The sequence below is a fragment of the Mycobacterium sp. URHB0044 genome (assembly GCF_000620625.1).
Taxonomy (GTDB): Bacteria; Actinomycetota; Actinomycetes; order Mycobacteriales; family Mycobacteriaceae; genus Mycobacterium.
Window position 1 is genome coordinate 1 of sequence record NZ_JIAW01000030.1, and the last position, 56,343, is coordinate 56,343.

Annotated in this window: 55 protein-coding genes and 1 pseudogene (1 of these 56 only partly in view); 36 read left to right on the forward strand and 20 right to left on the reverse strand. The window is 66.5% G+C overall.

What is annotated here, in order from left to right; all coding sequences use genetic code 11:
• Positions 1 to 575 (reverse strand): DUF222 domain-containing protein (locus tag N536_RS0134215; protein WP_036438625.1); only part of this gene is annotated, 575 nt, incomplete at its 3' end.
• A gap of 295 nt (positions 576 to 870) precedes the next feature.
• On the opposite strand from N536_RS0134215, the gene N536_RS0134220 reads away from it, so the two are divergent.
• Complete coding sequence (locus N536_RS0134220) at positions 871 to 1,221, forward strand: DoxX family protein (RefSeq protein WP_029117734.1); 351 nt, start codon at positions 871 to 873, stop codon at positions 1,219 to 1,221.
• 4 nt (positions 1,222 to 1,225) lie between these two features.
• Here N536_RS0134220 and N536_RS0134225 read toward each other — a convergent pair whose 3' ends face one another.
• Positions 1,226 to 3,052 carry a bifunctional sugar phosphate isomerase/epimerase/4-hydroxyphenylpyruvate dioxygenase family protein gene (locus N536_RS0134225; protein WP_029117735.1) on the reverse strand — a complete coding sequence of 609 codons (1,827 nt, stop codon included), beginning with the start codon at positions 3,050 to 3,052 and terminating at the stop codon, positions 1,226 to 1,228.
• A 91-nt stretch (positions 3,053 to 3,143) separates the two neighbouring features.
• On the opposite strand from N536_RS0134225, the gene N536_RS0134230 reads away from it, so the two are divergent.
• The 3 genes from N536_RS0134230 (at position 3,144) to N536_RS40300 (ending at position 6,143) form a co-directional block, all read left to right on the forward strand.
• Positions 3,144 to 3,785, forward strand: coding sequence for a TetR/AcrR family transcriptional regulator (locus tag N536_RS0134230; protein ID WP_029117736.1), 642 nt, complete (start codon positions 3,144 to 3,146; stop codon positions 3,783 to 3,785).
• Positions 3,786 to 3,883: 98 nt separating this feature from the next.
• On the forward strand, positions 3,884 to 4,741 hold the full coding sequence (locus tag N536_RS0134235; protein WP_029117737.1) for a shikimate dehydrogenase: 858 nt from the start codon (positions 3,884 to 3,886) through the stop codon (positions 4,739 to 4,741).
• A gap of 46 nt (positions 4,742 to 4,787) precedes the next feature.
• A complete protein-coding gene (locus N536_RS40300) occupies positions 4,788 to 6,143 on the forward strand; it encodes an MFS transporter (RefSeq protein WP_051574974.1) in 1,356 nt (451 codons plus the stop codon).
• Between the two features lie 37 nt (positions 6,144 to 6,180).
• Here the strand turns inward: N536_RS40300 and N536_RS0134245 are convergent, their stop codons facing one another.
• Positions 6,181 to 6,930, reverse strand: a complete 750-nt coding sequence (locus N536_RS0134245) for an IclR family transcriptional regulator (RefSeq protein WP_029117738.1) — start codon at positions 6,928 to 6,930, stop codon at positions 6,181 to 6,183.
• 71 nt (positions 6,931 to 7,001) lie between these two features.
• On the opposite strand from N536_RS0134245, the gene pcaH reads away from it, so the two are divergent.
• From pcaH to N536_RS0134275, 6 genes are read left to right on the forward strand one after another with little or no spacing between them, the layout of a single operon-like run.
• Positions 7,002 to 7,799 carry a protocatechuate 3,4-dioxygenase subunit beta gene (gene pcaH, locus N536_RS0134250; protein ID WP_029117739.1) on the forward strand — a complete coding sequence of 266 codons (798 nt, stop codon included), beginning with the start codon at positions 7,002 to 7,004 and terminating at the stop codon, positions 7,797 to 7,799.
• Positions 7,796 to 8,365: a protocatechuate 3,4-dioxygenase subunit alpha gene (pcaG, locus tag N536_RS0134255; RefSeq protein WP_029117740.1), complete on the forward strand. Its 570-nt coding sequence runs from the start codon at positions 7,796 to 7,798 to the stop codon at positions 8,363 to 8,365. The genes pcaH and pcaG overlap by 4 nt, the downstream gene beginning before the upstream one ends.
• The gene (locus N536_RS0134260; RefSeq protein ID WP_029117741.1) at positions 8,362 to 9,567 is read left to right on the forward strand and encodes a lyase family protein; all 1,206 of its coding nucleotides are present in this window, start codon (positions 8,362 to 8,364) and stop codon (positions 9,565 to 9,567) included. The genes pcaG and N536_RS0134260 overlap by 4 nt, the downstream gene beginning before the upstream one ends.
• Positions 9,564 to 10,724, forward strand: a complete 1,161-nt coding sequence (gene pcaC, locus N536_RS0134265) for a 4-carboxymuconolactone decarboxylase (RefSeq protein ID WP_029117742.1) — start codon at positions 9,564 to 9,566, stop codon at positions 10,722 to 10,724. The genes N536_RS0134260 and pcaC overlap by 4 nt, the downstream gene beginning before the upstream one ends.
• A 2-nt stretch (positions 10,725 to 10,726) precedes the next feature.
• On the forward strand, positions 10,727 to 11,425 hold the full coding sequence (locus N536_RS0134270; protein WP_029117743.1) for a 3-oxoacid CoA-transferase subunit A: 699 nt from the start codon (positions 10,727 to 10,729) through the stop codon (positions 11,423 to 11,425).
• The gene (locus N536_RS0134275; protein ID WP_029117744.1) at positions 11,422 to 12,108 is read left to right on the forward strand and encodes a 3-oxoacid CoA-transferase subunit B; all 687 of its coding nucleotides are present in this window, start codon (positions 11,422 to 11,424) and stop codon (positions 12,106 to 12,108) included. The genes N536_RS0134270 and N536_RS0134275 overlap by 4 nt, the downstream gene beginning before the upstream one ends.
• 14 nt (positions 12,109 to 12,122) lie before the next feature.
• Here the strand turns inward: N536_RS0134275 and N536_RS0134280 are convergent, their stop codons facing one another.
• The 4 genes from N536_RS0134280 to N536_RS0134295 all read right to left on the reverse strand — a co-directional run bounded on the left by N536_RS0134280 (position 12,123) and on the right by N536_RS0134295 (position 13,983).
• Entirely contained in the window at positions 12,123 to 12,470 is a 348-nt protein-coding gene (locus tag N536_RS0134280; RefSeq protein WP_029117745.1) for a type II toxin-antitoxin system PemK/MazF family toxin, read from the reverse strand.
• Positions 12,457 to 12,687, reverse strand: a complete 231-nt coding sequence (locus tag N536_RS0134285; protein ID WP_029117746.1) for a ribbon-helix-helix domain-containing protein — start codon at positions 12,685 to 12,687, stop codon at positions 12,457 to 12,459. The genes N536_RS0134280 and N536_RS0134285 overlap by 14 nt, the downstream gene beginning before the upstream one ends.
• A gap of 85 nt (positions 12,688 to 12,772) precedes the next feature.
• Entirely contained in the window at positions 12,773 to 13,531 is a 759-nt protein-coding gene (locus N536_RS0134290; RefSeq protein ID WP_029117747.1) for a 2,3-diphosphoglycerate-dependent phosphoglycerate mutase, read from the reverse strand.
• Entirely contained in the window at positions 13,528 to 13,983 is a 456-nt protein-coding gene (locus N536_RS0134295) for an RpiB/LacA/LacB family sugar-phosphate isomerase (RefSeq protein WP_029117748.1), read from the reverse strand. The genes N536_RS0134290 and N536_RS0134295 overlap by 4 nt, the downstream gene beginning before the upstream one ends.
• 182 nt (positions 13,984 to 14,165) lie before the next feature.
• Here N536_RS0134295 and N536_RS0134300 point away from each other — a divergent pair, with 182 nt between their 5' ends.
• Together N536_RS0134300 and N536_RS0134305 are read left to right on the forward strand one after the other, a co-directional pair.
• Positions 14,166 to 14,486: a 2Fe-2S iron-sulfur cluster-binding protein gene (locus N536_RS0134300; RefSeq protein WP_029117749.1), complete on the forward strand. Its 321-nt coding sequence runs from the start codon at positions 14,166 to 14,168 to the stop codon at positions 14,484 to 14,486.
• On the forward strand, positions 14,483 to 15,742 hold the full coding sequence (locus tag N536_RS0134305; RefSeq protein WP_036438628.1) for an NAD(P)/FAD-dependent oxidoreductase: 1,260 nt from the start codon (positions 14,483 to 14,485) through the stop codon (positions 15,740 to 15,742). The genes N536_RS0134300 and N536_RS0134305 overlap by 4 nt, the downstream gene beginning before the upstream one ends.
• On the opposite strand, the gene N536_RS0134310 is transcribed toward N536_RS0134305, so the two are convergent.
• Positions 15,739 to 16,686, reverse strand: coding sequence for an ABC transporter substrate-binding protein (locus N536_RS0134310; protein WP_029117751.1), 948 nt, complete (start codon positions 16,684 to 16,686; stop codon positions 15,739 to 15,741). The genes N536_RS0134305 and N536_RS0134310 overlap by 4 nt on opposite strands.
• Positions 16,687 to 16,801: 115 nt before the next feature.
• On the opposite strand from N536_RS0134310, the gene N536_RS0134315 reads away from it, so the two are divergent.
• From N536_RS0134315 to N536_RS0134390, 16 genes are all read left to right on the forward strand, one after another.
• Positions 16,802 to 17,926, forward strand: a complete 1,125-nt coding sequence (locus N536_RS0134315) for a zinc-binding dehydrogenase (RefSeq protein WP_029117752.1) — start codon at positions 16,802 to 16,804, stop codon at positions 17,924 to 17,926.
• Positions 17,927 to 17,928: 2 nt separating this feature from the next.
• Positions 17,929 to 18,621, forward strand: a complete 693-nt coding sequence (locus N536_RS0134320) for a 4-carboxy-4-hydroxy-2-oxoadipate aldolase/oxaloacetate decarboxylase (RefSeq protein WP_029117753.1) — start codon at positions 17,929 to 17,931, stop codon at positions 18,619 to 18,621.
• Positions 18,618 to 19,676 (forward strand): amidohydrolase family protein, encoded by a 1,059-nt coding sequence (locus tag N536_RS0134325; protein WP_029117796.1) that lies wholly within the window; start codon positions 18,618 to 18,620, stop codon positions 19,674 to 19,676. Before N536_RS0134320 ends, N536_RS0134325 begins: the two co-directional genes overlap by 4 nt.
• The gene (locus N536_RS0134330) at positions 19,651 to 20,628 is read left to right on the forward strand and encodes an ABC transporter substrate-binding protein (RefSeq protein WP_231514725.1); all 978 of its coding nucleotides are present in this window, start codon (positions 19,651 to 19,653) and stop codon (positions 20,626 to 20,628) included. Before N536_RS0134325 ends, N536_RS0134330 begins: the two co-directional genes overlap by 26 nt.
• A 104-nt stretch (positions 20,629 to 20,732) precedes the next feature.
• The gene (locus N536_RS0134335) at positions 20,733 to 21,833 is read left to right on the forward strand and encodes an ABC transporter substrate-binding protein (protein WP_029117755.1); all 1,101 of its coding nucleotides are present in this window, start codon (positions 20,733 to 20,735) and stop codon (positions 21,831 to 21,833) included.
• 66 nt (positions 21,834 to 21,899) lie between these two features.
• Positions 21,900 to 22,967 (forward strand): cupin domain-containing protein, encoded by a 1,068-nt coding sequence (locus N536_RS0134340; RefSeq protein WP_029117756.1) that lies wholly within the window; start codon positions 21,900 to 21,902, stop codon positions 22,965 to 22,967.
• Entirely contained in the window at positions 22,958 to 23,866 is a 909-nt protein-coding gene (locus N536_RS40305; RefSeq protein WP_231514726.1) for an ATP-binding protein, read from the forward strand. Before N536_RS0134340 ends, N536_RS40305 begins: the two co-directional genes overlap by 10 nt.
• Positions 23,863 to 24,558: an isochorismatase family cysteine hydrolase gene (locus N536_RS41030; RefSeq protein WP_051574975.1), complete on the forward strand. Its 696-nt coding sequence runs from the start codon at positions 23,863 to 23,865 to the stop codon at positions 24,556 to 24,558. Before N536_RS40305 ends, N536_RS41030 begins: the two co-directional genes overlap by 4 nt.
• A gap of 65 nt (positions 24,559 to 24,623) precedes the next feature.
• Positions 24,624 to 25,652: a cupin domain-containing protein gene (locus tag N536_RS40315; RefSeq protein ID WP_036438631.1), complete on the forward strand. Its 1,029-nt coding sequence runs from the start codon at positions 24,624 to 24,626 to the stop codon at positions 25,650 to 25,652.
• Positions 25,653 to 26,002: 350 nt separating this feature from the next.
• Entirely contained in the window at positions 26,003 to 27,106 is a 1,104-nt protein-coding gene (locus tag N536_RS0134360; protein ID WP_029117757.1) for an ABC transporter substrate-binding protein, read from the forward strand.
• Positions 27,107 to 27,156: 50 nt separating this feature from the next.
• Positions 27,157 to 28,908: an iron ABC transporter permease gene (locus N536_RS0134365; protein WP_029117758.1), complete on the forward strand. Its 1,752-nt coding sequence runs from the start codon at positions 27,157 to 27,159 to the stop codon at positions 28,906 to 28,908.
• 28 nt (positions 28,909 to 28,936) lie between these two features.
• Entirely contained in the window at positions 28,937 to 30,094 is a 1,158-nt protein-coding gene (locus tag N536_RS0134370; RefSeq protein ID WP_029117759.1) for an ABC transporter ATP-binding protein, read from the forward strand.
• Between the two features lie 8 nt (positions 30,095 to 30,102).
• Positions 30,103 to 31,380, forward strand: coding sequence for an MFS transporter (locus N536_RS40320; protein ID WP_051574976.1), 1,278 nt, complete (start codon positions 30,103 to 30,105; stop codon positions 31,378 to 31,380).
• Positions 31,381 to 31,433: 53 nt separating this feature from the next.
• Positions 31,434 to 32,573: an ethanolamine ammonia lyase-activating protein gene (locus tag N536_RS0134380; protein WP_029117760.1), complete on the forward strand. Its 1,140-nt coding sequence runs from the start codon at positions 31,434 to 31,436 to the stop codon at positions 32,571 to 32,573.
• Positions 32,570 to 34,102: an ethanolamine ammonia-lyase reactivating factor EutA gene (locus tag N536_RS40325; protein WP_036438635.1), complete on the forward strand. Its 1,533-nt coding sequence runs from the start codon at positions 32,570 to 32,572 to the stop codon at positions 34,100 to 34,102. The genes N536_RS0134380 and N536_RS40325 overlap by 4 nt, the downstream gene beginning before the upstream one ends.
• A complete protein-coding gene (locus N536_RS0134390; protein WP_029117761.1) occupies positions 34,099 to 34,842 on the forward strand; it encodes a class II aldolase/adducin family protein in 744 nt (247 codons plus the stop codon). The genes N536_RS40325 and N536_RS0134390 overlap by 4 nt, the downstream gene beginning before the upstream one ends.
• Positions 34,843 to 34,863: 21 nt before the next feature.
• Here N536_RS0134390 and N536_RS0134395 read toward each other — a convergent pair whose 3' ends face one another.
• The gene (locus N536_RS0134395; protein ID WP_081809507.1) at positions 34,864 to 35,718 is read right to left on the reverse strand and encodes an NAD(P)-dependent oxidoreductase; all 855 of its coding nucleotides are present in this window, start codon (positions 35,716 to 35,718) and stop codon (positions 34,864 to 34,866) included.
• 97 nt (positions 35,719 to 35,815) lie between these two features.
• Between N536_RS0134395 and N536_RS0134400 the strand changes: the two genes are divergently transcribed.
• The 4 genes from N536_RS0134400 to N536_RS0134415 are packed head-to-tail and all read left to right on the forward strand — an operon-like array spanning position 35,816 to position 39,361.
• Positions 35,816 to 37,117 carry a Rieske 2Fe-2S domain-containing protein gene (locus tag N536_RS0134400; RefSeq protein WP_231514727.1) on the forward strand — a complete coding sequence of 434 codons (1,302 nt, stop codon included), beginning with the start codon at positions 35,816 to 35,818 and terminating at the stop codon, positions 37,115 to 37,117.
• A complete protein-coding gene (locus N536_RS0134405) occupies positions 37,114 to 37,632 on the forward strand; it encodes a hypothetical protein (protein ID WP_029117764.1) in 519 nt (172 codons plus the stop codon). The genes N536_RS0134400 and N536_RS0134405 overlap by 4 nt, the downstream gene beginning before the upstream one ends.
• An 11-nt stretch (positions 37,633 to 37,643) precedes the next feature.
• A complete protein-coding gene (locus N536_RS0134410; protein WP_029117765.1) occupies positions 37,644 to 38,465 on the forward strand; it encodes a 3-methyl-2-oxobutanoate hydroxymethyltransferase in 822 nt (273 codons plus the stop codon).
• A 17-nt stretch (positions 38,466 to 38,482) separates the two neighbouring features.
• Positions 38,483 to 39,361 carry an alpha/beta fold hydrolase gene (locus tag N536_RS0134415; protein ID WP_029117766.1) on the forward strand — a complete coding sequence of 293 codons (879 nt, stop codon included), beginning with the start codon at positions 38,483 to 38,485 and terminating at the stop codon, positions 39,359 to 39,361.
• Here N536_RS0134415 and N536_RS0134420 read toward each other — a convergent pair.
• Positions 39,347 to 40,093: a FadR/GntR family transcriptional regulator gene (locus N536_RS0134420; protein ID WP_029117767.1), complete on the reverse strand. Its 747-nt coding sequence runs from the start codon at positions 40,091 to 40,093 to the stop codon at positions 39,347 to 39,349. The two genes, N536_RS0134415 and N536_RS0134420, sit on opposite strands and share 15 nt — an antisense overlap.
• Positions 40,094 to 40,354: 261 nt before the next feature.
• Between N536_RS0134420 and N536_RS43405 the strand changes: the two are divergent.
• Positions 40,355 to 40,510, forward strand: a pseudogene (locus tag N536_RS43405) (MarR family transcriptional regulator); the annotation flags it as partial.
• A gap of 25 nt (positions 40,511 to 40,535) precedes the next feature.
• Here N536_RS43405 and N536_RS40330 read toward each other — a convergent pair.
• The 10 genes from N536_RS40330 to N536_RS0134475 form a co-directional block, all read right to left on the reverse strand.
• On the reverse strand, positions 40,536 to 41,915 hold the full coding sequence (locus N536_RS40330) for an MFS transporter (protein WP_081809508.1): 1,380 nt from the start codon (positions 41,913 to 41,915) through the stop codon (positions 40,536 to 40,538).
• Positions 41,916 to 42,003: 88 nt separating this feature from the next.
• Positions 42,004 to 43,032 (reverse strand): zinc-binding dehydrogenase, encoded by a 1,029-nt coding sequence (locus N536_RS0134435; protein ID WP_029117769.1) that lies wholly within the window; start codon positions 43,030 to 43,032, stop codon positions 42,004 to 42,006.
• Between the two features lie 4 nt (positions 43,033 to 43,036).
• Positions 43,037 to 44,548 (reverse strand): L-arabinose isomerase, encoded by a 1,512-nt coding sequence (gene araA, locus N536_RS0134440; protein WP_029117770.1) that lies wholly within the window; start codon positions 44,546 to 44,548, stop codon positions 43,037 to 43,039.
• On the reverse strand, positions 44,548 to 45,252 hold the full coding sequence (locus N536_RS0134445) for an L-ribulose-5-phosphate 4-epimerase (protein ID WP_029117771.1): 705 nt from the start codon (positions 45,250 to 45,252) through the stop codon (positions 44,548 to 44,550). Before N536_RS0134445 ends, araA begins: the two co-directional genes overlap by 1 nt.
• Positions 45,249 to 46,919, reverse strand: a complete 1,671-nt coding sequence (gene araB / locus N536_RS0134450) for a ribulokinase (protein ID WP_029117772.1) — start codon at positions 46,917 to 46,919, stop codon at positions 45,249 to 45,251. Before araB ends, N536_RS0134445 begins: the two co-directional genes overlap by 4 nt.
• A complete protein-coding gene (locus tag N536_RS0134455; RefSeq protein WP_231514728.1) occupies positions 46,916 to 47,944 on the reverse strand; it encodes a LacI family DNA-binding transcriptional regulator in 1,029 nt (342 codons plus the stop codon). The genes araB and N536_RS0134455 overlap by 4 nt, the downstream gene beginning before the upstream one ends.
• A complete protein-coding gene (locus tag N536_RS0134460) occupies positions 47,941 to 48,942 on the reverse strand; it encodes an ABC transporter permease (RefSeq protein WP_029117774.1) in 1,002 nt (333 codons plus the stop codon). Before N536_RS0134460 ends, N536_RS0134455 begins: the two co-directional genes overlap by 4 nt.
• A gap of 7 nt (positions 48,943 to 48,949) precedes the next feature.
• Positions 48,950 to 50,053 (reverse strand): ABC transporter permease, encoded by a 1,104-nt coding sequence (locus N536_RS0134465; protein ID WP_029117775.1) that lies wholly within the window; start codon positions 50,051 to 50,053, stop codon positions 48,950 to 48,952.
• Positions 50,050 to 51,582, reverse strand: a complete 1,533-nt coding sequence (locus N536_RS0134470) for a sugar ABC transporter ATP-binding protein (RefSeq protein WP_029117776.1) — start codon at positions 51,580 to 51,582, stop codon at positions 50,050 to 50,052. Before N536_RS0134470 ends, N536_RS0134465 begins: the two co-directional genes overlap by 4 nt.
• Positions 51,583 to 51,682: 100 nt before the next feature.
• Positions 51,683 to 52,660 carry an ABC transporter substrate-binding protein gene (locus N536_RS0134475; RefSeq protein ID WP_029117777.1) on the reverse strand — a complete coding sequence of 326 codons (978 nt, stop codon included), beginning with the start codon at positions 52,658 to 52,660 and terminating at the stop codon, positions 51,683 to 51,685.
• Positions 52,661 to 52,919: 259 nt separating this feature from the next.
• On the opposite strand from N536_RS0134475, the gene chvE reads away from it, so the two are divergent.
• The 3 genes in view from chvE to mmsB are tightly spaced (each overlapping or abutting the next) and all read left to right on the forward strand, a layout consistent with a single transcriptional unit that may run on beyond the window.
• Entirely contained in the window at positions 52,920 to 54,026 is a 1,107-nt protein-coding gene (gene chvE, locus N536_RS0134480) for a multiple monosaccharide ABC transporter substrate-binding protein (RefSeq protein ID WP_029117778.1), read from the forward strand.
• A complete protein-coding gene (gene mmsA / locus N536_RS0134485; RefSeq protein WP_029117779.1) occupies positions 54,023 to 55,564 on the forward strand; it encodes a multiple monosaccharide ABC transporter ATP-binding protein in 1,542 nt (513 codons plus the stop codon). The genes chvE and mmsA overlap by 4 nt, the downstream gene beginning before the upstream one ends.
• Positions 55,565 to 56,343, forward strand: partial view of a multiple monosaccharide ABC transporter permease gene (gene mmsB / locus N536_RS0134490; protein WP_029117780.1) — the 5' portion only. Its footprint extends 457 nt past the window's final position; the window shows 779 of its 1,236 coding nt (coding positions 1–779); its start codon is at positions 55,565 to 55,567; its stop codon lies off the right edge, out of view. It abuts the gene before it with no gap.

Consider the following 56,343-nt stretch of genomic DNA (forward strand, 5'->3'; position numbering starts at 1 on the left):
CGTTCGCGTTCGGCGTCGTCGGGCACCGGTCCGTCCTGATCGAGCAGGAAGACGGTGCGTTTCACCGTGTCGGCGAGCTCCTTCGGTCCGGTGCCGACGGCCGTGCGGACCCAGTCCACTTCGATTTGAGTGCGGGTGGGGGTGTCGACGAAGCTGGGTAGCTTGGCGATGCCTTTGCGGATCTCCTTGACGTGCTCTTCGGTGATCAACCCCAACGCTTGCGCGGCAGCAGTGGCGGGCAGCACGGGTCCCAGCGGCTCACCGGACAACGCCCGCCGCGGGCCGAGCAGGGTCGCTTCGGTGATCCTCCGGCTGGCCTCGGCGCCCGACAGCCGCCAGCGGGTCATCAGCGCCTCCCGCCACGACTTGGCCCCCAACTCCCGCGGAGTGGTTTGGCCTTGCAGTTGGGTCAGCATGCGGTGGCGCTGGGTGGGCAGCTGACACGCCACCGCCTCCAGTTCGTCCATCTCCCGCATCAGGTCACCGTGGGTGAGGGTGTCGATGGCGCAGGCGGCGAGCTCGTCGTAGGCGGCGCGCAGTGCGGCGACCCTCGCCTTAAGCACCTCTGCCTGCATGACTCGAACACTAGTTCGACCCACCGACAAGAAACCGAAATTTGTGAAGGGTGAAACCAAAGTGGTACAAGGGATTTCACCGATCCGCGAGCGTGCGCAGAATGCTGCCATTCCGCGGCGTGGCGCCCGCAAACTCGCACGCTCGCCGAAGGTGGGAAGGCACGCGGAAGGTGGGGAGGCGCGCGGAGGGTGGAGTAGGCCCTTCAGGGAAACAGCGTGACATTTTCGTGGGCTGCGTCGTCAAAGAGGTAGGACGCGAGAGTCGTGTCCACTCCGAACGAACGAGAGAGAACGCGTGTTCATCGCATACCTCGTCGCCACCATCGCGACGATCCTCGCCAACGCCGCAGTGGCGATCGCCGACTTCCTCCACGCCGAGTCCACGCTCAAGACCTCCGCGGAGGTCGGCGTCCCACGGAAGTGGTTGCGCCCGCTGGGCGTGCTCAAAGCAGCCGGCGCGGGTGGCCTCCTGCTAGGCCTGCTCGGCGTCCCGTGGATCGGCGTCGCCGCCGCCATCGGTCTGACGTTGTTCTTCATCGGTGCGGTCGGGTTCCACATCCGTGCGCGGGTGTTTCACAACGTCGCCGCGCCGGCGGGCTTTTTGGCGCTAGCGGTTGCGACCTTGGTCCTGACCGGTGCGCACTGATCAGTCACACCCGCGCGGCACCGGCTCCAACCGATCGTTGAGCTGCTAGCCGCACCGGCGCATTGTCGGTGCCGTAGCCGTCGTAATGGCCGCGCCGTTCGACGAGCTCGAAGAAGACCGAGCCCACCGTGCGGGTGAAGAAGTGCACGAAGTCGCCATCGGCGTTGCGGTCGTAGAGCAGATTGAGCTCGCGCAGTTCGGCGACGGTCTCGTCGTCCACCCCGAATCGGCCCGCAACGTAGTCGTAGTAGTTGTCCGGGACCGGCAGAAAGGCCAACCCCCGTGCGCGCGCCCCACGCGCCAAACCGACGACGTCCGAGCAGGCGAACGCCACGTGCTGCGGCATGACCGAACCGTCGAGAACGTGCGGAGCAACGTTGAGCGGCAGGCGAACTGACCCATCGCCGGTGCGCATGACCTGACTGCGTACCAGTCCGGTTGGACCGGCGACCTCCGTCGGCGCATCGGCGGAGAGGCCGAAGACGCTGGTGAGGAACAGCACGGCCTCTTCCGCGGTCTGCCAGGGCTGCGCGAGGCTGACGTGGTCGACGACGCGTATCGGCGAGTCGACCGTCGGCATGCCGTTCTCGAACTCGCCCACCCACGCCGGCGGTAAACCGTTGGGCGGGGCGGTAACCCAGTAGACCTCCGTGCCGTCCGGTGCGAGCACGCCCGTCAGTTCCTGTTCCTCGGCGTACGTGCGACGGTAGGCGGCCGGAGCCATCAGGCCCGCAGCCCGGCGTGACGTCGCCTCCGCGTCGGGCACCTGCAGCCCGATGGCGGCGATCTGCGGAACCAGATCCCGCGCCTGCTGTTCGTTCAGAACCACGCGCGCATCGCCCGCGACCCACAGTGACACCGGCTTGGTGCGATGACGGCCACTCGGCGTGAAGCCAAGCTGCTCTAGCAGGACTTCGACCTCGCTGGTGTCCTCGGCCTTGACCTCGACGAAGTCAAAGCCGATGGGTGGCTTGGCATCCGCTACTTCCGTCAGGCCGCTCCTGCGGTTTGCCTTCTGCTGCGTTGCGACCTTGTCCTGCAACCACACCAGTGAACGCAGGGCGTGTACCGCGGTGCGGCCGGGATCGGTCTGCCGGAACGTGTCGTTGAACACCTCCAGCGAGAGCGGACCGTCGAATCCCGTCGACAGCACGTGCGAGACGAAGGTGGTCAGGTCGAAGCTTCCCTCTCCGGGGAACAGCCGGTGGTGGCGGCTCCACGACAGCACGTCCATGGTGAGCGCGGGCGCGTCGGCCAGCTGCAGGTAGAAGATCTTGTCGCCGGGGATGTCCCTGATGGCCGCCGGATCGTGACCACGGGACAACACGTGGAAGCTGTCGAGGCAGAGCCCGACGGCCGGATGATCGGCGCGTTCGACGATGCGCCACGAGCGGCGGTAGTCGTCGACGAACCGGCCCCACGCCAAGGCTTCGAACGCCACCTTGACGTCGAACTCCTGGGCGAGGTCGCCTAGTCGGCGAAGTTGCGCGGCGGACACCTCGTCGGAGTCGATGGTCGCGGTCGCGACGTTGCTGCACACCAGAACGGTGCCGATCCCGAGCCGTCGTGCCGTGGCGAACGTGGCGCCTGCCCGGCGCAGGTTCTCGGTGAAGGTCTCCTCGTCGACGCCTTCGATGTCGCGCAGAGGCTGGTAGAGGTCCAGTGACAGGCCGAGCCGCTGCGCAAGTCCGCGAATCTCCTCCGGGCTGTGGTCGCTGGCGATGACGTCGGGTTCGAAGATCTCGACACCGTCGAATCCGGCCGCCGCGCAAGCGTGCAGCTTCTCGGTCAGGGCACCGCTGATGGAGACGGTGGCGATGGACGTCTTCATGGCGACCTCCTGTCGCGATTAATGTACCAAACGGTTACTTATGCGGGAAGAGTTCCGCCTGCGCAGCCCGGTCGCCAGTAAGCTCACCGAGGTGACCACCGAGCAGCGTCCCGAGCTTCAGCGCGACGCCGAGCGGACGCGCGCCGACCTGCTCGCGGTCGCGACCGAGGTGTTCGCCGAATCGGGATACTCCGGGGCGCGCGTCGACGAGATCGCCGAGCGCACCCGTACCACCAAGCGGATGATCTACTACTACTTCGGCGGCAAAGAGCAGCTCTACATGGCGGTGCTCGAGAACGCCTACCGCGGCATCCGCGAGGCGGAGCAGCGACTGCAGGTCGATCACGTCGATCCCGTCGTCGCGATGCGCCGCCTCGCCGAGCTGACCTTCGATCATCACCTCGACCACCAGGCCTTTATCCGGTTGGTGTCGATCGAGAACATCCACCGCGGCGAGTTCATCTCGCGGCTGGACTCGCTGCGGACCCTTGCGCAGCCGGCGACGTCGCTCCTGGACGAGATCCTGGCGCGCGGCCGCGAGCAGGGGGCGTTCCGCATCGATGTGGACGCACTCGACGTCCACATGGTGATCAGCGCCTACTGCGTGTTCCAGGTCGCCAACCGCTACACCTTCGGCTTCCTGTTCGGCGTCGACTTCACCGAGATCTCGCAACGCGCGCACATGCGCCGCATGATCGGCGACGTCGTAGTCGGCTGGCTCACCACCCACTGAGCAGAGAACCGGCTCACACCCAACGCTTGACGAGACGCGCACCACAGTGCTGTACTTTGCGTACGTACTAGTTCGTACATTAAGTAGGACGGTGGAAAGTGGCTGCTAGCCCGTATTTGGTCGGCCTGGTGGGGCAGGGCGTCGGGCCCTCCCTGACGCCGGCGCTGCACATGGCCGAAGGCAGGGCGCACGGCCTCGACTACGTGTACCGCACGATCGACCTCACCACCGTCGGCCTCGAACCCGAGCAGATCGGCGAGGTCCTGCGGTGGGCGCGCGCACTCGGCTTCAATGCGCTCAACGTGACCCACCCGTGCAAGCAGCTGGTGATTCCGTATCTCGACGAGGTCGATGACAGTGCCGCCGCCCTCGGAGCGGTCAACACCGTGGTCTTCGCGGACGACCGAATGGTCGGATACAACACCGATGCGCCCGGCTTCGCGATCGGCTTCGCCGAGGGCCTGCCCGATGCCAAGACGAAGAACGTAGTGCTGCTCGGCGCAGGCGGCGCCGGGGCGGCCGTTGGACACGCGCTGCTCGACCTTGGCACCGAGCACCTGACCATCGTCGACCTCGACGTCGACCGGGCCACCGCGTTGGCGGGTGACCTTGGTCGTCGCCACACCGACGCTCGGGTCGACGCGTCGGCGTTCGACAAGTTGTCGGTGCTGCTGCCCGCCAGCGACGGCGTCGTGCATTGCACCCCAACGGGAATGGTCGAGCACCCGGGTACGCCGTTCGATCCCGCGCTGTTGCACCCCGGCCTCTGGGTCGCCGACATCGTCTACCGCCCACTGGACACCGCGCTATTGATCGCCGCGCGCGAAGCCGGCTGTCGAACCCTGGACGGCGGTCACATGGCCGTGCACCAAGCAACCACCGCATTCGAACTGATTACCGGGATCACCCCGGACGCCGACCGGATGTCGCGGCACTTTCGCAGTCTTGCCGGGTGAATTCGCACCCGTCAGTCCCACTTTGGCAGGAAACTAGGAGGACCCGATGAGCGTCATCAACAGCAATCCGCCCGACGGTGCGGCCGCCGGCGCGCCGGACCGGACGCCGAAGCGCGCGGCGCTGGCGAGCTTCATGGGGAGCGCCGTCGAGTACTACGACTTCTTCCTGTTCGGCTCGGCTGCGGCGTTGATCTTTCCGAAGGTGTTCTTCCCTTCGGATGACGAAGCCGCACTGGTGATGTCGTTCGCGACGTTCGGCGTGGCCTACGTCGCACGGCCGGTGGGCGCACTCATACTCGGACACTTCGGCGACCGGATCGGCCGGCAGAAGATCCTGATGTTCACCCTCGTCCTGATGGGTCTGTCGACGTTCTTGATCGGCTGTCTGCCGACGTTCGAGACCATCGGATGGGCCGCACCCGCGCTGCTGGTGTTGTGCCGACTGCTGCAGGGCCTCTCCGCGGCCGGTGAACAGGCCGGTGCCAGCTCGCTGACCCTGGAACACGCCCCGGACAATCAGCGGTCGTTCTATACGTCGTGGACGTTGACCGGAACGCAAGGCGGTTTGATCCTCGCGTCTCTGGTGATGATTCCGTTCGTGTCGCTGCCCGATGACGCGGAGCTGAGTTGGGGCTGGCGGGTGCCGTTCTGGCTGAGCGCCGTCGTGGTCCTCATCGCCTACTTCATTCGCCGCACCCTGCACGAGCCGCCCGCGTTCGCCGAGGCGAAGGCAACGGGCAATCTCGCCAAGGTGCCGCTGCTGCCACTGCTGCGCGAGCACTGGAGAGACGTGCTGCGGGTTATTCTCTGTGCCTTCATTGCCGCGGTCTCAACAGTTTTCGCCAATCTCGCGATCGCCTATGGCAAGAAGGTCGGTCTCGAAGCCGACATCACGCTGTGGCTGGTCGTGGTCGCCAACGTGGTCGCGATGTTCACCCAGCCGCTGTTCGGGAAGCTCGCCGACCGCATCGGTCGCAAGCCGGTGTTCATCTACGGTGCGCTGGCGTCGGCAGCGCTGATGCCCTTCTACATGCTGTCCATGAGTGGCGGGAACACCCCGATGATCTTCGCGCTGGCGATCGCGACGTTCGCCTTCGGCTACGCCGCCGCCAACGCCGTGTGGCCGTCGTTCTACGGCGAGATGTTCACCACCAAGGTGCGATTCTCCGGCGTCGCACTCGGCACTCAACTCGGGTTCCTGGTTGCCGGCTTCGCCCCGTCGATCGTCACCGCACTCGGCGGCGTGAGGGAGGGCGGCTGGGTGGTCATCAGCGTGTTCACCGGGGTCGTGGTGCTCATTGCGGTGGCGGCGGCGCTGACCGCGAGGGAGACCAAGGACGTCCCGACCCCGATGTTGGGGCACAGGGACCCGGAATCCGCCAAGCACCTCGTGCACAGTTAGTGCACTGAGACGCTGAAAAGCCATGGTGCCCTGTAGATCACAGCAACCGGCCGACGCCGCGCGCTGCGACCTGCAGGGCACCGAGCAGTCGTTGCCGGTCGCGCTTCAAGCTGGGCACCACCACGGCGATCGCGGCCACCACGGTCTCATCGGACTGCCTGACGACCGGTACCGCCAGCGAGCACGCGCCCAGCGACATCTCTTCCGTGGTCGTCGCCACGCCCTCGCGGCGGATGCGCTCCAATTGCGCCGCCAACAGCGGCGCCTGGACGATCGTGTACGGGGTGATACGGGTCAGGTTGGCCAGCACCCGATCCTGGACGTCCCGTGGCGCGTGGGCCAGCAACACCTTGCCAACGCCGGTGCAGTGCATCGGCAGGCGACTGCCGACCCTGCTGACGATCGGCACCGACGTCCGCCCCATCATCCGCTCCAGGTAAAGCACCTCGTCACCATCGCGGACCGCAAGGTGCACCGTGGCGAGGGTGGCGGCGTACACGTCGTGCAGAAACGGTTCGGCCACCTGTCGCAGCCGTCCTTCGACCGGTGCCAGCAGGCCGGCGCTCCACACCAGCCTGCCGACGAAGTACCTGCCGTCGTCCCGACGCTGCAGTGCGCCGCCGGCCACCAACTCGGCCGCCAGGCGGTGCGCCGTGGCGACCGGAAGGCCTGCGCGGTCGGCCAATTCGGAAAGGGTCAGCCCGCGGTGGGTTTCGTCGAACGCCCCGAGCATCGCCAGCAACCGCGACGCCACCGTCGCGCCGGGGGTCGACGTGTTACCGGCCAATCGCCCGACCTTTCCACTCAGCGGAAGATCAAGGTTAACTCAGCCGCCCAGGAGCGCCTACCGTGCATACCATGACAGCGACGATCGACGGCCGACCCGACAGCGCATCGGCCAGTCAATCTGCCGTCAGTGCCGAGATCGGTGCGATCGAGGCCGAGTATCAGCGGGCGGGCATCGAGGAGACGCAGCCGCGGCTGGACTACCCGCCGTATCGCAGTAGCCTGTTGCGACATCCGACCAAGGATCTGCATCACGCCGACCCCGAGGGAGTCGAACTGTGGACGCCGTGTTTCTCCGAGCGCGACGTGCACCCCATCGAATCCGACCTCACCGTCCAGCATTCCGGCGAACCAATCGGCGAACGAATGGTGGTGACCGGCAAGGTGATCGACGGCGACGGGCGGCCCGTCCGCCGTCAGCTCGTCGAGATCTGGCAGGCGAACGCCGGTGGCCGGTACATTCACAAGCGCGACCAGCATCCCGCCGCGATCGATCCGAACTTCACCGGAGTGGGCCGCTGCCTCACCGACGACGAGGGAAACTACCGCTTCACCACGATCAAGCCAGGACCCTACCCCTGGAAGAACCATCGCAACGCCTGGCGGCCCGCGCACATCCACTTCTCGCTGTTTGGAACGGAATTCACGCAGCGGATGGTCACGCAGATGTACTTCCCGGGCGACCCGCTGTTCGGCCTCGACCCGATCTACCAGTCGATCACCGACCAGAAGGCGCGCGACCGCTTGGTGGCCACCTACGACCACGACGTCACCACCCACGAGTGGGCCACCGGATACCGTTGGGACATCGTGCTGACGGGTGGGTCACGCACCCCGACCGAAGCCCCAGACCATGGAGCCGAATCATGAGCGCCCTGCTCGCCGCAACCCCTGGGCAGACGGTCGGGCCGTTCTTCGGCTACGCCCTGCCGTTCGACCGGTGCAACGAACTCGTCCCGCCGGGTTCGCCCGGTGCGATCCAGCTGCACGGCGTCGTCGCCGATGGTGACGGCCGACCCGTCCCCGACGCGCTGCTGGAGATCTGGCAGGCCGACGCCGACGGCAGCATCCCGCAGGCGGCCGGCTCGCTGCACCGGGACGGCTGGACCTTCACCGGATGGGGCCGCGCCAGCACCGACGACTCCGGGCGCTACTCCTTCTCCACCGTCCTGCCGGGCGCCGTTACACCGGGGGCGGCGCCGTTCTTCATGGTCACCGTCTTCGCGCGCGGCCTGCTCAACCGGCTGTTCACCCGCGTCTATCCACCGGGCGAGCACCTGGCGAATGACTCGCTGCTGCGCTCGCTACCCGCCGAGCGCCGCAACACGCTGATCGCCATCGCCGAAGGGAACAGCCTGCGCTTCGACGTCCAATTGCAAGGCAGCCCAGACAAAGCCGAGACGGTCTTCTTGCGGTATCCGGGGCATCGACGATGACCGACCTGCTGTGGCCCGGCGACCATCTCGCCGGCGACCTGATGAGTGACGCCGCGTTCCTCGGCGCGATGGTCGCCGTCGAGCAGGCGTGGTTGGACGGGACCGTCGACGCCGGGATCGCGCCGCCGGATGCGCGGGCGAACCTGACTGAGTACCTGTCCGATGGTGACGCAGAGGCCATCGCCCGTGAGGCCGACGCCGACGGCAACCCGGTCACCGGGTTGGTGGCGACGTTGCGCGAGCGGACACCGGCGCCGACGGCTACCTGGTTGCACCGGGGGCTGACGAGTCAGGACGTCATCGACAGCGCGCTGATGCTGTGCGCACGCGACGTCCTCACCCGCATCGGGGACGAGTTCGCCACTCAGGTGCATGCGCTCGCAGATCTCGCCGAAAGACACCGGAGCACACCGGCACTCGCGCGCACACTGACCCAGGCGGCGCTGCCGAGCACGCTCGGTGTCAAGTTCTCGCGCTGGCTGACCGGTGTCCTGGACGCCGCCGATCCGCTGGTCGGCCTGCGTTCGTCGCTGCCCGTGCAGGCCGGCGGCGCGGTCGGCACGCTGGCCGCCAGCACGGAACTCGCGGGGTCGGTCGACGGCGCGATCGCGCTGAGCGACGCGCTCGCCGCGACGTTGGGGTTGGCGCCGGCGCCGCCATGGCACACGACCCGTTCGGCGGTGACCCGGCTCGGGGATGCGTTCGTGTCCTGTTGCGACGCTTGGGGACACATCGCGGCCGACGTCGCGACGAGCAGCCGCCCCGAGATCGGTGAATTCACCGAGGGTAGTGGCGGCGGCTCGTCGACCATGCCGCACAAGAACAATCCGATCCGCTCGGTGTTGATTCGCCGCACCGCATTGGCCGCCGCACCCTTGGGTGCCACGCTGCATACCGCCGCGGCGGCGAGCGTCGACGAACGCTCCGACGGTGCATGGCATGCCGAGTGGGCCACGCTGCGCACGTTGGCCCGCCGCACCGTCGTCGCCGCCGCGCACACTAGCGAACTCCTCACTGGCCTGCACGTGGACGCGGCCCGCGCGGCAGCCAACCTCTCGGCCGCCGAAGGCCTGCTCTCCGAACAGAAGTCGATGACCGAGTTGACCGGCCGCGCGGCGCTACCCGACTACACCGGTGCCGCCGATCGGCTGGTCGACGCCACCCTCGGCCGCGCGCGCCGCTTCATCAAGGACACGCCATGACCGTTCCCCACCTCAGCAGAGTCGACTTCGGTGGCCCCGAGGACGCCCCGCTGCTCCTGCTCGGCCCATCGCTGGGCACCTCAGCGGCGACGTTGTGGAGCGCTGCGGCCGAGCGACTGACCGGGCAGATTCGCGTCGTCGCCTGGGATCTGCCCGGCCATGGCGGCGGCGCCCCCGCCGAACCGTTCACGATGAACGAACTCGCCGCAGGCGTGCTGCGCCTCGCCGACGCGCTCGGCGCCGAGACATTCCACTACGCAGGCGATTCCGTTGGCGGCTGCGTCGGCCTGCAGCTGCTGCTCGACGCACCGCAGCGGGTGACGTCTGCGACCGTGCTGTGCACCGGTGCGGTGATCAGCACGCCCGACGGCTGGCGCGAGCGCGCCGCCACCGTACGCGCCGAGGGCACCCGGGTGTTGCTCGCCCTAATGGTCCAGCGCTGGTTCGCGCCGGGCTTCCCCGACCGACGACCCGGTGTCTGTGCGGCGCTATTCGACGCGCTGCGCCACGCCGATGCGGAGTCCTACGCGCAGACCTGCGAAGCGCTCGCGGGCTTCGACGTCACCGACCGGCTGGACGAGATCGTCGCACCCGTACTGGCGATCGCCGGCAGCGAGGACGTACCTACGCCACCGGAATCCCTGCGCCGCATCGCATCCGGCGTCAAGGACGGCCATCTCGTCGTGCTCGACGGTGTCGGACATCTCGCACCGGCCGAAGCGCCAGGCCGCGTCGCCGAGCTGATCGCACAGCACGTCGGCGTCGTACCCGTGGCCACCGACGACGTCTACGCCGCAGGGATGACGGTCAGGCGCGAGGTGCTCGGCGACGCACACGTGGACCGCGCGGTCGCCGCAACGACCGACTTCACCGCCGACTTCCAGCGGATGATCACCCAGTACGCCTGGGGCGGCATCTGGACTCGGCCCGGCCTGGACCGTCGCAGCCGCTCGATGATCACGCTCACCGCGCTGGTGGCGCGGGGGCATCACGAGGAATTCGCCATGCACGTGCGCGCGGCCCGCCGGAACGGTCTGACGAACGACGAGATCAAGGAACTGTTGATGCAGACCGCCATCTACTGTGGCGTGCCCGACGCCAACACCGCGTTCCGCATCGCCGCCGAAGTATTGCGTGACATCGACGGTGAGGGGTAGGCATGAGTCGCACGGTGATATGCACTCAGACGCAGGAGGCCGTCACCGGAATCACCGACGGCGCAACGATTCTGGTCGGCGGATTTGGTATGGCGGGTATGCCGACGACGCTCATCGACGCGTTGATCGACCAGGGTGCCCGCGATCTCACGATCGTCAGCAACAACGCAGGCAATGGCGACACCGGCCTGGCCGCTCTGCTGGCCGCCGGCCGGGTGTCGAAGGTGATCTGTTCGTTCCCAAGGCAGGCCGATTCGTACGTGTTCGACCGGCTGTACCGCGCGGGTGAGGTCGCGCTCGAGGTGGTGCCACAGGGCAACCTCGCCGAACGGATCAGGGCGGCCGGCGCCGGTATCGGTGCGTTCTTCTGCCCGACCGGGGTCGGAACTCCCTTGGCAGAAGGCAAGGAGACACGGACCATCGACGGCCGTGACTACGTGCTGGAGTATCCGATCCGCGGCGACGTCGCGCTGATCGGCGCCCACGTCGGCGACCGGGCGGGAAACCTGCTGTACCGCAAGACCGCCCGCAACTTCGGCCCGGTGATGGCGAGCGCCGCCGCACTGACCATCGCCGAAGTCTCCCGCGTCGTCGAGCCAGGCACCATCGATCCCGAAACCGTCGTGACGCCGGGCATCTTCGTCGACCGCATCCTCGACCTGTCGTCGATCCCCAACACCCGAACCGAGGCCGCGTCATGACCGAGACGATCCACGGACACACGGGCGTCGAGCACCTCGACCGAGGCCAGTTGGACCGCCGCGAACTCGCGGCGCTGATCGCCCGCGACATCCCGCCGGGTTCCTATGTCAACCTCGGCATCGGGCAACCCACGACGGTCGCCGACTACCTCGATCCCGAGGCCGGCGTGGTACTGCACACCGAGAACGGCATGCTCGGCATGGGTGGCGAGGCGTTTGGGGACGACATCGACCCCGACCTCACCAATGCGGGCAAGATCCCGGTCACCGAAACCCCTGGGGCATCGTACTTTCACCACGCCGACTCGTTCGCGATGATGCGTGGCGGTCACCTCGACGTCTGCGTGCTCGGAGCGTTCCAAGTCAGTCAGCGCGGCGATCTGGCGAACTGGCACACCGGTGCGCCGGACGCCATACCGGCGGTCGGCGGGGCGATGGACTTGGCGATCGGCGCGAAGCGGGTCTTCGTGATGATGAACCTGTTCGCCAAGGACGGCACCGCCAAACTGGTTCGGGAGTGCGACTACCCGCTGACGGGACTGCGCTGCGTCAGCCGGGTGTACACCGACCACGCCATCTTCGACGTCGACTCGACCGGTGGCGGGCGAGTGCGCGTGCGGGAGACGTTCGGGATCAGCGTCGCCGCACTGGCGGAGCGGATGGACGTCGAGCTTTCACGGTAGGCGCGCACGTATGGTCACAACTCGAGATGAAGACGCAGGGCCTGATCGAGCTCTGAGAGTTGGGCGGCAGAGAGTCGGCCGATTCGACCTCGCAGCCGCTCCAGTGCAACAGATCTGATCTGTTCGGCTTGTGCTTTGGAATCGACGGTGAGACCCGTCGTGGCGGCCGGCAAGAACACCTGGAACGGATAGATCTTGGTGACTTTGCTCGTCAGCGGCACGACTGTGATGACGCCGCGGCGGAGCCGAGTTGCGGCCGCGTTGGCTCGATCGTTGCTAACGACTACCGCGGGACGCTGCTTGTTGGCTGCGCTGCCCTGCGCTGGGTTGAAGTCGACTTGCCATATGTCACCGCGCAGCATCGCCGAGTCCGTCGCTGGCGGCTTTGTCCCAGGTTTCTTCGTCGCCGGCAGAGGCAAATTCTGACCACGCCTCGTCGTAGTCGTTTTCCAGGGCGGGAAAGCGCAGCATACGGATCGCGCGCTGGACACCTGCGGAGCGCGACGGCAAGCCAACTCGCTCGACGTAGTGGTCCAGCACCTCGACATCCTCGTCGGAAAGGCTCACGCTAAGTTTCACACTTAGATGCTACCCCGGTAGTACCCAGGTAGTATCACCTACCGCGTGCTCGGGTGGCATGCATCCTGGCGCTCTTCGCCGACGGTCACGGGTCCACTCGGCGAGTGCCAGCTGCGGTCACCTCGGCGATCCCCAAAGCGGCCGAAGTGGGGTCCAGGTACTCGCCGCCGGATAGGCGTGGGACCAGCTTCTCGTCGAGGTCGTAGCGAAGAGGTACCCCGGTAGGGATGTGCAACGAGCGCACCTGATCTTCTGACAAGTCGTCGAGGTACATGCACAGGGCACGCAGCGAGTTGCCATGTGCGACAACCAGTGTGATGCGGTCAGCGGTCAAATCCGGGACGATCGATTCGTGCCAGTACGGGAGGAGCCTGCGGCGCACGTCCGCCAGTGACTCGGTCACGGGCACTTCACAGTCGGCGATGGCGGCGTATCGAGCGTCGTGCTGGGAATTGGCGGGGTGGTCGTCGGCGATGGCCGGCGGGGCCGCATCGTACGAGCGGCGCCACCGCTCGAAGGACTCATCACCGAACTCCGCTCGCACCGAACCGCGGCTCCTACCCTGAAAAGCGCCGTAGTGGCGCTCATTCAGTCGCCAGCTGCGCGCGACCTCCCGAACCGGTGCTGCGGTCTCGGCGAGAACCGCATCGGCGGTGTCGACGGCACGCGCGAGGAGCGAGGTGTGCACGGCCGCGGGGTCGAGCGCGGCGGCGTGGATAAGCCGGCCTGCGTTCCTGGCCTGCTCGCGGCCTCGGGGGGTCAGTGGGTAATCCAGCCAGCCGCCGAACACGTCGTCGGCATTAGCCGTACTTTCGCCGTGGCGCAACATCAACAACACGCTCATGCGAGCACCTCGCCTCGCTCCAGCGCGGCTATCTGGTCCACTCTGAGTTGGTGGCGGCCGCCCTTGAACGTGGTGTCCAGCCACACGGTAAGGATGCGCGTTGCCAGGTCCGGTGCGACGACCTTGGCACCCATCACCAGGACGTTGGCGTCGTTGTGTGCGCGTGCGATCTCCGCGGTGAATACGCAGTGGCACAGTGCGGCTCGTACGCCGCGTACCTTGTTGGCGGCCATCTGCTCGCCGCATCCGCTGCCGCCGAGGATGACCCCGAAATCGGCGTGGTCACCGACGACCGTGGCTCCGATGTCGGCGCACAGTCGCGGATAGTCCACTGTCCCGCTGTCGGGGTGGGCGCCGCGATCAGACACCTCATGGCCGCGTTCGGCCAGCCAGTCTGACAGGTGAGCCTTGAGCGCCGTGGCGTTGTGGTCGGCGGCGATGGCGATGCGCATCTGCCCCTCCTCGAGCGGTCGTCCCGGATGGCCAGTGCGAACCTAGCATGGTAATAAACAGACCATAAGACCAATTGCACGACGTGCGCTGGTCGATCCGCTTTGGCCGACTAGGGCTTGAGCCGAGGGGCAAGATCCATTAAGGTCCAATGGTAATACCAACGATCGCTGCGGGAGTGTGCATGCCGAAGGTCATCTTCATCGCCCTCGACGGAACCCAGCGCGCGGTCGACGCGCGGGCCGGCGAGTCCGTCATGGCCGCCGCGGTGCGTCATGGCGTGCCGGGCATCATCGGCGAATGCGGCGGCAACTGTAGTTGCGCCACCTGCCATGTCTACGTCGACCAGGATTTCGCCGCAGCCGTCGGAATGGCCGGAGACATGGAGGACGACCTTCTCGACCTCGGCGTCGCCGAGCGCCGGGACACCAGCCGGCTGTCCTGTCAGATCTCGGTCACCGGCGATCTGGATGGGCTGACCGTGCACGTTCCGGAGGAGCAATGACCGCGGGTCCGGGCACGCTGATCATCGGTGCCAGCCAGGCGGGCTTGCAGCTGGCGGTGTCCCTGCGCGACGGCGGCGACCAATCGCCGATCACGTTGGTCGGCGATGAGCCGCACGTGCCCTACCAGCGTCCGCCGTTGTCGAAGGCGTTCCTGCAAGGCGGCGCCGAGCTGGAGCACCTGTGGCTGCGGACTCCCGAGTACCTTAGCGACCTCGACGTCACGCTCATCACCGGTGAGCGCGTCGACACCGTGGCGCTCGATCTCGGTGGTCCGTCGGGCACGGCGCGCACCACCCGCGGCCGGGTGCTTCCGTTCGATCGGCTGGCCCTGACCGTGGGCGCCCGCCCACGCCGACTGCAGGTCCCCGGCGCACAGCTCGACGGCGTGACGTATCTGCGGACCGCCGATGACGCAGCAGCGCTGCGCGAGTTGCACAACACCGCCGAATCGGTCGTCGTGATCGGCGGCGGGTTCATCGGTCTGGAGGCCGCCGCGGTGGCGCGAGCACAGGGCAAGTCGGTCACCGTCATCGAGGCCGCCGACCGCCTGATCGGCCGCGCGGTGGCGCCGGTGGTGTCGGAGTTCTACCGCGCCGCGCACGCCCGCCGTGGTGTCGATGTGCGGCTGGGGGCGCAGGTGATTTCCCTTGGCGGCGACGGCAATCGGGTGCGCACGGTTGCGCTATCGGATGGCTCCCTGATCCCCGCCGACCTGGTGATCGTCGGCATCGGCGTCGAGCCGCGCATCGAACTGGCGCGGCAACTGGATCTGGAATCCGCAGGGGGCATCGTGGTGGATCGACACGCCCGCACCAGCAATCCGACCGTCGTCGCCGCGGGGGACTGCACCGTGCAACCGAGCCCGCTTGGCGGGAGTCAACGCGTGCGTCTGGAGTCGGTGCAGAATGCCATCAGCCAGGCCAAGACAGCGGCGGCAACCCTGCTCGGCCGGTTGCAGCCGAATGACGCGGTGCCGTGGTTCTGGTCCGATCAATACGATCTCAAGCTTCAGATCGCCGGTCTGGCAGGCGGTTACGACCGCTTCGTGGTCCGCGGTGACATCGATGCCGAGGCCTTTTCGGTCCTGTACTACCGCGAAGGAGCACTGCTGGCGGTGGACGCCGTGAATGCACCCGCCGACTACATGGCGGTCCGCAAGGCACTCAGCCAGGGCGCCACCGTGCCCGCCGAGGCGGCCGCGAACACCGCCGTCGCCCTACGGGGGCTGATCGTCCCGCAGGCCATCGGCGCTTAGCCGCTGCGGGCCAGAGTGGCCGGCGCGAACATCTCGTCGACCTCGACCGGGCGGGTGAGGATGTGCTGAGCCAGCGCGTGCCCGACCAGTTCCTCCAGCATGGCCCGGTTCGGTTCGACACCGTAGGGCAGTGGGTCGGCGCCGGTCGCCTGCAGCACGCGGGTGTACGTCCGGTCACTTGCCGACGACACGTCGCCGGCCCGGAGCGCGGCCACGTAGCGGTGTTTGGCCTCGGCGAACGCGTCGAACACCGCACCCGCGACATCGGGATACCGATGCAGGACATCATCCTTCACCACCACCAGGTGATTGATCGGGTAGAAGGCGCGGTCGCGCAGCGCCCCCATCGCCGCCCCGTCTGGATCGTCGATCAATGGCGCTACGTCGGGGTGGTCCACGTCCACACCGATGACCGCGTCGAGTTCACCGGCGATCAACATGGCGGCCAGATCCGACCCGGGTGCCGCGGGTTCGACGTTCACAGGCGGCACGTAGGTCTCGACGTGTTCGTCGCCGGACAGCACCCACGTGACGCGCTCGAGGTCGACGCCGTACTCGGCGGACAAAATGCCGCGGGCCCAGACCCCGGTGGTGACGGTGTAGCCGCGGTTGACCCCGACCCGCCTGCCTTCGAGATCCTTCGGCGTCCTGATGCCAGAGCGAGTGTTGAACAGGATCGCGCCGTGGTGAAAGCCGCGAACCAGGAAGATCGGCAGCGCCGTGAAGGCGACGCCGTGCTCGCGCGCGGTGAGGTAGGTGGTCAATGCCATTTCGCTGACGTCGAACTCCAGGTTGCGGACCATTCTGCGAAATCCCTTGACCAACACAGGCACTTCCTCGAATCGCAGCGAGAAACCGGCCGCGGCGACCAGTCCGGCCTTGAGGGCTTGGTTGGCTCCCTGGGTACGCGTCAGCACGCTCAGTACGCGATGGGCCTCAGACATTTCGACTTCCCGTCCCTAGTGGCTTCGGTCACCACGATGGTATATTGGACAGACCATAATGCCAACGTTTAGCCGCCGTTCCGGCCGGCGCCGACAAGTTCCCCAGGGGTGACAGATGGCTCAGAGTGTCTTGGCCGCCGTGCGGACCGCACCGAATACGACCGAACTGCGTGAGCTGCCGATGCCCGAGTTGGCAGATGACACCGCGTTGCTGAAGGTCGAGGTCGCGGGTATCTGCGGGACGGATGTAAAGATGTACCGCACACCGCCATTCGACTCGCCAGTGATCATGGGGCACGAGAACGTGGGCACCATCGCGATGGCGGGGGAGAAGTTCAAGCAGCTGCATGGCGTCGCCGAAGGTGACCGCGTCTTCGTCGAACACTACGTCGGCTGTTACAACTGCGAGTGGTGCCGCATAGGCGAATACCGGCACTGTGAGGCCACCGACTGGCGGACCAACGCCGACGCCCGCCGCTACGGCTACACCTCGTCGAACCACCCGGGCACCCTGTGGGGCGGCTTCTCGGAATACATGTACCTGCCCTGGAACGCGGTGTTGCACAAGGTCCCCGACGGGGTGAGCGCCGAACTGGCGGGACTGGTCACACCACTGTCCAACGGGATCGAGTGGGCACTGCTGGCGGCCGGCGTCGGATACGCCGATACCGTGCTGATAGAGGGGCCTGGCCAGCAGGGTCTTGCGCAGGTGGTTGCCTGCAAGCAGGCCGGCGCGTCGCACATCATCGTCACCGGAACGACCCGCGACCGCGCGCGGCTGGGTCTCGCCGTCGAACTCGGGGCTGATGAGGTCATCGACATCGAGCAGACCCCGCCGTACGAGCGGATCATGGAGCTCACTGCGGGCAGAGGTGTCGACTTCGTCCTGGACTGCACGTCCAGAGCCGGCGTCGGTCCGGTGCTGCTGGGCATCGAGGTGCTCAAACGGCGCGAGGGCACGTTGTTGATTCAGGGTGAACTCGCGGCGTTCCCCGACTTCCCGATCAAGCACCTCACCGAGAAGGCCATCACGATCAAAAGCGCTCGCGGGCATAGCTATCGGGCGTGTGAGCTGGCTCTGCAGCAGCTGGCCTCCGGCCGGTTCCCCCTTGAGCGGCTCAGCACGCATCGGTTCGGGCTGGATCAAGTCGACCGGGCGATCCGTGCCCTGGCCGGTGATACCGAGGACACCGACGTCATCCACATCTCGCTGATGCCGTGGCTGGAGAGGGGCGTCTGACCATGTCGATCGTCGTGCGAAATCCCCTGCGGGCCAACCCGGTGGCCCGTGACGGACTCGGTGAATACGGAGTCGCCACCATCCACGAGGCGCAGGGCCGCACCGGCCTGCTGGCGCCCTACATCACGCCGATCTACACCGGCGCCCGCGTCTGCGGCACAGCTGTCACGGTCAGCGTGCCGCCCGACGACAACTGGATGATCCACGTCGCGGTCGAGCAGTGCCAGGAAGGCGACGTGCTGGTGGTGGTGCCCGAGTCACCGTCGCGATACGGGTACTTCGGGGAACTGCTGGCCACCGCGTTGGCCGCGCGCGGGGTCCGTGGCCTGGTGATCGAAGCGGGCTGCCGGGACATCGCCGAGCTGACCGCGATGAAGTTCCCCGTCTGGTCCAAGTGCGTCTCGGCGCAGGGCACGGTGAAGAAGCGGCTCGGATCGGTCAACGTCCCGGTGACCTGCTCGCACACCACCGTCCACCCCGGTGACGTGGTGGTCGGCGATGACGACGGCGTGGTCATCGTCCCGCGAGCGGAGGCAACGAATGTGCTTGCCGCGGCGAAGGACCGCGAGGCACGCGAAGAACGCACCCGCGAGCGCTACCGGCGCGGCGAGCTGAGCCTGGACGTGCACGACATGCGTGGCGACCTCGCCCGCTTGGGCCTGCGCTACGTCGACTACGAGGACGCCGCCAGGTGATCATCGACATCCACGGCCACTACACCACCGCACCGCGGGCACACCAGGACTTCCGCGATGCGCAACTGGCCGCGCTCGAGGATCCGGCGCACCCCATGCCACGCCCCGGCCGGATCAGCGATGACGAGATCCGGGAGAGCGTCGAGCTCAACCAGTTGCGGGTGCTGCGCGAGCGCGGCGGTGATCTGATGCTGTTGTCGCCGAAGGCTTCCGGGATGGAACACCACGTGCCGGACCAGCCGGCGGCCACCGCGTGGGCCCGCGCGTCCAACGATCTGGTCTACCGAGTGGCGCAGTTGTATCCGGACGCCTTCGTCCCCGTCGCGCAGCTACCCCAGACACCGGGTGGCGTGCTGGCGCCCGTAATCGACGAATTGCGCCGGTGTGTGGACGAACTCGGCTTCGTCGGCTGCAACCTCAATCCCGATCCCACGGCCGGATATTGGACGACAGCGCCGCTGACCGACGAATACTGGTACCCGCTGTACGAGGCGATGGTCGAACTCGAGGTGCCTGCCATGGTGCACGTCTCGACGTCATGCAACCCCAACTTCCACACCCTGGGCGCGCATTACCTCAACGCCGACACCAGTGTGTTCATGCAACTGGTGCAGCACGACCTGTTCGACCGCTTTCCGACGCTGCGCTTCGTGATCCCGCACGGCGGCGGCGCTGTGCCGTACCACTGGGGACGGTTTCGCGGCCTGGCCGCGCGGTTGGGCAGGCCCGACCCCACCGAACTGTTGCGCAATGTCTTCTTCGATACCTGCGTGTATCACGGACCAGGAATCGAGCTGCTGCACAAAGTGATTCCGGTCGAGAACATCCTGTTCGCGTCGGAGATGCTCGGCGCCGTGCGAGGCGCCGACCCGCAAACCGGGATCGACTGGGACGACACGCTGGCCTACCTCGACGACCTGCGCCTGACCGATCGGGATCGGCGCGCGATCGTCGAGGGCAATGCCCGCCGGGTGTATCCACGACTGGACCGACGGCTCGCCGTCGAGGAAGAGGTAACCGGTGTCTCGGGTGCAACTGACCTTCGCCTGCGGTGACTACGACCGGACGCGGGCACTCGAGGACGGTAGCGTCCGCGCCGACGGGATCGACCTGACCTACCTGCGGCTGCCGGTCGAGGAGACGTTCTTCCGGATGCTGCGGCACCGCGAGTTCGACGTCGCGGAGATGTCGCTGTCGACGTACGTGGCGACGCTGGATCAGGACCCGCAGCCGTTCATCGCGCTGCCGGTGTTCACCTCGCGGATGTTCCGGCACGGCGGCATCTACGTCAATGCCGATGCCGGCATCGCCACCCCGGAAGACCTGCGCGGCAAGCGGGTGGGGGCGCCCGAATTCCAACTGACGGCGGGCGTCTGGATCAGGGGCATCCTCGCCGAACACCATGGGGTGCCGCTCGATTCGGTCACGTACTACACCGGTGGTCAGGAGACGCCGGGTCGCATCGAGAAGGGCAAGGTCGACACCGACCTCGACATCCGCCCGATACCCGCGGGCGCGACGCTGTCCCAGATGCTGGCGGCCGGTGAGCTCGACGCGCTGCACACCCCACGCGTTCCCAGCCCGTTCCGTGACCGCGATCCCCGGGTCAGGCGGCTGTTCGACGACGTGATCGGCGTCGAGAAGGAGTACTACGCGTCGACCGGGATCTTCCCGATCATGCACGTCGTGGCGATCCGCACCGAGGTCTACGAGCGGCACCGCTGGATCGCCCAGTCGCTGTACAAGGCCTTCCTGGCAGCGCGCGATGACGCGTATGCGCGGGTCTACGATTCTTCGGCGCTGCGCTTCATGGAGCCCTGGCTGATCCAGCACCTCGAAGAGGCCAGGGAACTGCTGGGCCCGGACTACTGGTCCTACGGCGTGGCCGCGAACGAACGCGTGCTCGACGTGTTCCTGAGCTATCACCACGACCAGGGGTTGTCGCGGCGCCGGTACCGGCCGGCTGAGCTGTTCGCCGCCGAAACCGCCGAAACCTTCGTCATCTGAACGGCTGTCGTCAAAGTCCTTCACATCGGCTGGCAGGCATGATAGAAATCACACTAATGGTCTGAGGTCAGTCCATTCACCATTCGGATGACGAGGAGTACGCGGTGACGAAACGCTCGGCTATCTACGTCGTATTCGCCCTGGTGCTGTCCATCGCCGCGTGCGGCAACCCGACCGCGGGCAACCCCGGCACCGCGGCGTCCGGGTCGACGGCGGCGCAACAGGTGTACGAACAGATCAACGGATTGTCGGGGGATGAGCGCACCAAGACGCTGCTCGACCTTGCCAAGAAGGACGGCCAGCTGGCGCTGTACACGTCCAACACCGACATCGAGGACGTCGTGAAGGCGTTCGAGGGCAAGTACGGCCTCAAAGTCGAGACCTACCGGGCGAACTCGGAGACCGTACTGCAGCGCGTGCTGCAGGAGGCCAACGCGCAGTACCAGGGCGCCGACATCATCGAGACGAATGCCGGTGAGCTCAACGCGCTGCAACAACAGAAGCTGCTCTCCCCGTACGAGGGAGCGCTGCGGGACAAGGTCCGTCCGGAGGGCCGAAAGGACGGCTGGACCGCCGACCGGTTCAACGCCTTCGTCGTCGGCTGGAACACCGGCAAGGTGGCGCCGGGCACGGAGCCGAAGTCACTGAAGGATCTGACAGGTCCGCAGTGGAAGGGCCGGGTGGGCCTGGAGATCGGCGACGTCGACTGGTACGCGGCGATGTACGGCTACTACCAGTCGCAGGGAATGTCCGATGCGGACATCGACACCCTCTTCCGCAGCCTGGCCGCGAACGGCAAGATCGCCAAGGGTCACACGGTCATGGGCGAGCTGCTGGCCGCCGGTCAGTTCGACACCGCTGTGTCGATCTACTCGCATACCGTCGACAACGCGGCCGAGAAGGGCGCCCCGGTGGCGTGGAAGACCGCCGGAAAGCCCGTGGAGCCGGTTGTGCTGCGGCCCAACGGCGCCGGGCTGATGAAGACGGCCAAGCACCCTGCGGCGGCGATGCTGTTCCTCGACTTCCTGCTCACCGACGGCCAGGAAATCATTGCCGGGGCGAACCGGATCGGCGCGATCCCCACCGCCGACGACCCGCTGGCGGGCGTCGAGACCGTCTCCGTTCCGGAGGAGGAGTTGCTCAACAACGCCAAGAAGTGGAGCGACGCCTACAAGAACGTCACCGACGCCGGTGGCCAGTCCTGAGTAGGGCCGGTCACTGATCCAACGACGAAGTACGGCAGCGGGTCACCGCGGCCAGGAAGGCAGGACATGGCAACGCGCACCACGACCAAGGTCTCGCACTACCACGTGCAGAAGAAGCGCAGGGCCGACTTCATCGAGCAGTGGCGCGGCTACCAGAAGACCGTGGTCGCTCTCGACGACGTGCAACTGGCCGAGACCGCCCGCGGCACTCGCATCGGGGTGTACGCGGGCGCGGACGGCGACCGCCCGACCCGGTCCATGGACGCCCTCGTCCACGAAATCGAGCCCGGCGTGGTGTCGACCATCCACCGGCACTCCTGGGATGCGATGGTGCTGGTGGTGGCAGGCCACGGCTGGACGGAAATCGACGGCGAGCGAATCGAATGGGGCCCAGGCGATTCGCTGCATCTGCCAGCGTGGTCGTGGCACCGCTCCGGCAACGACGGCGACACCACCACCCGGTACATGTCGTTCTCCAGCGAGCCACTGCTCGAGACCATGGGCATGTCGATGATCGAAGACGCCGGTCACACCCCGGTCAGTGAACTGCCCTCGCGCCCAGGTTATTCCGTGGAGGCGCCGGGTGACGACCCGTATGCCCGGCGGGTCCGGCGGCTGGCCCGCGACCAGCAGGGCCGTCGGTCGGGCCGACTGCACACCGACTGGGACGAGCTCGAGCTGCTGCCGACGCCACGCGGGACCCGCACCACGTTCCTGTTGGACCGCGCCATCGGCTACCAGGCCTCCGGCATCTCGATGGCGATGTTCGAGATCGGGCCCGGCCGAGGCCAGTCCATGCACCGGCACGCCGGGGAGGCCTGGCTGTACGTCCTGGAGGGCAGGGGGCACAGCTATCTCGGCACCGAACCCGAAGGCGGCACTGACTACCCTTGGAAGAAGGGCGATCTCATCGTCGTCGACCACTTCTTGTGGCACCAGCACTTCAACGACGACCCGCAGAAGACCGCAAAGGTAGTCCGCATCCACATGTTCGACAGCCTGTTGGACACCATGCGGGTGCTGATGGATCCCATGGTGCTCTTCGAGGAGCCGCCCGAACACATCCGCGACGCGCAGGCCGGTGACATCAGCACCATCGACTGGCCGGAAGTCACCAGGCCGACGTGGCCGTGACAGCCTTGGCGTTGCCGCCCGGTGTGCTGTCCATCCACGCGTTGCCCGCCGATCATCACGACGGGCCGTGGGACCACATCCTCACCCCGCCAGGGGTGAAGGAACGGTTGCTCAACCACGCCCTGCTGACGCTGTTGCACGGGCCTGCACTGGCCACGCTGGCCGGGCTGCCGCACGGGCTGATCATCTTGGCCGGGCCGCCCGGCACCGGCAAGACGACACTGGCCCGCGGCCTGGCGCAGATGGCCGCGCGGGCGGTGGCCAAGCGCGGCGCGACCACCTACGTCGAGATCGACCCGCACGCGTTCCCCAGCGAGATGCTCGGTGAGAGTCAACGCAACATCGCCTTGCTGATGACCGACACCATCCCCGAACTCGCGGCCCGGCGACCGCACACCGTGGTGCTGATCGACGAGGTGGAGAGTTTCGCGGTGCGCCGGTCGGCGGCGTCGTTCGGATCCAATCCGGTCGACGTCCACCGGGCCACCGACGCGTTGTTGGCCGGTATCGATGCGGTCGCCGCCGATCTGCCACGGGTGCTGTTCGTGGCGACGACGAACTTCGTCGAGGCCGTCGACGAGGCGTTCCTGTCCCGGGCGGATCTGGTGGTCCAGCTGACGCTGCCGGACGCCGCGACCATCGCCCAGATTCTCCGGCACAGCCTGCTCGAGCTGTCCGTGCTGTGGCCGGCCGTCGGATCACTGGCCGACGACGACGGTCTGCACGCCAAGCTGGCGACGGCCTGCGCAGGCTGGGACGGGAGGCGGGTCCGCAAACTCGTCCTCTCCGCGCTGGCTCTGCGCCAGGCGACCACCCGTGATCCGAACCTGTTGACCGCCGACGATCTGCTGGCCGCCGTCGATGCCATGGCACCCGAGGACACGGGGGTGACCGGATGACCGCACTGATTCAGGACCGGAGGCGATTACCGGTGCTGCACTACGACTTCCGGGCGACGGGCCTGGTGGTCTTCGACATGCTCGAGGCCTATCGGGAGTCCATAGAGGAGGCCGGTTCGATCGGCCCGACGCGGCGGCTGATCGACGCGTGCCGTGCCGTCGGTATTCCGATCTTCTACGCTCGCGCCGACCATCGCGCCGACGGTGCTGACGCGGCGCGCACGCTGGCCGACACGGACAACCGGTTCCGGCCGTGGGGGCGGGAGAACCCGTATCCGACCGTCCCGCCGCACGCGTCGGGCTCGCCCGCCCTGTCCGTACTTGCAGAGATCGCGCCCGAGCCCGGCGACTACGACGTGCCCAAACACCGGTGGTCGGCCTTTCGCGGCACCCACCTGGAACTGTCGCTGCGCAGTCGCGACATCGACACGATCCTGCTGGTCGGCGGTTCCGTGCACGTCGGCATTGCCTCCACCGCGTACGACGCCAGGGACCGGGACTTCCAGATCACCGTCATCCCGGAGTGTTGCCACGGTTTTCGCGAGCAGCGCGACTTCTTCATGGACAAGGTCTTTCCGCGGATGTGCAATGTGCGTGCGGTCGACGACGTGATCATGGGACTTACGCCCGAGCGCTCCCGATCCCGCCATGCGGGTGTTCGGGGCCGTGGGGCCGCTGGACACGGACTGTGATCTGACTTACCATGGTCAATGGTCTAACCATTGTACATAACAGGGACTTCTAAAAGGAGAACAGCATGGGCAAGAAGGGCCGCGTATTCGTCCGGGGACTTACCTCGGAAACGTACGGCCTTGGCGAGTTCCGCCGCCAGCAGCTGGAAGTGGAACGCGTCAGGGACGACGACTTCGTGGTCGACGACGCGAAGGTGGCGCATTCGGGCGACAGTGAGCAGTCGCGGACCTGGTGGCGCATCGGCCCTGGCGACGAGGACTTCCTGACCCAGACCATCCAGGTGCACTTCGTCGAACTGCCGCCGCAGTCCTCCAACCATGGCCACGGTCACCAGAACGAAGCGGCGTTCTACATCCTCGAGGGCAACGGCTACGAGATCCACGACGACCAGCGCTACGACTGGTCGACCGACGACCTGGTGTTCGTGCACACCGACTCGGTGCACCGCCACTTCAACCCCTACGACGAGAAGGCGCTCGCCCTGGTCGTCAAGGCGAAGTGCACCTGGATGTTCATGGGCCTGATCCAGCAGGGTCGCAGCGGACCGGTGGAGAACGAGGACTCGTTCGGCCCGCGTGAAGACTGGTCGAAGATCTGGACGCCGGGAGTATTGGATCGCAAGAAGGTCATCGGGCCTGCCGACACCGTGTGGGAGCAGACCCCGCTGGGGCGCGTGCGGATGATCTCCTCGCCCGAGCGCACCGACGCCCGGATCTTCAGCATCGACGCGTTCGAGCTCGAGGTTGCAGCGGGTGGCCATTCCGGCAAGTACTGGAAGATGGCCGACGAGGTCTACTACGTACTCGCCGGTGGCGGGTATGCGCTGCAGTGGGAGGTCGAGGCGGAGATCGCCGAGAAGTACTACGCCCGTATCGCCCTGGAGCCGAAGCGGTACGACATCAAGGCGGGCGACACGCTGTACGTCCCACAGAACCACGTGTGCCAGATCTTTGCGGCCGACGGCACCCCGTTGCGGTTGTTCAACGCCCAGAACCGCGTCTTCAAGCACCTCGGCTATGACACCGTGCACTACTTCGAGCCGGCCTCCGGCGCGGCCGATGCGGCCAGCGAACTGGCCCATACCTCCGCCTAGCGACTTTCGGTCCGGCGGCCTGCGCAACCGCGGCCGCCGGACCGAAACACCACCCGCACATCTTTGCGCTTGAGAATCCGTAGTTCGTTGTCCAACAACGGATTATCGAGTGGTGCGCGCACTCTTCGTCGGCGGCCGATGCCGCACCTCTTCTGGGCTTTCGATGCCCCTATGAACTCGCCGAATCCATCCATGTGAGGCTCTTCACAGAGTGTCAAAATGATGATAGAAATCACATGCGAATGGTCATACAATAAGTCCAGAAATCGACACCGGTCCGTCACTCGGACAGTGTCCACAGCCCAGATCCGACGCCCAGCGTCGTCCCAGAACAGACAGGACCGAGGCACATGACATTTCGACCCGGTCGACTCGCCGCCGCAGTCGGCATCACCATCGCGCTCGTCTCGTGCGGGGCGCCGCCCACGGCACCGAGCGCAGGGTCGGGTGGCGCCGGTGACACCTCGAAGTACGAGCAGTACGAGGCACTCAAGGGCCAGGACCGCCGCGAACGGCTGCTGCAGGACGCGAAGACCGAGGGCGACCTCTCGCTGTACACATCCATGACCAGCGACGTCGCAACGGCCGTCGCCAAGGCGTTCACGGACCAGACCGGCATCAAGATCAGCCTGTACCGCGCGGCATCGGAGACGGTGTTGCAGCGCATCCTGCAGGAATCCAGCGCCAGCCACGCCGGCGTCGACGTGGTGGAGACCGACGCGCTGGAGATGGCCGCGCTCGGCAAGGAACAGTTGATCGCTCCATACACCGGCGAGCGCCGCGACATGGTCGCCAGCGAGGGCCAGTTCGACAACTGGACGGCGAGCCGCTACAACCTCTTTGCCCCGAGCTGGAACACCACCAAGGTGCCTGCGGGCGGTCAGCCGACCAGCTGGGAGGACCTCGCCGACCCGAAGTGGGACGGCCAACTCGCGCTGGAACTGTCCGACTACGACTGGTACCTCACGCTGTACACCTACTGGCAACAGCACGGCAAGAGCACCGCCGAGATCGACGCGCTGTTCACCGACATGGCCAACGGGGCCAAGGTCGTCAAGGGGCACACCGTGATGGGTGAACTGCTCTCCGCCGGCCAGTACTCGGTGGCCGCGTCGAACTACACCTACCTGGTGCAGCGGGGCGCCGACAAGGGCGCCCCGGTGGCCTACCAGCCGTTCGTCGAGCCGGTGATCGCCCGACCCCAGGGGGTGGCGCTGATGAAGTCTGCGCCGCATCCCGCGGCGGCACTGTTGTTCGAGGACTGGCTGCTGACCGAGGGACAGCAAGTCTTCGTGGACCTGGGCCTGACACCGTCCATCGAGCCCGCCGGTCTCAAGGATCCGCTGGCAGGTGTCGAAGTCATCCCGGTCGACGTCCACAAGTTGTTGACCGAACAGAAGCAGTGGAGCGATCGCTACAACGCGTTGCTCGAGAGGAGCGAGAAGGTCGGCTGAGCCGACCCCGACGCACCTGCCCGAGAAGAACCAGTCCTTGAGGTGATCACATGACAACCACCGCGCCGCCCCGGCCAACCAGCCCGCAGCCGTCGATGGATTCCGGACCATCGGAGCCACCACGCTGGCGGCGACTCTTCCCGACGCCGAAGTTCCTGACGCTCGGCGTGGTGACCCTGATCATCGCCTATTTGGCGATCGTGCCGCTGTACTACCTGTTCTGGGGCACGTTCTTCGACCAGGCGGGTTTGACGTTCTCGGGTTTCGAGCGGGCGTACGGCAACGACCAGATCTTCAGTCTGGTCGGCAACTCGCTACTGTTCGCGGTCGGGGCCGCGGCGGTGTCACTCGTACTCGGCACCACGCTGGCGTACCTCAACGTGCGCACCGACGTGCCGTTCAAGGCGCTGTTCTTCGCCGCGTCGATCATCCCGCTGGTGATCCCGGGCATCCTCTACACGATCGCCTGGATCCTGTTGGGCAGCCCCGACATCGGGCTGATTAACCACTACCTCGAGCCGATCTTCGGACGCGCGGTCATCGACGTCTTCAGCATCTGGGGAATGATCTGGGTCGAAGGGCTGCAGCTGTCGCCGATCGTCTTCCTGCTCATGGTCGCCTCGTTTCGGGCCATGGATCCGTCGCTGGAGGAGTCCGCCTTGATGTCGGGTGCCAGCCGCTGGACGGTGTTCCGCACGGTCACCATCCCACTGGCCAGGCCCGCGATCGTCGCCGCAATCCTGATCATGGTGGTGCGCAGCCTCGAAAGCTTCGAGGTGCCAGCACTTCTCGGCCTGCAGAACGGCATCTACGTCTTCACTAGCCGGATCTACTTCGTGCTTCGGGACTACCCACCTGACCTCTCGGCGGCGGGCGCGCTGGCCATCGGGCTGTTGGTGATCGCCGTCATCGGCGTGGTGATCTCGAACTATGCGGGACGGGCCAGCAAGAACTACCAGACCGTCACCGGCAAGGGGTTCCGGCCCCGCCCAATGGAACTCGGCAAATGGCGACCGGTGGCCGGCGTCCTGATCATCGGCTACTTCCTGCTGACCGTGATCGCGCCGCTGCTGGTGCTGCTATACACCTCGCTGCTGAAGTTCTACGCGCCACCGTCGAAGGACACCTTCTCGAGCATGACGCTGGACAACTACCGTCAACTCCTCCACATGGCCGATGCGCTGACCGCGCTGAAGAACTCGCTGATCCTCGGTCTGTCCTCGGCGACGCTGGTGATGGCATTGATGGCGGTCGCGGCGTGGATCGTCGTCCGGTCCCAGATCCGTGGACGAAAGATCCTGGACGGCTTGGCTTTCCTGCCGCTGGTAGTCCCCGGCCTGGTGATGGGCCTGGCGTTGAGCTTCGTCTATCTGCGCAGCCCGATTCCTATCTACGGCACCCTGTTCATCCTGCTGATCTCCTACTGCACCCGGTACCTGCCGTACGGAATGCGCTATGCGGTCACCTCGATGCAGCAGATCTCCAATGAGCTCGAGGAGTCGGCGTTGGTCAACGGCGCGAGCTGGTGGCAGACGTTCCGACGGGTGCTGCTGCCGCTGCTGATGCCGGGCATCGTCGCGGGCTGGATCTACATCCTGGTGGTGTCGTTCCGCGAGTTGTCCAGCTCGATTCTGCTGTACAGCCCCGGCAACGAAGTGCTGTCGATCCTCATCTTCGAGCAATTCGAGAACGGGCAGTTCACCGTGCTGTCCGCGCTGGGTGTCGTCATGGTGTTGACGCTGGTCGTGCTCGTCACCGTCGCCTACAAACTTGGGGCCAAGGTCGGCCTTAAACAGGATTGATTTTGCGGGTCTGGAAAGGATCACCGACGTGCTAGAAGTCCGGAACTTGGTCAAGTCGTTCGACGGCGAGCGACAGAAGCGTCGCGGCCGCTCACAGTCGTCCACCAACGGCGATTCCCCACGGGTGTTCGCCGTCAACGACGTCAGCTTCAAGGTCGAGCCGGGTGAGCTGTTCACCCTGCTGGGTCCGTCGGGCTGCGGGAAATCGACGACGCTGCGGTCGATCGCGGGCCTGGAGCGGCCGGACTCGGGTGTGGTGTCGGTGGGCGGCAACGTGTTGTTCGCCGCGGGACCCGGCACCGACAAGCGGGTCAACGTACCTGCCAACAAGCGGGCGCTGGGCATGGTGTTCCAGTCGTACGCGATCTGGCCGCACATGACGGTGTTCGAGAACGTGGCGTTCCCGCTGCGGGTCCGGCCCCGCGGTTCCCGCCCCGGCAAGCGCGAGATCACCGAACGCGTGCAACGGGTGCTGGAGACCATGGAACTGCTGCAGTACGCCGACCGGCACGCCACGAAACTATCTGGCGGACAACAGCAGCGGCTCGCCCTGGCACGGGCCATCGTGATCGAGCCGTCACTGCTGCTACTGGACGAGCCGTTGTCCAACCTGGACGCCAAACTTCGGGAATCGCTGCGGTTCGAGCTGAAGCGCCTGCAACGCGAACTCGGCATCACGTCGATCTATGTGACACACGATCAGATCGAGGCGTTGTCGCTGTCCTCGCACATCGCGGTGATGCGCGAAGGTGAGGTGGTCCAACTGGGCAAGCCGCGCGCCATCTACGAGAACCCGCAGAACAAGTTCGTCGCCGAGTTCATCGGCACGTCGAACTTCATCGACGGCACCGTCGCGAGTCGGGACGGCGACACGCACGTCGTGGAGACCCGTGAAGGCCGGTTGACGCTGGAGGCCGCCGCGCACGTGCCGCCGGGCACCGAGGTGGTCGTGTCGATCCGGCCGGAAGCCGTCATGTTGACCGCCGAGCGACCGGTCAACGCGCCGAACGTCTGGGAGGGCAACGTCACCACCCGCGCGTTCCTTGGCGATGCCGTCGATCACGTTGTGGCCGTGGGTAAACGGGACATTCGGGCCCGTTGCCTACCGCACGTCTCGCATGCTCCGGGCTCTGCGGTGTACATGCAGATGGACCCGGCCAAGCTGACCCTCGTCCCCGTCGACTGAACGCGGGTATGGGTGTTCCAGCCGTCCTGACCAACCGCAACTTCAACCTCTACTGGGCCGGTGTCGTCTTCTCCCAGATCGGTACCAGGGGCACCGTTGCGGCGAATCTCTACCACGTCTATCAGCTGACCGGCTCGGTCACCCAGACCGGGCTGGTCGGCGCGGCCCAAGCAGTGGCGCTGCTGATCCTCAGCCCGCTGGGCGGCGTCCTGGCCGACCGCTGGGACCGCCGCCGGCTGCTGCAGTACTCACAAGCCCTGGCGATGATCGTGGCCGCGGGCCTCGCGGCGTCCACGCTCACCGGCCACGTCACGGCCTGGCAGGTTCTAGCGTCGGTGGTATTGACAACTGCCGCAGCAACATTCGACCAGCCAGCCCGCCAAGCGCTGATCCCCGCGATGGTGCCGCGCGCACAGCTGCCGCAGGCCTTCGCGCTGATCAACCCGTCGCGGGAGCTGGCGGTGCTGGCCGGACCGGCACTTGCCGGAGTGTTGATCGGCGTCGCCGGGCCGGGACTGATGTACGCGGTGGACGCTGCCACCTACCTCGTCCTGGTGGTGGTCCTGCAGCTACTGCACATCGCGCCCCTGGCCGGCGCGGGCACACATACGTCGGTCTGGCGACAACTGGTCGACGGTGCGCATTTCGTCCGGCAGCGCAGGATCATCTGGATGCTGATGTCGCTGGACCTGTCGGCGACGCTGTTCGGCGCGTACCGGGTGGTGCTGCCGGCCTTGTGCGCCACCGTGTTTCACGTAGGCCCGCAGGGCTATGGGCTGTTGTCGGCGGCGCCGTCCGCCGGCGCACTGCTGGCGACCTACACGGTGTTCCGAGTGGTCGGCCGTACCGAACGCCTCGGCCGGGTACTGCTGACGTCCACCGTGCTCTACGGCCTTTCGAACGTCGCCCTGGCCCAGGCTCATCTGTTCGTGATCGCGGTGCTGGCCGGCTGCCTGATCGGTGCGTTCGACGCGATGGCGACCACCATCCGCCATGCCGCCGTGCAATTGGAGACGCCCGACGAGCTGAGGGGCAGGGTGTCGGCGATCTACCAGATGTCCTCGCGGGGTGGGCCCGCGCTCGGCGACACGCTGATCGGTGCGGTGGCAGGCGTTCTCGGCCCGGTGACGGCCCTGACCATGGGCGGCGTCCTTGCGTCCGCCTACGCGTGCGGTTTCGTCTTCCACCCCAACCCGGTGCGGGGATATCGCGGCGTCGGGGACGACGAAACCCAGGCCGAGGAGGTTCGATCCGAGCAGGCCGACAAGTCTTCGGGCAAGTGTTGACACCACCCCGATTGGTAATACCATTAGTTCAAATTGTTCGACGGAGGATGCACATGGCCACGGATGCACTCGTTTCAGACGACCTGGCGAAGAAGTTCGCCACCGAGAAGGACTCGCCCTACGTGCGATGGGTCCGCGGTGAGGGCCTCGACATCATTGGCGCCCACTACGTGCCGGATCTCAACACCGTCGAGCTGAAGCCTTGGGCCCGGCGCGGTGGACGCGGCGTGTTCATCAACCACGAAGCCTCCAGAACCTCGAATGACTGCTACGTGTGCGAGATCCCCGCGGGTAAGGAGCTGACGCCACAACGACAATTGTTCGAAGAGATGATCCTCGTGCTCTCGGGACACGGGTCGACGTCGGTGTGGAACGACGCCGGCCAGAAGGTCACCTTCGAATGGGGACCGGGGGCGATGTTCGCCATCCCGCTCAACACCTGGCATCAACACTTCAATGGATCTGGCACCCAGGCGGCCCGCTTCGTGTCATCGACCAACATGCCGCCCGTCCTCAACCTCTACGACGAGGCGGAGTTCGTCTTCAACACCGCCCACGACTTCGCGGGTCGGTTCGCCGGTGAGCCCGACTACTTCGCGCCCAAGGACGAGCAGGACGGACTGCTCCTGAGGACCAACTTCGTGGCCAGCACCGTCGATCTGCCGTTGGTCCCGGCCAAGGAACGCGGCGCGGGCGGCGGTCACATCCGGTTCTCGATGGCCAAAGGCTCGATGAACAGCCATATTTCGCAGTTCTCGCCCGGCACCTACAAGAAGGGCCACCGGCACGGTCCCGGCGCCCACGTGATCATCCTGACCGGCGAAGGGTTCAGTTTGATGTGGCCGGAGGGTGAGGAGCCGCGCCGTTACGAATGGCAGCCCGGCACCCTGATCGTGCCGCCCAACATGTGGTTCCACCAGCACTTCAACACCGGCTCAGAACCCGCCCGCTACCTCGCGTTCAAACACGAGGTGGTCTCCATCCGCAACGCCCAAGGCGTGCCCAAGGCATGGATCAGCAGGCGCATCGGCGGTGACCAGATCGACTACGCCGATGAATCACCGGTGATCCGGGAGACCTTCGCCAAGGCGCTGGCCGAGAACGGCCTGGCGCCGAAGATGGACGAGGCCTACGCCTCCGAACTCGCCGACCTGCCACCTAAGCGGGACGAACCGGTGCCGTCGCCGAGATGAGCTACGACCCCGACCACGAGCACGGCGAGCCCGAGCTACCGCTGGAGGAGAACCCGATCTGGCAGCGGGACAACGTCACCCTGCGCAGCGTCGGGATCGACATCGGTAGCTCGGGCACCCAGGTGGCCTTCTCGCGGTTGCACCTGCGGCGCCGCGGTGAGGATTTGACGAGCAGGTACGTCGTGGTCGGCCGGGAGACGCTGTTCGAGTCCGAGGTCGCCTTGACCCCGTTCGCCGCCGACCTGCATATCGACGCCGTCGCCTTGGGGCACCTGCTGGACACGGCGTACGCCGACGCCGGGTGCAGGCCCGAAGACGTCGACACCGGTGTGGTCATCCTGACCGGGGAAGCTCTGCGGCGCCGCAACGCCGATCGCATCGCCTCCGTGGTTTCCCAGCGGGCCGGCGACCTGGTGTGCGCGACCGCAGGCCATCACATGGAGGCGATGCTGGCGGCCTATGGCTCCGGTGCCGTGCTGGCGTCGCACGACACCGGAACCCGGGTGCTCAACGTCGACATCGGCGGCGGAACAACGAAACTCGCGCTGATCGAAAACGGCAGAGTCCTCTCGACGGCCGCGTTGCACGTCGGCGGACGACTGATCGCCGTCGCCGACGGCGCCGTCAGCCGGATCGAGCCGGGGGGCCGTAGGCATGCCGCGGCGGTCGGCCTCGCTCTGGAACTCGGGAGCCATGTCGGCGGCACTGATCTCGACCGTATCGCGGCCCACATGGCCGACTCGATCGTCGCCGCAATGCACGGTGCGCCCGCCGCCGACCACCTGTTCCTCACCGACCCCATCCCAACGCCCGGCGCTGTCGACGGCGTGATCTTCTCCGGTGGTGTCGCCGAATACATCTATGGCGCCGAAACCCGGGACTTCGGTGATCTGGGCCGTCGGCTCGGTACCGAGATCGCCGCCCGAATCGAAGCCGGGCGGCTGCCTGCACCGCTGCTGCCCGCGGCCCAACGGATCAGGGCGACCGTCCTGGGCGCCTCCGAATACACCGTCCAACTCAGCGGCATCACCAGCTTCATCCCGACACCCGAGACCACACTGCCGCGGCGCAACGTGCAGGTGGCCCGGCCGCACTACGTGCTGACCGAGGTGGTCGATCCGGCGGAGATCGCCGCGGCGATAGAGCGGCACCTCGTCACCTTCGGGTCCGACGAGGGACTCCGCGATATTGCGTTGGCGCTGAACTGGACCGGATCGCCCAGCTACCGGCGGCTGCGGGCCTTCGCCGAGGGCATCGTCGGCGGTCTGCGGCAGCGGGTCGCGGACGGGCGCACGATCTATCTGATGATCGACCGCGACATCGCCCTCACCCTCGGCACCATCCTGCGCGACGAACTCGCGATCACCAATGACCTGCTCATCCTCGACGGACTCGACCTGCGCGACTTCGATTTCGTCGACCTGGGCCGGGTCCGGTATCCGTCAAACACGGTGCCCGTCACCATCAAGTCGTTGGTCTTCGGCGCGCATACCGCTGCCGATCCCAGCCCGGCGGCGGCGATGGCATGACCGCGGTGGCCGAAACGCCGGGGCTGACCGGCCTGCGCGAAACCGTCGCGCTCGCATGCCGGATGCTGGCGCATCAGGGTCTGGTGGCCGACGTCCTCGGGCATGTCAGCGTGCGGATCGACTCCGACCGGATCCTGTTGCGGTGCCGAGGAACCGAGGATCGCGGCCTGCTGTTCACCGCGGTCGAGGACGTCCGCGTGATCGACCGCGACGACGCCAGCGACCCGGGCGACGGATATTCGGTCCCCAACGAATCGCACATCCACACCGAGCTGTATCGGTCGCGCCCCGACGTCAACGCCGTCGTGCATGTGCACCCGCGCGATCTGCTGGTCTGTGATCTGGCCGGGATCGAGCTGCGGGAGGTGTTCGGCGCCTACAACATTCCGGCGTCACGTCTGGCCCAGCGGGGTGTGCCGGTATATCCGCGGCCGGTGTTGGTGCGCACACCGGAGTTGGGTCGGGAGCTGGCCGAGGCCATCGGCGACGGCGATGTGTGCATACTGCGCGGTCATGGACTGGTGAGTGTGGGGGAGACAGTGCCACAGGCCACCCTGCGCGCGCTGGACCTGGCCGAGCTGTCCCGGATCGCCGCCGAGGTCGCGATGCTCGGCGCACACCCACCGGAGCTGTCGGACCGCGACCGACGGGAGTTGCCCGATCTCGGTTCGTCGTTCAATGACCTGTCGCGCTGGCGGCATTATCTCGGCCGCCTGCAACTGGCCGGACTAGCGTTGTAGGACAATGCAATTCGATCGGCGTCACAGGCCACCCTCGGCGGCGGCCAGCGGGACGATCCTCCGGCCCAGGTAGCTGCACTCAGGCTGATAGAGCAGCGCCGCCACGTCCTCGGCCGTCATGGTCTTGATGAGCTGATCGACCTGCCCGGTGAGCGGCAGCACCAGGCCGCCGTCCTGGGCGAGCGCGATCACGAAATCCATGTCCTTCTCCTGCCAGGTGAACTTCGTGGAATCCCACCGGCGCAGTGTGCCGTTGTCGCCGGGGCAGTTGAGCAGCACCTCGCGCATGCGCTGTGGATCGACGCCGAAGCGCTTGGCGATGGCCAGCGTCTCGAAGTTGGCCACGCTGTGAATCCAATGCAGCAGGTTGTTGCAGGTCTTCGCGAGTTGGCCTGCGCCAAGAGGACCGACGTGCTCGACACCGCGGCTGTAGCTGAGCAGCACCGGGCGGGCACGTTCGACGTCTTCGGCCTCTCCGCCGCACAGCGACAACAGGTTTCCCTCCTTGGCGCCGAGCGCGCCGAACACCACCGGGGCATCGATGAGTCGCAAGCCCGACGGCCGTACGAGGGTCGCCAAACGCCGCATGAATTCCAGGCTGTGGGTGCCCGCGACGATGACGAGCAGTCCCGGCCTCCCGTGCGCGACCAGTTCTTCGGTGACTGCGGCCATCTGCTCGTCGGTGCGCAGGCACACCACGAACATCTCGGCGAGGTCGGCCATTTCGGCCAATCCCGAAGCGGCTTTCGCGCCGTTGGCAGCCGCGGCGCTGAGGCGTTGCGGGTCGACGTCGTAGGCGATGACGTCGAAGCCATGGTCCAGGATGTGGCCGGCCATGGGCAGGCCCATCTCGCCGACGCCGACGACTCCGATCATGGTCCACACCTTCCGTTGGGGCTTGGCTGTGTAGCGCCAATGGTATTACAATTAGTTTATTGTGGTGGTAGGTTTCCCCACGCAGGTGTCAGGGACGGTGAGAGGGCGCATAGTGCTGAGGGCAGACATCAACGAGCTGTTGACCCGTACGGGTCCGGGTACGCCGATGGGAGAGTTGTTCCGGCAGTACTGGATCCCGGCGATGCTGGCCGAGGAGCTACCGGAGAACGATTGTCCGCCGGTGCGGGTGAAACTGTTGGGCGAACGAATGATCGCCTTCCGGGACAGTGACGGCCGGTACGGGCTGATGGACGAGTTCTGCGCGCATCGTGGCGCATCGCTGTGGTTCGGCCGCAACGAGGGATCGGGCCTGCGCTGCCCATATCACGGCTGGAAGTACGACGTCACGGGCCAGGCGATCGAGATCCCGTCGGAGCCGGAGAACAGCACGTTCTGCTCGCACGTCAAGCTCACCTCCTACCCGTTGGTCAAGATCGGCGACGTGCTCTGGACGCACATGGGAGATCCCGAGAAGCAGCCGCCGCTGCCCGAGTTCGAGTTCGCACTGGTTCCGCCGGACCAGACCTACACCTCGAAGCGGTGGCAGGAATGCAACTGGCTGCAGGCGTTCGAAGGCGGTATCGATTCGAGCCACGTCTCGTTCCTGCATTCTGGCGGCCTCAAATCGGATCCGCTGTTCAAGGGCACCAAGGGCAACGAATACAACATGGGTGATCTCAAGCCCTACTTCGAGGTCGCCGATTCCGACGGCGGCCTCTTCGTCGGGGCCCGCCGCAACGCCGAGGACGACACCTACTACTGGCGGATCACCCCATGGGTGATGCCGTGTTTCACCTTGGTGCCCCCGCGTGGCGATCACCCTGTGCACGGTCATTTCTGGATCCCGATCGACGACGAAAACTGTTGGGCGTACTCGTTCGACTACCACCCGGTGCGCCCGCTGACCGCGACCGAAGTGCAGGCGATGAAGGATGGCCACGGCGTGCACAGTGAGAACATTCCCGGCACCTACCGGCCGCTGCGCAACAAGGACAACGACTACCTGATCGACCGTGAAGCCCAGCGCCTCGGCGAGACGTATTCGGGTGTCACCGGTATCGCCATCCAGGACTCGTCCCTGCAGGAGAGCATGGGCCCCATCGCCGATCGCACCAAGGAGATGCTGGTGTCGGCCGACAGCGGCATCATCAAGGCCCGCCAGAAGCTCCGCCGTGCCGCAGAGGCACTGCGGGACAAGGGAGTAACCCCGCCAGGAGTGGACCCGGCACATCATCACGTCCGGTCGGCGGCCGTCGTCCTCCCGCGGGACGCGGCGTTCGCCGAAGCCTGCCGCGAGGACCTGTCGGTGCGCAAGGGCGTACCGCAGTCGTCGGTATGAGCGCCACCATCCGCCCGATTCTCGGCAGCAGCTGCGCGCGAGCCACGTCGGCGGCCGAGATGCAGTACCGCATCGACCGGCCCATCCACGGTCGCAGAGGTGCGCGCATCCTCGGACTCGACCACGGGGCCGACGCGATCGTGCGCCGCATCGCCGTCGAACCATGGGGCCACGCCCGCTTCTTCTCGCTGGCCGAGCCCGTCGACGACGTCGTGGACCGCGGATCGGATTCAGTGGCGCTGAGGGCCACCGATGGAACCGAGTCGAACCTGTTGGCCGAGCTCGACGACGCCGACGTCGTGATCATGGTCGCCACCACCGAAACCAATTCCGCCGCAGCGACGATCGTCGGCGCCGCGTGCACGGTCCGGGCCATCATGACCGCAGGCCTCGTCGTCGGCGACCCAGCGTTGGTGGGCGCGACGGTGGCCGCCATCCGGCCGCATGCGCGGGTGCTGATGGTCAGCGACGACGAACACGATGTGGTCGACCTACTCAGTGCCCTGCGGGCGTAAGGAGCCAGCACGTGAGCGACAAGGTGCAGTTGACCGATCTTGCGACGATGAAACGCGATGGGCGCAAGATCGTCGGTGTGGTCGCCTGGGACTACCAGATGGCGCGGATCGTCGATCGGGCCAGAGTCGACCTGGTGTCGGTGGGTGACACCGTCGGCATCAATCTCTGGGGTCAGCCCAATCCCCTGGAAGTCACCATGGACCAGATGATCGTCGTCTGCCAAGCCGTGCGCCGCGGCGTGACGCGCGCGCTGCTGAGTTGCGACTTTCCCTTCGGACCTCTGCAGCAAGGTCCGAAAACCGCACTGCGGGCGGCGATCCGGCTGGTCAAGGAGGCCGGGGTCGACATGGTCAAGCTCGACGGGGCGGCCGAGCACCTGGATGCGGTCAACGCGGTGGCGAGGGCGGGAATTCCGGTGTTCGCGCAGTTCGGCATGACGCCGCAGACCTCGTTGAAGTACGGAGTGACGTACAAGGCGATACCCACCGCCGGCGACACCATCCCCGCCGAGATGCTCGACGATCTGGTGAATGAGGCGAAGCGCCTCGAGGCGGCAGGCGCCACCATGCTCAACTTCACCAACTCCGGACCGGTCGTGGGTGCTGCCGTTGCACAGGCGGTGTCGATTCCGGTGCTCGGCGGTTTTGGCGGCGGGCCGTGGCTGGACGGCCGGATGCGGATGGCGAACGCCGCGATCGGTTACAGCGCAGACGCATTGGACAACCCACCGGATACCTACGCCAACGTGGCGCAGATCGCCCTCGACGCCATCGCGGCCTACGTCGACGACGTGCGGTCGGCTCGACAGATCCCCGGCGGCATCCGCGCCTGAAGAGGAGGGTTTCGCCGATGAGCGACAGTTCCGCGGTGAGCGCATCCATGGCCGTGATCGACGGTATCGCCACCCGCTTTGCGGTGGTCGGAACCGGGCCGCCGCTGCTGATGTTCTCGCCGGGTGGATTCAACGCCACGATGGCGAACTGGGAGACCCACGGCTTGTACCAGCGCACCGGGATGTTGGCGCAGTTGCGAAACCGGTTCACCTGCATCACGTTCGACAAGCGGGAGTCGGGCAGCTCCGGCGGCCGGGTGGAGCGGGTGCGTTGGCTGGACTATGCCGCGCAGGGGATCGGCCTGCTCGACCACCTGGGTTACAGGCGGGCCCACGTCATGGGTGCCTGCGTGGGCTGCTCCATCGCCACGGTCATGGCCACCACGGCGCACGATCGGGTGTCGGGCGCGGTGCTGTATTCGCCGGCCGGCGGTGTGCGGTACCGGATCAAGCAGCACCAGCGATTCCAGGCCCACCTGTCGTACGTGGCCGAGCACGGACTGTCGGGCGTGGCCGCACTGGTTGCTTCGATCGACGGTGGGTTCTCCGAGGACGGCAGGGTGGGACCGTGGGCGGAGGTGCTACGGGCAGACCCCGAGTTCGCGGTGCGCTACGTCGAGTACGACCCGTCCCGGTACCAGACGACCGTCGCGGGGATGAGCCGGCTGCTGTTCGACCGTGACACCGTTCCCGGCGCGGAGCCGGAAGACCTTCTGGCCCTGGATATCCCGGTACTGATCGTGCCGGGACAGGACAGCTCCCACGCACCATCTGCGGCGCACTATCTGCGCGAGTGCCTGCCATCGGCGGAGTTCTGGGACGTGCCGGTCGCCGCGCAGACCGCGGAGACCGCGCCCGCCCGCGTCATCGAGTTTCTGGAATCACTTAGTCGTTGACGCATGACGCGCGGTGCGCCCGATATGAGTACGCATGACCGCCGTGGCCTTTTCGACGTCGCGTTTCTTGATCGCCGCGACGAACTGACGGTGTTCGCGGCTGCCTCGGATTCCCATTTCCGGATGGCCTTCCTGCACGTGCTCCAACGATCGCAGGGTGGGGCCGTGAAACGAGTCGGCAAGCATGGCGATCGCGGCGTTGTGGCTGGCGCGCGCCACCCGGCTGTGGAACTCGGCCGACAGCGACATCGGATACGACCCCTGTGCCAGGGCTTCGTCCGCGCGGTCGCAGATCTTGAGCAGATCGGCGATGTCCTCATCGTCGGCCCTCTCGCAGACCAGCGGGATGATGCCCAACTCGAGAACCTGGCGTGCTTCGGTGACTTCGAGATCGGACAGCTGCGACAACGAAAGGAGGTCGATGATGCCCTGGCCGACGCGTGCGCTCGTCGGGGCAGTGACGAAGGCCCCTCCGCGCGCTCCCACCTTGATCGCGACCATGCCGTTGGCTTCAAGACCGCGCAGGGCTTCCCGTACGGTCACCCGGCTGACGCCGAACCGTTCCCCGAGTTCCCGCTCGGCGGGCAACCGGTCGCCCGGTTTGAGCTGCCCATCGCGGATCAACAGCCGAAGCTGGTCGACGATCATCTCCGACGCCCGACCCGGGACCACGCGAGTGAACATGCCGTCTGTCGCCGCGCGCGACGATGCCGCCGTGTCCTCTGTCGTCATGGACCAATGATAATGCCACTAGACCCTGGGACGGGGACATACCGTTCCCGGCGTGCGGGGCGGATGCCGTCGCAGCCAGAACCGCGAGGCCACGCACGGCGACAGGATCTGGGGATAGTTGCACACCCGGACTAACCTTGGCGCGTGGTTACCCCCAGCCAGTCCGTGGCCGCCGTCCATCCCGATGAGGTGGCGAAACTCCAGGACTTGAGTCTGCGGCTGACGCGAAAGTTGCGGAAGCACTCCGAGACCGAGCTGACGATGTCGCAGGTGTCAGCGTTGTCGTCCATCGAGCGGCACGGACCCATGCGGGTAGGTGAGCTCGCCCGGCGCGAACAGATCAGCAAGTCCTCGGTGACTCGCCTCGTATCCAAGCTGGAGGCGATGAACTACTTGAAACGCACCGTCGACCCCGAGGACGGCCGGAGCTTCGTGGTGGACGTCACCGCGCGTGGCCACGATCTGCTTGCCGCGGCGCGACAGCGAGCGAACGAGTTCCTCGCAGTCCAGGTCGGCCGACTCGCCGAACCCGACCGGCAGGCAATCCTGGCAGCGCTTCCGTCGCTCGAACGACTCGTCGCGCTCTCGTAGCCTCCGGATCTGGGGCGACCGCCAGCTCTTGCTTGGCCCTCAAGAAGAACAAGCTGGCCACCGCGGCCAAGGCCGTACCCACCCCACCGATCACGCAGGCCATCCTCGGGTTGGCCTGTTCACAGATCCAGCCGATGAGCGGGCCGCCGAATGGTGTGGTGCCTGCGGTGGCCAGCACCAGCAGCGAGATCACCCGGCCCCGCATCTGAGGGTCGGCGTACAGCTGCAGAAGCGTTGTCGCCGTAGCACGGAACGTCACGCTGAAGGCGCCGACGAGGAAGAGCACGCCGTACGCGATCGGCAGGGTCGGCGCGAAGGCGAGCAGCGTGAGCATCAGCGCGAACGCCAGGCCGTTCACGCTCAACCGAGTCGGCGTCGCTCGTAGGAACGCCGCCAGGGCCAGGCCGCCGAGCACCGCGCCAAGACCCAGACTGGTGAAGGCGAACCCAACTGCCCGCGCATCACCCGCGAACACGTCGCGCGTGAACGCAGGCAGCAAGACGTTCCAGTTGTAGGCCAGCAGCCCGCCCACCGCCATCAGCGAGAGCGCCGCGGCGAGCTTTGGATTGGCCGCCACATAGCGCAGCGTGCCCGTCAGATTTCCCGTGGCCTTGAAGGTGGTGAGGTGGACGACGGGCCGGTGCGGCTTGATGAGTAGCAGCGCGACGATCACCGGCACGTACGACAGTGCGTTCACGAAGAAGGCCGCGGAGATGCCGACCGACGCAATCAGGAGTCCCGCCACCGCAGGGCCTGCGACCTTGCCGCTGTCCTGAATGATCCCGTTGAGCATGACGGCGTTCGGCAGCGTTTCCGGCGTGGCGATGTCGTTGACGACGGTGAGCCTGGCCGGCTTGTCGACCGCGTCGACGAAGCCCTGAATGAGCGCGGCCAGCATCACGATCCAAACCGCCACCACGTGCAGCTGGACGAGCAGACCGAGGACGACCGCGGGTAGTACCGAGCCGATTGCGGTCCAGAGCAGGATCGTGCGCTTGTCGAAGCGATCGGCGAGTGCCCCACCCAACGTGGTGAACAACAGGGTCGGTAGTTGTTGCATGGCGACGGTGACGCCGAGCAGTACCGGCGAATTCGTCAGCTCGAGAACCAGCCACGCCTGCGCGAGCTTTTGCATCCACGTGCCGCTGACGGAGACCGCTTGGCCAAATGCGAATCGGCGGTAGTCGCGAACACCGAGAGCCGAGAACGTCAGCGCGAGATGCCGCTTCACCACGCCGCCTGACCCAATGCTCCGCCCCAACTAGTACCGCTCTGCAATCAAGATGATACGCCAAGCGTACTAAATGCGGTCCGGTGGCCTAGCCTCCCGGCGCCGCCCTACCATCGCGAACGGCCACGACGACCTTGTCCCCGTGCCGTTCGGCGGCCGCGGCGAAGGCCTTGGCGGAGTCATCGAGTGGATACCGGTCACTGACAAGCGCGTCGAGATCGATGGTGTCGGAGGCGAGTGCGATGGCGCGCGGGTAGGTGTCGTTCATCCGCCGGACCATCGCGAACGTCAGCCCCTTCCGTCGGGCGGTGGCGGCAAGGAACGACGACCGGTCCTCCGACGGGATCCCGCCGAGCGCGATGCGGGCGCCCGGCCGGGTGGCGGCGACGGCGCAATCGATGGCGCCGTCGGTACCGGCCAGCTCGACGGCGACGTCCACACCGAGACCACCGGTCGCCTCGAGGACCTCGTCGACGGCCTCCTCGGGCGACCATGCGGCGTCAGCTCCGCTGCGCAGTGCCGTCGCCCTGCGGTGCGCGAGGGGCTCGACGGCGAACACCCGTCCGGCTCCGGCCGCGCGGGCCACCTGTACCGCGAGCACGCCGATGGGCCCGGCGCCCACGACGAGCGCGTCGGCCCCGGGACGCAGGTGACTGAGGCCGACCGCGTGGATCGCGACGCCGAGCGGTTCGAGCAGCGCGCCGGCGTCGTCGCTGAGTTCTTCTGGCAGCGGGTGCAGCAGGTGGTCCGGCCACACCAGCTGCTCTTGAAGTGCGCCGTCCAACGTTCCGTGACCGGCGAAACGGACAGTGGGGCAGAGGTTTTGGTGACCGGCGCGGCACAACTCGCAGGTCTCACAGGCGATGGCCGGGTCGACGGCGACGCGGCGGCCTGCGTGCGGGCCGGTCACGGCCACGGCCGCGAACTCGTGACCCGGTACGACGGGGTGCTCGATCCGGTTCTCGCCGATCCCGCCGTCGGTGAACCAGTGCAGATCCGAGCCGCAGATCCCCACCGACGTGACGGCGAGCAGTGACCAGCCCGGCGGGGGAGGGCCGGGTTCGGGTTCGGCGGCGACGCGCAGATCGCCAACGCCGTGCAGACGGGCGGCGATCACGCGATCACAGCCCTGCCGCGACGTGGTGGTAGACGTCGTTCCACTTCACCTCGTGCTGGAAGCCCCGCAGCGTGGTGTCGGCGTCGATGATGAGCAGCTCGGTGTCCGTCATCGCGGCGAAGTCGTCGATGGTCTCCGTGTCGACCGCGGTGGTCAGCACCGTATGGTGCGGCGCGCCGGCGATCAGCCACGCCTCCGCCGAGGTGGACCAGGACGGCAACGGCTCCCACACGGCGCAGGCGACGGGAAGGTTCGGCAGCGCCGCCGTTGGCTCGACCACCCGAACCGCGTTGGCCACCAACCGGAATCGTGAACCCATGTCGCAAATCCCGATGATCACCGCGTCCCCGGGTGCGGCGGTGAAGCGGAGCCGCACGGGGTCCTCACGCCCGCCGATGGCCAACGGATGGACTTCCAGGGTCGGCACACCGGCTGCGATGGTCGGGCAGACCTCGAGCATGTGGGCACCGAGGATGCGCTCCCGGCCGGGCGTCAAGTCGTAGGTGTAGTCCTCCATGAACGAGGTACCGCCCGGCAGGCCTTCGGCCATCACCTTCACCGTGCGCAGCATGACGGCGGTCTTCCAGTCGCCCTCGCCGCCGAAACCGTAACCGTCGGCCATCAAACGCTGCACGGCAAGCCCCGGCAGCTGGCGCAGCCCGCCGAGGTCCTCGAAGTTCGTCGTGAACGCGTGGAACCCGCCGTCCTGCAGGAACTTCCGCAAGCCGAGTTCGATCTGGGCACCGTGCCGCATCGACGCGTGCCGGTCACCACCGGGCCGTAGCTCCGCGGCGATCTCGTAGCTGCCCTCGTATTCCCGCACCAACTTGTCGATGTCGGCGGGCCGCACCCGGTTGACCACGTCGACCAGATCGTTGACGCCGTACGTGTCGATCGACACGCCGAAGTGGGCCTCGGCCTCCACCTTGTCACCTTCGGTGACGGCGACCCCCCGCATGTTGTCGCCGAACCGAGCGACCTTCATGGTCGAGATCTCGGCGTTGCCGAGCGCCGCGCGCGCCCAATTGCCGACTCGACTGCGAGTCCGCGGGTCGCTGACGTGACCGGCGACCGTCTTGCGCGACGTCGAAAGGCGCGACTGGATGTAGCCGAACTCCCGGTCGCCGTGCGCGGCCTGGTTGAGGTTCATGAAGTCCATGTCGATGGTGTCCCACGGCAATTCGACACCGAACTGGGTGTGGAAGTGCAGCAGAGGCTTGCGCAGAGTCTTCAGCCCGCGGATCCACATCTTCGCCGGCGAGAACGTGTGCATCCACGCGATCACGCCGATGCACTCCGGGCTGGCATTCGCGTCGGCCAGCACGCGGGCGATCTGATCGGAGTCGGTGACCACCGGAAGCCAGCGGACCTGGACGGCCATCTCCGTGCTGGCGTCGAGTTGCTCGGCGATCGTTCGGGATTGGTGAGCCACCTGCTCGAGGATCTGCTCGCCGTACATGGACTGGCTGCCCGTGATCAACCAGACCTGGCTGTCGACGAGTCGGGACGCGATCATTACTGGGTCTCCTGAATGGTGGCGGTGTCGGCTTGGCCGTACACGTTCTGGTAGCGCTCGAACAGCGCGGTGACATCGTCCGGGGCGATGGGGGATGCGGTGCCGAGTTGGCGACTGACGTGGACCGTGCGCGCCACGTCCTCGACCATCACCGCCGCCTTCACGGCCTCCCGGGCGGTGCGGCCAATGGTGAACGGTCCGTGGTTGCGCATCAGCACGGCGCGGGATCGGCTGTTCTGCAACGTTTCAACGATACCGCGGCCAATCGAGTCGTCGCCGATGAGGGCGAACGGTCCCACGGGGACGTCGCCGCCGAACTCGTCGGCGATCATCGTCAGCACGCACGGGATCGGCTCGCCGCGTGCGGCCCACGCGGTGGCGTAGGTGGAATGGGTGTGCACCACGCCGCCGACCTCGGGCATGTGCCGATAGACGTACGCGTGCGCGGCGGTGTCCGACGACGGCGAGAGGGTGCCGTCGACGAGGTTGCCGTACAGGTCGCAGACCACCATGTCGTCGGCGGTCAGCGAATCGTAATCGGCCCCAGACGGTTTGATCACCATGAGGTCGCGGTCGGGTACACGCGCGGAGACGTTGCCCGCGGTCCAGATCACCAACTGGTACCGGGTCAGGTGGGCATGCAGGTCGCAGACCTCCTGACGCAACTTGGCGACCACGCGGTCGATGTCGGAGGTGATCGTCATTGCAGTGCTCCCTGGGGTTCGCGCGATCCGATTCGACGCAGTCGACGCATCATGTCGTTGCCGCGGCCGAACCAGTCATAGGCCTTTACGTATTCGCTGTAGAGCTCGTCATAGGCTCTGACGTTCTCGGGAATCGGTGTGTACGCGTTGCGGATTCGTCGGCCCATCTGCTTCGCCGCACCGCGCACGTCACTGAACGCGCCCGCGGCGGTGGCCGCGTGGATGGCGGCGCCGAGTGCCGGAGCTTGTGCCGACGGCACCGTGGAGAGGGGGAGACCCACCGCGTCGGCGTAGATCTGCATCAGGAGGCGGTTCTTGAGCAGTCCGCCGGCCACCACCAGCTCGGTGACGGGAACGCCGCTGTTGACGAACGTCTCGACGATCATCCGCGTGCCGAAGGCCGTGGCCTCCAACAGCGCCCGGTACATGTCGACGCAGGTGGTCTCCAGGGTCTGCCCGATGATCACGCCAGACAGTTCGTGATCGACGAGTACCGAACGGTTCCCGCTGTGCCAGTCCAGCGCGACCAGGCCGTGCTCGCCGACCCGCTGCCGTCCTGCGAGATCGGTGAGGTGCTCGTGGAGCGACACCCCCGCCTCACGGGCGGCGACGTGGTAGCTCTCGGGGACGCAGTTGGCGACGAACCAGGCGAAGATGTCGCCAACCCCCGACTGTCCGGCCTCGTATCCCCAAGTACCGGCGAGGATTCCGCCATCCACCACGCCACACATTCCTGGGACGGCGCGCAAGACGTCGGAGTTCATCACGTGACACGTCGACGTCCCCATGATCGCCACCAGCTGTCCGGACTCCATGGCGTCGGCCGCGGCGACGGTCACGTGCGCGTCGACATTGCCGACGGCGACGGCGATTCCCTCCGGCAGTCCGGTCCATTCCGCGGCCTGCGCGGTCAGTGATCCGGCCCGATCGGCGAGTTGGCCGATCGGCTGATCCAGCTTCTCGGTGACGAAGTCGGCGAAGTCCGGGTGCAGCGCCGCGAGGAACTCCCGCGTCGGATACTTGCCGTCCTGGCGAATGCCCTTGTAGCCCGCGCTGCACGCGTTGCGCACGTAGCTTCCCGACAGCTGCCACACGATCCAGTCGGCGGCCTCGACCCAGCGGTCGATCGCCTGGTACACCTCCGGATCCTCCTGCAGGATCTCGAGCGCCTTCGCGAACTCCCATTCGCTCGAGATCAGGCCGCCGTACCGCTCGAGCCACCATTCACCGCGTTCGGCGGCAACGGCATTGATGTGGTCTGCCTGCGGCTGCGGCGAATGGTGCCGCCACAACTTGGCGTACGCGTGGGGCCGGTCGGCGAACTGCTCCAGCTCGCACAGCGGTGTGCCGTCGGCGCGCACCGGCACCATGGTGCAGGCCGTGAAGTCGGTGCCGATGCCGATCACGTCTGCCGGATCGATCCCGGCCAGCGAGAGTGCCTCGGGGACGGCGATGCGCAGCACGTTGACGTAATCCGCGGGAACTTGCAACGCCCACTGGTGGGGCAGCCGAATGTCCCGGTTACCGGGCAGCGCATCGGTGATGACGGCGTGCTCGTAGACGTGTTCGGCGCTGGCTAGCTCGTGGCCGTCGCTCACGCGCACGACGAGTGCGCGTCCGGATAGGGTGCCGAAATCGACACCCACAGTGTATTTCTCGCCACTCATGGCGTCTCCTCGTACGGGGCAGTGCTGTCGCGGATGATCAGTTCGGGGTGAAGCAGCGGCACACTGGCAGCCACTCCGTTGAGCGTTGCAGTGACCAGGTCGATGGCCTTCTGGCCCACCGCGTTGAAGTCCTGCCGGACGGTCGTCAACGCGGGATTCAGGTACCCGGCCTCGGGAATGTCGTCGAAACCGACGATGCTGATGTCGTCAGGAACCCGCAGTCGTGCCTCGGCGAACGCGTGCAGCACGCCGATCGCCATCTGGTCGTTGGCGACGAATACTGCGGTGGCACCGCCTTCGCGCGCCAGCTCACACCCGATCTGGTAGCCGCGGGCGGCTGTCCAGTCGCCCTCCCAGTCGGCTCGGGGTGTCAGTCCCGCTGCCTGCATTGCGTCCTCGTAGCCGGTGCGGCGGCCCTTGGCCTCCGTGTAGGTCAGCGGTCCCGTCACGTGGTAGATGGCGCGATGCCCGAGGTCGATGAGGTGTTGGGTGGCTTGGCGTGCGCCGTCGATCTGGTCGACGCCGACACTGAGTCCCCGTCCCGACAGGTCGCCTTCCACGACGATCATCGGCACCCCAGCCTCCTCGGAGTGCACGACGGCGAGCGCCTCTTCCTGGGCGGCGATCATCACGATCGCCTCGACCGACTGGCGGCCGAGATGATCCAGGGCGCTGCGGAGTTCCTCGCGTGTCACTTCTTCCAGCGGCACCAGGCTGGAGAAGTACCCGGCCGCGCGGGCGGCCTCCTGCACCGAGCGCTGAATGCTCGACGGCCCGTGCAGTCCGCTGTTGGTGCCGACGATCCCGACGATGCCGGAGCGGCGCGTGACGAGGGCGCGCGCCGCGGTATTGGGCCGGTAGCCGAGCTCTTCGATGGCCTGCTCGACGCGCGCCTTGGTCGCGGGTCGGATGCTGGGCGAACCGTTGATGACCCGTGACACGGTTTGATGGCTCACGCCCGCCAGTCGCGCGACGTCGGCCATGACGGGTTTCTGCGCCACGGGTTGTCCTGTGGGGCCGTTCATTCGGTCTTCCTCACCAGGACGCGTTGCACGAGGACGAACACCAGCAGCAGGACGCCCGTCATGATCCGGGTCCAGTATGAGTCCAGGTTCTCGGCGGTGACGAATGTCTGGATGGTGCCGAGGACCAGCACGCCGATGACCGAGCCCAGTACGAAACCCACTCCGCCGGAGAGCAACACACCGCCGATGACGGCCGCGGCGATGGCATCCAATTCCAAGCCGATGCCGTTGAGGCTGTAGCCGGAGAGTTTCTGCACGGCCAGCAGCAGCCCGGCCAACGACGCACACAGCCCGCTGATCGCATAGACCGACACCCGCACCCGGGAGGCGTTGAGCCCCATCAATTGTGCCGACTGCCGATTGCCGCCGATGGCGTACACCGTGCGTCCGAACCGGGTTTGGTGCAGCACGTAGGCGGCGACCACCACGACCACGAGCGCGATGACGACCGTCCAGCGAATGAACTTGTCCTCGTACAGGTACAGGTACTTCAACCCGAGTTCGCGCAGCAGGGGATCCTTGATCGGCAGCGTGTTGACGCTGATCACGTAACACAGTCCCCTGGCGAGGAACATCCCGGCGAGGGTGACGATGAACGGTTGGACGTCGAAGAACTCGATGACGAGGCCCATCAGCAGACCGAGCGTGGGTCCCACGATCACCACCGTGGCGATGGCCACGGGTGTCGGCCAGCCGGCTTGCAGGGTGGTGGCGACGATGACGGTGGACAGTGCCACCACGGCGCCGACGCTGAGGTCGATGCCGCCGGTGATGATGACGAAGGTCATGCCGACCGCGAGCACGATCAAATAGGCGTTGTCCACCAATAGGTTCAGGAAGACCTGGGTCGGGCTGGCGAAGTCGTAGCGGCTGACGACCACACCGAACATCACCACGAACAGCACCAGCGAGGCGAGCGGCGACAGGTAACGGCCACGGAAGCGCTTGGTGAGATCCGCGGCACCGATTCCGCGCCGGACGGTGGTCTGGACGCTCATGGTCGGCTCATTTCGAGGCCAGGATGGTGGTGACCGACGGGTCGGGTATCGACAGCGGTTGAGCGGCAGGCGAGTCCACCGCCGACGTCGGCGTGGGGCTGCCGGGGGTGCGCTTGGACCGTCGGGTCCGCAACAGCGCTCGGAATTTGGGGGCCTGCAGGAGGCATACCGCGATCACGACCAACGCCTTGAACACCAATGTGGTCTCGGGGGTGATTCCCGCGGTGTACACGGTGGTGGTCAGCGTCTGAATGATCAACGCCCCGAGGATGGTTCCGGTCAGACTGAATCGACCGCCCAGTAGCGAGGTGCCGCCGATCACGACCGCCAGGATCGCGTCCATCTCGATCCACAGCCCGGCGTTGTTGGCGTCGGCCGCGGAGATGTTCGATGCGATCATCAGGCCGGCGACACCGGCGCACAACGCGCAGAAGACGTACACGGCGAACACGATGGTGCGGTAACGCACGCCGGCCAGCCGGCTGGCTTCCGGGTTGATGCCGACCGATTCCAGCAGCATGCCCAGGGCGGTGCGCCGGGTCAGCAGACCCACCAGTGCAAACACCGAGAGGCTCACCAGGATCGCCACGGGAAGACCGAAGGCGAAGCCGGCTCCCAGCGTCTTGAACGGTGCGCTCGTGACGGTGACGATCTGGCCTTCGGTGACGAACAGGGCGATCCCGCGACCCGCGGTCATCAGCACCAGGGTGGCGATGATCGGTTGTATTCCGAAGACCGACACCAGCATTCCGTTCCAGAGCCCGAGCACGACGGCGACGCCGAGGGCGATGCCCATCGCGGTGACGACCGTTCCCGTGTCGGCGGGGTTGGCCGAGCCTGCGATGTGGGCGCAGGCCAGTGCGCCGGAGATCGCCACCACGGCGCCGACCGAGAGGTCGATGCCCCGCGAAGCAATGACCAGCGTCATGCCGAGGGCCACGAGCATCGTCGGAGCGCCGTTGCGGAGGATGTCGATCACGCTGCCGAACAGGTGACCGTCCTGCATGCGGACGTCCAGGAAGCTCGGAGTCACGACGACGTTCACCGCAAGCAATGCGATCAAGGCCAACGCCGGCCACAGCAGCGGCGAGGCGGTGAGTTTCCGGATCATTCCGTCGTCCCGCCTGCGATGAGTGCTGTCAGTTCCTTGACGGTGCAATCCGTCCCGACCTGCGCGACGCACTGGCCGTCGCGAAGCACGGCGATCCGGTCGCTGATCCGCGATACCTCGTCGAGTTCGGCGGAGATGAACACCACGCCCATCCCATCGGCGGCCAGGTCGGCCACGAGTTTCTGGATCTGTGCCTTCGCGCCGACGTCGATGCCCCGCGTCGGCTCGTCGAGGATCAGCAACTGCGGCTCGGTGATCAGCCACCGCGCCAACAGCACCTTCTGCTGGTTTCCGCCACTGAGGTTCTTCACCAAGGCATCTGGGCGCCGTGGCCGGATGTCGAGCGCTTCCATGTAGCGACCGACCAACTCATCCTTGGTCTTCTTCGACAGCGGGCGCGCGAAGCCGCGGCGGGCCTGCAGGGCCAACACCAGGTTGTCCCGGACGCTCAACTCGCCGATGATGCCCTCACCCTTGCGGTCCTCGGAGGTGAACGCGAGGCCCTTGGCGATGGCCGCGCGCGGGGAACGCAGCGCGGCCGGTTTGCCGCCGACCTGGATGGTGCCGCTGGTGGCGCGGTCGGCGCCGAAGAGCAGGCGCGCCAACTCCGTTCGCCCCGACCCCAGCAGGCCGGCAAGGCCGACCACCTCGCCCCGGTGGACGTCGAGATCGACGGGATGCACGCGCGGCTTGCGGCCGATGCCCTCGGCGCGCAGCACCGGTTGGTCGTCGGCACGGATGGTGTCCGTCGCGGTCTCCGCGATCTCTTCGAGGAGTTCCAGCTCGTGGCCAAGCATCGCCGCCACCAGCTGCACCTTGTCCAGCGCGGACGTCAAGTACTCGCCGACCAGTCGGCCGTTGCGCAGCACCGTCATTCGATCGGAGATCTCGTAGACCTGGTCGAGGAAGTGCGACACGAACAGGATCGCCGTCCCGGCGTCGCGCAGCCTGCGCATCACCCGGAACAGTTCGGCGACCTCGTCGGCGTCGAGGCTCGACGTCGGTTCGTCGAGGATCAGGACCCTCGCCTTGACCGCCATGGCCCGCGCGATGGCGACCAGCTGCTGCACGGCAATGGGATGTGCACCCAGCGTGGAGCTGGGCTCGATCGTCAGGTCGAGCTCGCGCAGCAGTTCCCTGGCACGGCGGTTCATCGCGCGGTAGTCGATGCGGCCGAAGCGACGGGGCTCGCGGCCCAACAGAATGTTCTCGGCCACCGTCAGATTGGGGCAGAGGTTGACCTCTTGGTACACGGTGCTGATGCCCGCGTCCTGAGCCTGCCGCGGACCGGCGAAGCGCAGCTCGGCGCCGTCAACCGTGATGCGTCCGGAGTCGATTTCGTAGACGCCGGTGAGTGCCTTGATCAACGTCGACTTCCCTGCCCCGTTTTCGCCCATCAGCGCGTGGATTTCGCCTGGCAACAAACGGAAGTCGACGCCGTCGAGGGCCTTCACGCCGGGAAACTCGACGTCGATGGCCTGCAACTGAACCACCGGGATTTCGGTGGATACCTGTTGCGGCGCGGTCATCTAGGAATCTTTCGGGTAGTAGTCGATGCCGCCCGGGGATGGGGGGTCCGGCTCCGGGCGGGGGATTCCGGCACCCGGGCGGCATCGACGGTTCGTGGGGTCAGTACTTGCGGTCGGGGAGGGCGGCCTTCGCCTGCTGTTGATCGAAGGTCTCGTCGGGGGTGACGATGCGGGCCGGCACCGATTCACCGGCGACGACCTTCTTGGCGATGTCCATCAGTTGCGGCCCGAGGAGCGGATTGCACTCGACGAGGAAGTTGAACTTCCCGTCGGCGAGCGCTTGCATGCCGTCGTGCGTCGCGTCGACGGCGACGATCTTGATGTCCTGTCCGGGCTTCTTGCCCGCGGCTTCGATGGCTTCGACTGCGCCGAGACCCATGTCGTCGTTCTGCGCGAATACGACGTCGATCTTCGGGTTGGCCTTCAGGAACGCCTCCATCACCTGCTTGCCGCCCGACCGCGTGAAGTCGCCGGTCTGTGATGCGATCACCTTGAGGTTGGGGTTCGCGGCGATGGCCTTGGCGAATCCGGAACTGCGCTCCAGCGCCGGGTCGGCGCCCGTCGTGCCTTCGAGCTGGACGATGTTGACGGGTCCTGGCGCCGAGGCGTACTGCTTGACCACCCAATCGCCGGCCCACTGGCCCTCCCGGACGAAGTCGGCGCCGATGAAGGTCTTGTAGACGTCCTTCTCCTGGGTGTCGACGGCGCGGTCGGTGAGGATGACCGGGATTCCGGCGTTCTTCGCCTCGAGCAGCACCGCGTCCCAGCCGGTGCGCACCACCGGGCTGAAGGCGATGACGTCGACGCGCTGCTGAACGAACGAACGGATGGCCGAGATCTGGTTTTCCTGCTCGCCGTTGGCGTCGGAGAACTTCAGGTCGATGCCGGCTGCCGCGGCCGCGTCCTGGATGGATTTGGTGTTGGCGGTGCGCCAGCCGCTCTCAGCGCCCACCTGGGAGAAGCCCATGGTGATCTTGCCGCCGTCGGAGCCGCCGCCGTCTGGTGCCTTCCCGCTCCCGCATGCCACCAGCGCACCTACTGTGGCGACGCCTATCACCGCAGCTAGAAACCTTTTCACGACAACTCCCTTGATGTCTTGATGTGATTGGCAGGCCGCCGGGGAGACGGGCTGGGTGCGGTGTGACCCGCGTTACATGCGCCGAATGTTAACGCTCACATTCTCGGTACGTCAACCCCATGTGAGCGCTCACATTCACAGTAGGGGGCGCTTGACAAATGCGTGAGCCGCATCACATCATAAAAAATGTTAGCGCTAACATCATGCTCGGTCCGATCTGCGAGGCCGCGCGGGAAAGCAGAATCAACCGGAGGATTTGATGCGCAAAAGCTTTGTTCGAGCCGTGGGCGTGCTGGCCCTGGCCGCCGCTCTGACGAGCGCGGGCTGTGGTCGGTCGACGGCACCGGAGGCTGGCGGCGGCGGAGGCGGAGGCGAACGCACGGGCACCGTCGGCATCGCGATGCCGACGAAGTCTTCCGAGCGCTGGGTCGCCGATGGAAACAACATGTCCGAGCAGTTCAAGAAGCTCGGCTACGACACCGACCTGCAGTACGGCGACGACGTCGTGCAGAACCAGGTCTCGCAGATCGAGAACATGATCACCAAGGGCGTCAAGGTCTTGGTGATCGCGCCGATCGACAGCTCGTCGCTGACCGACATCCTGCAACGCGCGGCAGACGCGAAGATCCCCGTCGTGAGCTATGACCGGCTCATCCGGGGCACCGAAAACGTCAACTACTACGCCACTTTCGACAACTTCAAGGTCGGCGTGCTGCAGGCGACGTACATCGTCGACAAGCTCGGCGTCGCACAGGGCAAGGGCCCGTTCAACATCGAGTTGTTCGCCGGCTCACCCGATGACAACAACGCCACGTTCTTCTTCAACGGCGCGATGAGCGTCCTGCAGCCCTACATCGACAGCGGCAAGCTCGTGGTCAAGAGCGGCCAGACCTCCTTCGACCAGGTGGCGACGCTGCGCTGGGATGGCGGACTCGCCCAGTCCCGGATGGACAACCTGCTGAGCAAGGCCTACACCAGCGGCCGGGTCGACGCGGTCCTCTCGCCCTATGACGGCATGTCGCTTGGCATCATCTCGGCGCTGAAGAGCGCCGGCTACGGCACACCGTCCAATCCACTGCCTGTGGTCACCGGGCAGGATGCGGAACTTGCGTCGGTGAAGTCGATCATCGCAGGCGAGCAGACGCAGACGGTGTTCAAGGACACTCGTGAGCTCGCGAAAGCCGCAGTGCAGATGGCGGATTCGCTGCTGACCGGCGGCAAGCCCGAGGTCAACGACACCAAGACGTACGAGAACGGCGTCAAGGTGGTTCCGGCGTTCCTGCTCGATCCGGTCAGCGTGGACAAGACCAACTACGAGAAGGTCCTCGTCGGTTCGGGCTACTACACCGCGGCGCAGCTCGCATGACGGACGCGGTGGCGGCGCCAATTCTCGAAATGCGCGACATCACCAAGAGATTCGGCGCCGTCACCGCGCTCAGCGAGGTCAACCTCGTCGTGCGGAAAGGTGAGATCCACGCGATCTGCGGCGAGAACGGCGCCGGAAAGTCGACGCTGATGAAGGTGCTCAGCGGCATCTATCCGCACGGCAGCTACGAAGGCGAGATCGTCTTCGACGGCGAGCCAGGCGATTTCAAGGACATCCGGTCCAGCGAGCGACGCGGGATCGGCATCATTCACCAGGAGCTCGCGCTGGTCCCCGTGCTGTCGATTGCCGAGAACATCTTCCTCGGCAACGAACACGCCACGGGCGGCGTGATCAGCTGGCACGAGACGATGACGCACGCACAGAAGCTTCTCGACCGGGTGGGCCTGCGGGAGAGCCCCCGCACGCGGATCTCCGACATCGGTGTTGGGAAGCAGCAGCTCGTCGAGATCGCCAAGGCATTGTCCAAGAAGGTCAACCTGCTGATCCTCGACGAGCCGACCGCGGCGCTCAACGACGAAGACAGCAGGCACCTGCTCGACCTCATCGTCGAGCTCAGGGCTCAGGGCCTCACCTGCATCATCATCTCGCACAAGCTCAACGAGGTGATGCGGGTCGCGGACACCATCACGATCCTGCGCGACGGCCGCACCATCGAGACACTGGCCGTCGACGATGAACTCACCGAGGAACACATCATCCGCGGCATGGTGGGCCGTGACATGGCGGACCGGTTTCCGGATCGCACGTCGCACCCCATCGGCGACGTCGCGTTCGCGATCAAGGACTGGACGGTGTTCCACCCGCTCGACCAGCACCGCAAGGTCGTCGACGGCGTCTCCATCAACGTGCGGCGCGGCGAGGTCGTCGGGCTCGCGGGGCTGATGGGAGCCGGGCGCACCGAGCTCGCGATGAGCGTGTTCGGCCGTACTTACGGAAAGCGGGCCACCGGATCGGTCTTCAAGGACGGCAAGGAAATTCGGACGCGCACCGTGTCCGAGGCGATCGGCCACCGCATCGCCTACGCCACCGAGGACCGAAAGCACTACGGGCTCAACCTGATGGACGACATCGCCCGCAGCGTGACGCTGGCGTCGCTGTCGAAGGTGAGCCGAGCGTCGGTCATCAACGAGCACGAAGAGACGGTGGTCGCGGAGCGCTTCCGCAAGGACATGCGCATCAAGGCGCCGTCGGTGAGGGCGATCGCGGGCAACCTGTCCGGCGGCAACCAGCAGAAGGTGGTGCTGAGCAAGTGGGTCTTCGCCGACCCGGACGTGCTGATCCTCGACGAGCCGACCCGCGGCATCGACGTCGGTGCCAAGTACGAGATCTACACGATCATCAATGCCCTTGCCGCCGAAGGCAAGGCGGTGATCGTGATCTCATCCGAACTCCCCGAACTGATCGGGTTGTGCGATCGCATCTACACCCTCAACGAGGGTCGTCTCACCGGTGAAGTGGCCCGGGAGGACGCGAAGCAGGAGACATTGATGCGCTACATGATGAAGGGACGCAGTTAGATGACCACCACTCCGACGGTGAACACCGCCTCGAGTGCACCGGCCCCCGCGCCGCCACCCCGCTCGCCCGGCGGGTGGCTGAAGACGGCGCTGCAAGGCAACTTCCGGCAGTACGGCATGGTCGCCGCGCTCGCGGTGATCGTGATCCTGTTCCAGGTCTGGACGAGCGGGATCCTGCTCAAGCCGCTGAACGTCACCAACATCGTGCAGCAGAACGGTTACATCCTGATCCTGGCGATCGGGATGGTGATCGTCATCATCTCCGGTCACATCGATCTGTCCGTCGGCTCGATCGCGGGCTTCATCGGAGCGATGTCCGCGGTGCTGATGATCCACAACCACATGCCGTGGCCGATCGCGGTCGTGGTCTGTCTGCTAATGGGCGCGGCAATCGGTGCGTGGCAGGGCTTTTGGATCGCCTACGTGGGCATTCCCTCGTTCATCGTGACGCTTGCGGGCATGCTGGTGTTCCGCGGTGCGACGCAGTATCTGCTCGAGGGTCAATCCATCGCGCCGTTCCCGCGCAGCTTCCAACAGGTCAGCAGCGGGTTCCTGCCCGAGATGGGCGCCAACAGCCTCTACCACTGGCCCACCGTCATCCTCGGCGTGTTCGTCATGGTCGTGGCAGTCCTGCAGCAGGTGAGGCAGCGAAGGACGCAGTCCCGCTACGGCTTCGACGTCTCCGCGCCCGGTTTGTTCCTGGCCAAGAACGTCGGCATCGTCGCCGCCCTCGCCGCCTTCACCATGCTGCTCGCCAGTTACCGCGGCGTGCCCGTCGT

What these genes read in the sequence shown, in the direction of transcription:
- N536_RS40320 (WP_051574976.1), top strand. Translation starts at nt 30,103, where the DNA reads ATGGGTGTTCCAGCCGTCCTGACCAACCGCAACTTCAACCTCTACTGG.
- N536_RS40300 (WP_051574974.1), top strand. Translation starts at nt 4,788, where the DNA reads ATGAGCGTCATCAACAGCAATCCGCCCGACGGTGCGGCCGCCGGCGCG.
- mmsA (WP_029117779.1), top strand. Translation starts at nt 54,023, where the DNA reads ATGACGGACGCGGTGGCGGCGCCAATTCTCGAAATGCGCGACATCACC.
- N536_RS0134460 (WP_029117774.1), bottom strand. Translation starts at nt 48,942, where the DNA reads ATGAGCGTCCAGACCACCGTCCGGCGCGGAATCGGTGCCGCGGATCTC.
- araA (WP_029117770.1), bottom strand. Translation starts at nt 44,548, where the DNA reads ATGATCGCGTCCCGACTCGTCGACAGCCAGGTCTGGTTGATCACGGGC.
- chvE (WP_029117778.1), top strand. Translation starts at nt 52,920, where the DNA reads ATGCGCAAAAGCTTTGTTCGAGCCGTGGGCGTGCTGGCCCTGGCCGCC.
- N536_RS0134465 (WP_029117775.1), bottom strand. Translation starts at nt 50,053, where the DNA reads ATGATCCGGAAACTCACCGCCTCGCCGCTGCTGTGGCCGGCGTTGGCC.
- N536_RS0134270 (WP_029117743.1), top strand. Translation starts at nt 10,727, where the DNA reads ATGAGTCGCACGGTGATATGCACTCAGACGCAGGAGGCCGTCACCGGA.
- N536_RS0134390 (WP_029117761.1), top strand. Translation starts at nt 34,099, where the DNA reads ATGACCGCGGTGGCCGAAACGCCGGGGCTGACCGGCCTGCGCGAAACC.
- N536_RS0134380 (WP_029117760.1), top strand. Translation starts at nt 31,434, where the DNA reads ATGGCCACGGATGCACTCGTTTCAGACGACCTGGCGAAGAAGTTCGCC.
- pcaG (WP_029117740.1), top strand. Translation starts at nt 7,796, where the DNA reads ATGAGCGCCCTGCTCGCCGCAACCCCTGGGCAGACGGTCGGGCCGTTC.
- araB (WP_029117772.1), bottom strand. Translation starts at nt 46,919, where the DNA reads ATGAGTGGCGAGAAATACACTGTGGGTGTCGATTTCGGCACCCTATCC.
- N536_RS0134405 (WP_029117764.1), top strand. Translation starts at nt 37,114, where the DNA reads ATGAGCGCCACCATCCGCCCGATTCTCGGCAGCAGCTGCGCGCGAGCC.
- N536_RS0134275 (WP_029117744.1), top strand. Translation starts at nt 11,422, where the DNA reads ATGACCGAGACGATCCACGGACACACGGGCGTCGAGCACCTCGACCGA.
- N536_RS0134395 (WP_081809507.1), bottom strand. Translation starts at nt 35,718, where the DNA reads ATGATCGGAGTCGTCGGCGTCGGCGAGATGGGCCTGCCCATGGCCGGC.
- N536_RS0134470 (WP_029117776.1), bottom strand. Translation starts at nt 51,582, where the DNA reads ATGACCGCGCCGCAACAGGTATCCACCGAAATCCCGGTGGTTCAGTTG.
- N536_RS0134305 (WP_036438628.1), top strand. Translation starts at nt 14,483, where the DNA reads ATGACCGCGGGTCCGGGCACGCTGATCATCGGTGCCAGCCAGGCGGGC.
- N536_RS0134420 (WP_029117767.1), bottom strand. Translation starts at nt 40,093, where the DNA reads ATGACGACAGAGGACACGGCGGCATCGTCGCGCGCGGCGACAGACGGC.
- N536_RS0134320 (WP_029117753.1), top strand. Translation starts at nt 17,929, where the DNA reads ATGTCGATCGTCGTGCGAAATCCCCTGCGGGCCAACCCGGTGGCCCGT.
- N536_RS40325 (WP_036438635.1), top strand. Translation starts at nt 32,570, where the DNA reads ATGAGCTACGACCCCGACCACGAGCACGGCGAGCCCGAGCTACCGCTG.
- N536_RS0134225 (WP_029117735.1), bottom strand. Translation starts at nt 3,052, where the DNA reads ATGAAGACGTCCATCGCCACCGTCTCCATCAGCGGTGCCCTGACCGAG.
- N536_RS0134360 (WP_029117757.1), top strand. Translation starts at nt 26,003, where the DNA reads ATGACATTTCGACCCGGTCGACTCGCCGCCGCAGTCGGCATCACCATC.
- N536_RS0134280 (WP_029117745.1), bottom strand. Translation starts at nt 12,470, where the DNA reads ATGCTGCGCGGTGACATATGGCAAGTCGACTTCAACCCAGCGCAGGGC.
- N536_RS41030 (WP_051574975.1), top strand. Translation starts at nt 23,863, where the DNA reads ATGACCGCACTGATTCAGGACCGGAGGCGATTACCGGTGCTGCACTAC.
- pcaH (WP_029117739.1), top strand. Translation starts at nt 7,002, where the DNA reads ATGACAGCGACGATCGACGGCCGACCCGACAGCGCATCGGCCAGTCAA.
- N536_RS0134295 (WP_029117748.1), bottom strand. Translation starts at nt 13,983, where the DNA reads ATGCGCATCGCCATCGCCGCCGACCACAACGCCACGGCGCTCAAGGCT.
- N536_RS0134310 (WP_029117751.1), bottom strand. Translation starts at nt 16,686, where the DNA reads ATGTCTGAGGCCCATCGCGTACTGAGCGTGCTGACGCGTACCCAGGGA.
- N536_RS0134260 (WP_029117741.1), top strand. Translation starts at nt 8,362, where the DNA reads ATGACCGACCTGCTGTGGCCCGGCGACCATCTCGCCGGCGACCTGATG.
- pcaC (WP_029117742.1), top strand. Translation starts at nt 9,564, where the DNA reads ATGACCGTTCCCCACCTCAGCAGAGTCGACTTCGGTGGCCCCGAGGAC.
- N536_RS0134315 (WP_029117752.1), top strand. Translation starts at nt 16,802, where the DNA reads ATGGCTCAGAGTGTCTTGGCCGCCGTGCGGACCGCACCGAATACGACC.
- N536_RS0134340 (WP_029117756.1), top strand. Translation starts at nt 21,900, where the DNA reads ATGGCAACGCGCACCACGACCAAGGTCTCGCACTACCACGTGCAGAAG.
- N536_RS0134415 (WP_029117766.1), top strand. Translation starts at nt 38,483, where the DNA reads ATGAGCGACAGTTCCGCGGTGAGCGCATCCATGGCCGTGATCGACGGT.
- N536_RS0134290 (WP_029117747.1), bottom strand. Translation starts at nt 13,531, where the DNA reads ATGAGCGTGTTGTTGATGTTGCGCCACGGCGAAAGTACGGCTAATGCC.
- N536_RS0134365 (WP_029117758.1), top strand. Translation starts at nt 27,157, where the DNA reads ATGACAACCACCGCGCCGCCCCGGCCAACCAGCCCGCAGCCGTCGATG.
- N536_RS40315 (WP_036438631.1), top strand. Translation starts at nt 24,624, where the DNA reads ATGGGCAAGAAGGGCCGCGTATTCGTCCGGGGACTTACCTCGGAAACG.
- N536_RS0134300 (WP_029117749.1), top strand. Translation starts at nt 14,166, where the DNA reads ATGCCGAAGGTCATCTTCATCGCCCTCGACGGAACCCAGCGCGCGGTC.
- N536_RS0134445 (WP_029117771.1), bottom strand. Translation starts at nt 45,252, where the DNA reads ATGACGATCACCTCCGACATCGACCGCGTGGTCGCCAAGTTGCGTCAG.
- N536_RS0134455 (WP_231514728.1), bottom strand. Translation starts at nt 47,944, where the DNA reads ATGAACGGCCCCACAGGACAACCCGTGGCGCAGAAACCCGTCATGGCC.